The following is a 56910-nucleotide window of genomic DNA, read 5'->3' as shown; positions in this document are numbered from 1 at the left end:
TGGCGAATATGTTTGCTTTGATCCTCGTGGTAGCCACGCTGGTGACGGGCATTTTGTGGTGTCTGGACAAGTTTATCTTTGCACCAAAACGTCGTGAAAAACAGGCGGCAGCGCAGGCAGCCACCGGTGACGCACTGGACAAAAAGACGCTGAAAAAAGTCGGCCCTAAACCAGGCTGGCTGGAAACCGGTGCGTCGGTGTTTCCGGTGCTGGCGATTGTGCTGGTGGTGCGCTCATTTATTTATGAGCCTTTCCAGATCCCATCCGGTTCGATGATGCCAACGCTGTTAATCGGTGACTTTATTCTGGTAGAGAAGTTTGCCTACGGCATTAAAGATCCTATTTATCAGAAAACCTTAATTGAAACCGGGCACCCTAAACGCGGCGATATTGCGGTATTTAAATACCCTGAAGATCCGCGCCTGGATTATATTAAGCGCGTTGTTGGGCTGCCGGGCGACCGGGTAAGCTACGACCCGCAGTCGAAAGAAGTCACCGTGCAGCCTAATTGCAGTTCCGGCCAGGCCTGCGACAACGCGCTGCCAATCACTTATTCCAACGTGGAAGCCAGTGATTTTGTGCAGACGTTTGCCCGCCGCAACGGCAGTGAAGCCACTTCCGGCTTCTTCCAGTTGCCTAAAGATCAGACCCGTGAAGACGGTGTCCGCTTGAGCGAGCGTAAAGAAACGCTGGGTAACGTCACCCATAACATTCTGACAGTGCCTATCGCTCAGGATCAGGTGGGGATGTACTACCAGCAGTCAGGCTTGCCGCTTGCGACATGGATTGTTCCGCCGGGTCACTATTTCATGATGGGTGATAACCGCGACAATAGCGCAGACAGCCGCTATTGGGGCTTTGTGCCAGAGCAAAATCTGGTCGGTAAAGCGACAGCAATTTGGATGAGTTTCGAGAAACAAGAAGGCGAATGGCCAACGGGCGTTCGTTTAAGCCGAATTGGCGGCATTCATTAAACAATTAATCCCACAAACTAACGACATCCCCTGTCGTTGTGTATAGAATATTCCCGCCTTTAAAGATTGGCTCCCGAAAGGGAGCCACGGCACACGAAACAGCGTTGGTTTCCTTTTTTCAGGTCTGTTCCGTGTGCTGAATAGTTGACGCATTCATTAATTTTGGTATCGCATGAATCCCATCGTAATAAATAGGCTGCAGCGTAAGCTGGGCTACACTTTTCAACATCAGGATCTGTTGCAACAGGCATTAACCCATCGGAGTGCCAGCAGCAAACACAACGAGCGTCTTGAGTTTTTGGGTGACTCCATTCTCAGTTATGTCATCGCGAATGCGCTGTATCATCGTTTTCCTCGCGTAGATGAAGGCGACATGAGCCGCATGCGTGCGACGCTGGTGCGCGGCAATACGCTGGCGGAAATCGCCCGCGAGTTCGAACTGGGTGAGTGTCTGCGTCTTGGGCCGGGTGAACTGAAAAGTGGCGGTTTCCGTCGCGAGTCGATTCTTGCTGATACCGTGGAAGCGTTGATCGGTGGCGTCTTCCTCGACAGCGACATTCAGAACGTTGAGCGTTTGATTCTCTCGTGGTATCAGACCCGTCTCGACGAAATCAGTCCAGGCGACAAGCAAAAAGATCCGAAAACGCGTCTGCAGGAGTACCTGCAGGGTCGCCATCTGCCGCTGCCGTCGTATCTGGTGGTGCAGGTGCGTGGTGAAGCGCACGATCAAGAATTTACCATTCACTGTCAGGTGAGTGGCCTGCCTGAGCCTGTCGTAGGGACGGGCTCAAGCCGCCGTAAAGCGGAACAGGCTGCGGCTGAGCAGGCACTGAAAAAGCTGGAGCTGGAATGAGCGAAGAAAAAACGTATTGCGGCTTCGCGGCCATTGTTGGTCGCCCGAACGTCGGCAAATCCACGCTGCTGAATCAGCTGCTTGGGCAAAAAGTTTCCATTACCTCGCGTAAGGCGCAAACCACGCGCCACCGCATCATGGGCATCCATACCGAAGGGCCATATCAGGCGATTTACGTCGATACCCCGGGGCTGCACATGGAAGAAAAACGCGCCATTAACCGCCTGATGAACCGCGCGGCAAGCAGCTCCATCGGTGACGTTGAGCTGGTTATCTTCGTGGTTGAAGGCACCCGCTGGACGCCGGATGATGAAATGGTGCTGAACAAGCTGCGCGACAGCCGTGCGCCGGTCATCCTGGCCGTCAACAAAGTTGACAACGTTCAGGATAAAACCGTTCTGCTGCCTCACCTGCAGTTCCTCGGCAGCCAGATGAACTTCCTCGATATCGTGCCTATCTCAGCAGAAACCGGGATGAACGTTGATACCATCGCGGAAATCGTCCGTAAGCATCTGCCGGAAGCGATCCACCACTTCCCGGAAGAGTATATTACCGACCGTTCCCAGCGCTTTATGGCGTCTGAGATCATTCGCGAAAAGCTAATGCGTTTCCTGGGCGCCGAGCTGCCGTATTCTGTGACCGTAGAAATCGAGCAGTTCGTGACCAACGAACGCGGTGGCTACGACATCAACGGGCTGATCCTCGTTGAGCGCGAAGGGCAGAAGAAGATGGTGATTGGCAACAAAGGGGCCAAAATTAAAACCATCGGTATCGAAGCCCGTAAAGACATGGAAGAGATGTTCGAAGCCAAAGTTCACCTCGAACTTTGGGTGAAGGTGAAATCCGGCTGGGCCGATGACGAGCGTGCGCTGCGCAGTCTCGGTTATACCGACGACCTGAGCTAAAACTTATGGAAGGCTGGCAACGGGCTTTTGTCCTGCATAGTCGCCCCTGGAGCGAAACCAGCCTTTTGCTCGACCTGTTTTCCGAAGAGTCCGGGCGCGTTCGTCTGATTGCCAAAGGCGCGCGCTCTAAACGCTCAAATCTGAAAGGCGCTCTGCAGCCTTTTACCCCTCTGCTGGTTCGCTGGGGCGGCCGTGGCGAAGTCAAAACGCTACGCAGCGCCGAAGCGGTTTCTCTGGCCCTTCCCTTAAGTGGTATCACGCTGTACAGCGGCCTGTACGTCAATGAACTGGTGGCTCGCGTCCTCGAGCAGGAAACCCGCTTCTCCGAACTGTTCTTCGATTATCTCCACTGCATTCAGGCCTTAGCTGGCGCTACGGGCACACCGGAGCCTGCGCTGCGTCGTTTTGAGCTGGCGCTGCTGGGGCACCTTGGCTACGGCGTGGATTTTCTGCACTGCGCCGGCAGCGGGGCAGTCGTCGATGACACCATGACTTACACCTACCGTGAAGAGAAAGGTTTTATTGCCAGCGTGGTGATCGGCCACAGCAGCTTTACCGGCCGCCAGCTCAGAGCGCTAGCCGAACGCGAATTTCCCGATGCCGACACGCTCCGTGCCGCCAAGCGTTTCACGCGTATGGCGCTCAAGCCGTATCTACAAGGGAAGCCCCTCAAAAGTCGCGAACTGTTCCGCCAGTTTGTGCCTAAAAAAACACCACCTGAGCCTTCAGATAGCTCACAGTAATCACAGACCGTAGCCAGGCTTTCCCCGGCAGGTGTACACTGCCCGGCATCTGTCTGCGAACTCTGAGGATTGTCATGGCTGAATTACTGTTAGGCGTCAACATCGATCACATCGCTACCCTGCGTAACGCGCGCGGTACGGCATACCCGGATCCGGTTCAGGCCGCGTTTATCGCGGAGCAGGCGGGTGCCGATGGCATTACCGTTCACCTGCGCGAAGATCGCCGCCACATCACCGACCGTGACGTTCGCGTTCTGCGTGAAACCCTCGATACCCGCATGAACCTGGAAATGGCCGTCACCGAAGAGATGATCGCTATTGCCTGCCAGACGAAACCGCATTTCTGCTGCCTGGTGCCGGAAAAGCGCCAGGAAGTAACCACCGAAGGCGGCCTGGATGTTGCCGGTCAGCTGGATAAAATGCGCGATGCCTGCCAGCGCCTGGCTGACGCAGGTATTCTGGTTTCTCTGTTTATTGATGCCGACCACGCGCAGATTGACGCGGCGGTGGCCGTGGGCGCGCCTTACATTGAAATCCACACTGGCTGCTATGCGGACGCTGAAAACGAAGCGACCCAGGCCAAAGAGCTGGCTCGCATTGCTGAAGCCGCGAGCTATGCCGCCGCTAAAGGGCTGAAGGTGAATGCTGGTCACGGGCTGACGTATCACAATGTTCAGGCCATTGCGCGGATCCCTGAAATGCATGAGCTGAACATCGGTCACGCGATTATCGGGCGAGCGGTAATGAGCGGGCTTAAAGAAGCCGTGGCTGAAATGAAACGCCTGATGCAGGAAGCGCGTCGCTAATGGCCATTCTCGGCCTCGGCACGGACATAGTGGAAATTGCGCGCATTGAGAGCGTCATTTCCCGTTCCGGCGACCGACTGGCAAAGCGCGTACTGAGCCAAAATGAATGGGTCTTGTACCAGGCGCATCAGCAGCCGGTGCGTTTTCTGGCGAAGCGTTTTGCGGTGAAAGAAGCGGCCGCGAAAGCTTTTGGTACCGGAATTCGCAACGGGCTGGCGTTCAACCAGTTTGAAGTGTTTAACGACGCGCTGGGCAAACCTCAACTGCGGTTTTGGGAAGAGGCGGAGCGGCTGGCTGAAAAAATGGGAGTGCGTTCAGTTCACGTTACCCTGGCGGATGAGCGCCATTACGCCTGCGCGACGGTGATCATCGAAAGCTAAAGTTTATCCGCATGGTGGAGCAGCACGAACTTATCCCACAGCTGCTCTTCATTCTCAATGTGCGCCGGGTCGTGAATTATCGTGCTGGGGATCGGGCAAACTTTCTGGCAGGTCGGGGTTTCGTAATGGCCCACGCATTCCGTGCAACGATCGGTATCGATCTGGTAGATAGCATCGCCCATGGAGATGGCCTGATTCGGGCACTCCGGCTCGCACATATCGCAGTTGATGCACTTCTTCGTAATTAATAACGCCATTTCAACCTGTTACCAGCCCCACCGGACTAAAAGATATATTCACATTTCGCGCTCAAAACATTGCAAAAGCCTGTATGTTTAACCAGTATTAAGTTTGATTAAATATAATGGATAAAGCAGGGACGTTTCGATGGCGCGCACTTTACCACAAAAGCAGATCATCCCCAATGATACTGCGCCTTTAAGTTTTGTGCTTTGTGTACTTTCAGTACGTGTTATCATTGAACTATTGGTCATGAAAAACACGACGGGGTCGTACTTATGGTACAGAGAGAACAACTGCGCGAAGCTTTTTCCCGCAGGCTGGCGCAGGCCTGCAGCGAAGCAAACCTCGATGAGTTCGGGCGCGGTATGGCGATAGCGCGCGCGCTGGGCGTTTCCTCCAAGGCCGTCAGTAAGTGGCTTAACGCCGAAGCCATCCCCCGGCAGGATAAAATGTACGAGCTGGCAACGTTTCTTCGGGCTGACGCGCTCTGGCTTCAGCACGGCAGTGAAACGGGCTATCAAAGCGAAGGGCGCGAGAATGCGGCCAGCCATGAAGAGGCGGCTATTTATCCTTTCCAGCCGCGCGAAGAGCAGGGCTTTCGCATCGACGTGCTGGACATTGAGGCCAGCGCGGGGCCGGGGCGACTGGTCTCCAGCGAAGTCACCGAAACTATCAACCACATCGTTTACGACAGCCAGGAAGCGCTGGAGCTGTTCGGCCACCGGCCGGCTTCAACGATAAAAGTCATCACTGTCACCGGTGACAGCATGTCCGGCACCATTGAACTGGGTGACTATATCTTTGTGGATATTGGCAAAGACTACTTCGATGGCGATGGCATCTACGTGTTCCTCTATAAGGGACAATTGCTGGTGAAGCGCCTGCAGATGACCCATGACTGCCTGCTGGTGCGATCGGACAACCCCAAATATGCTGACTGGCGCATTAGCGAAGAGAACGAACAGCACCTCAAAATTATTGGCCGAGTGATGTACAGCCATTCAATTCGCCGCCACGCCTGAGATAGCTCATCCTCAAGCTCCAGCCTCAGTCACTTACCCAAGTATGCTCCTGAGGCTGGATCCCTTGCCGCCTTACCGCAACTCGAATGCTAACCCATCTAAAAATAATCTTATAAATCAATAATTAATCATCAATACGATCTTTTTTTAAATAATTCGTACTTTTGGTTCTTGACGTAATTGTACTATTGGTTCAATATCAATTCATCGGCAGGACGCACCGACTCACAAGGCAAGTGAACGCTCCTTAACATCAGGCCCTGAAAAAGGGCACATACACCAAAGCAAGAAGCTTTGGGATATCAGAGAGATATCACCAAAGTTGATTGACAGGAGGTTGTATGGACGCACAGGCACGTCGCCGCCAGCGCCGCGAAGCTAAACAGGCCGTCTGGAAAGCTGCCAACCCGCTGTTAGTCGGGGTAAGAGCGAAACCTGAGGCACGGCTTATTCTCTCGCTGGTTCGTAAACCCAGGTCTCGCCCCGACAAGGCCCTGGAGGTGATTAACATTTATGGTCTGCAAATCATTCAGCAGGCAGAGCATTATCAACGACTGCGCCAGAAGTTAGACGCCAGGAAAAAAAGCGTTTATCAGGCCACGCCTCGCAGCGAATCCGGCTTACCGGCAGCGACCGGGAAGCAAACCCGACGCGGAAAACCTGTTCCGCTGATTTAACGCCATACCGCTTCTTTATCCCAACGGCAGTTCGACCCCTCAACCGAAGGTTCTTCCATGAACGACCAACCCGCAAATCTGGTCACGCAGTCTTTTGCGTGGCTGGCGGCGCTTGCCGCCGGTCTGGGTATCACGACACAGGATATGGTCTACATGATATTCGGACTGCTTAGCGTACTGATTTCACTGGCTTCGTGGCTGGGCGGCAGGCTGGATGCCCATCGACAGCATCTCGAAGATCAAAAGCGCACCCGCATCCTCCAGACGCTGGTGGATGACTTGCAAACCTTAAACCGAGCCGAGCAGATTGAGATTATCAGGGCAGTCAGCGAGGTACTGAAAAAGGCAGGTAACTAGTGGCTCTTTCTCCCGGACTCAGAAAAACATTACTCGGATTGTCAGGGGCGGGTGCGCTGACGATTGCAGGCACGCTCCTGCCCGAGCTGGAAGGCGTGAGCTACACGCCATATTACGACGTCGCCGGGGTGCTGACCGTCTGTTACGGCCATACCGGTAAAGACATTATTCCCGACAAAACATACACCCTGTCTGAGTGCAGGCGCTGGCTTGACCAGGATCTCGGCCCAGCGGCTCAGGCGGTCTCAAGGGCCGTCACCGTCCCGGTTAGTGAGTACCAACGAGCAGCTTTGATTAGCTTTACCTACAACGTTGGTACAGCCGCTTTTCTGCGCTCTTCCGTGCTCAGGATGTTAAACGCTGGCGAGTACAAACAGGCCTGCGCTGGGCTGAAAAAATGGATCTGGGCGGGTGGGAAGCAGTGGCAGGGGCTTATCAATCGTCGCGAGGTGGAGTACCAGCTTTGTACCTGGCCGGAGCCGGAAGAATGAAGCCGCTGACCTCACTTGTGCTGGCGGCCTTTACGCTGCTCATTGCCAGCAGCTGGTGGTTTCACCAACGCTATGCCGTGCAAAAACAAAGGGCAGAGTTAGCCCTGGAGCAGCTGGCTCAGCAAAAAAATGAGCTGCAAAACCTTGTCCGGCGCCAGCAGGCAATAGCTGACCTGGATATCCACTATAGCGAGGAGTTAACCCATGCCCGGCTCACCATTGAAAACCTGCAGCGTGATGTGGCTGCTGGTACTCAGCGGCTGCGCGTCAGCGCCACCTGCAAAGCAGTGCCTGGCACCGCCGCCGCCGCCAGGCTGGATGATGCAGCCGCCCCCGGACTTACTGACGCCGCTCAACGGGATTATTTCCGTCTCCGGGAGCGAATAGAAACGAGCAACAAGCAGCTGGCGGGGCTGCAGGAGTACATCCGCAATCAGTGCCTGAACTAAGCCTCGAATTTTCGAGGCTTTTTTATTCCTACGTCAAAGAGGTCATTCCTATGTCTACATCCCTGAAGTACCCGATTGTTCTGGTCCACGGTCTGTTCGGTTTCGACAAAATTGGCGGGATCTACCCCTATTTCTACGGCATCAAAGAGGCGCTGGAGAAAGCCGGGGCGAAGGTCTACATCGCCACGATTTCCGCACTGAACAGCAATGAAATGCGCGGCGAGCAGCTGCTGGAATTTATCCGTAAAGTCCTGGCCGAAACGGGTGCGGCAAAAGTTAACCTGATTGGCCACAGTCAGGGGCCTTTGGCCTGTCGTTACGCTGCGGCTACCCACCCTGAACTTATTGCCTCGGTAACCTCCGTGAACGGCGTTAACCATGGCTCCGAAGTGGCAGACCTTGTTCGTCTGGCGCTGAAGCCTGGCCGCCTGCCAGAGTCTATCGCCAATGCTGCTCTGTCGGCTTTCGGCCAGCTGCTTTCCGCTCTGGCGGGGGCACCTCGTCTGCCTCAATCCGGCGTGGATGCTCTGGATGCATTGACCAGCGAAGGCGTTGCCGCCTTTAACAAGAAGTATCCGCAGGGACTGCCTGCGCAGTGGGGCGGCCAGGGCAAAGAGCTGGATAACGGCGTCTACTACTACTCCTGGAGCGGGATTATCGACTACAACCCGCTGAATCAGGGCGCGAACAACCTGGATCCGCTGCATGTCGCCATGCTGGCGTTTTCCATCCTGTTCACCAACGAACGTTTCCAGAACGATGGCCTGGTTGGCCGTTACAGCAGCCATCTGGGCAAGGTGATTGGCTCCGACTATTCGATGGATCACGTCGATGCCATCAACCAGCTTGCCGGCGTGGTGGCCAGCAACAGCGACCCGGTCAAGCTGTACGTCGACCACGTGGCTCGTCTGCAGGCCAAAGGGCTGTAAGCCTTATCTGAACCGCCTTTGGGCGGTTTTTCTTTGGAGAAATCAATGAATGACACCACGCGTCCGGGCTTTCTGACGCCGATGGGGGCATCGCCACACTACGACGATGCACTTGATGTCGATCTTACCGGCTGGATTGTCGGCGTATCAGGCCTGCCGCCGGAAATGGTGATGGCGAAGTGGAGCGATCCACCACCTGCCACGCCTGAGGCCGGCATTACCTGGTGTGACTTTTTTACCAACGTGAAGCAGGCGGAAGCGTCTTTCTTCCACTCGCAGGACAGCGATCAAAGCGTACTTCAGAGCACCGAGTCCGTGGACGTGACCTGTGGCTTTTATGGCCCCGGCGCTCAGGCCGTTGCCGCGCTTTTTCGTGATGGCCTGAACGTGCCGCAAAACAACGCCGAGCTTAACCGACTGGGCCTGACGTTTTTGCAGTGCGGCGACATTACGCCGGACCCTGAATTTATCAATAACCAGTGGCTACGCCGCTACACCCTCACCGTGGCGCTAAAGCGCAGTATTGCCCGGCGCTACGGTATTCGTTCCATCCTTTCATCCGCAGTAAAAATCATTGGAGAGTAAGCTATGTCACAGGGTTTACCTGTATCTAACATTGTCAGCGTGACAGTGAATATGGCGCCGCGTGCGGCGCAGTCCCGTAACTATGGTGCGCTGCTGGTCGTAGGCGCGAGCAACGTTATTGACGCCAAAGAGCGTATGCGAGCTTATTCCAGCCTGAGCGGCGTAGCCGCCGATTTTGGTCTGGAAGCGCCGGAATACAAAGCCGCCAGCCTCTACTACCAGCAGTCCCCGCAGCCTGCCGACCTGTATATCGGGCGCTGGGTTAAAGAAGGCGGCGAGGGCAAAGCCGGAGAAACCATCGCCGAATGCGTCTCCGCGCTGAGTGCGCACTCGACCGACTGGTATGGTCTGGTGATTGCCGACGATACCCTTACCGATGAAGGCGTGCTGGCCGTGGCGGCGGTTATTGAAGGCGACGGCGTTTCCCGTATCTTTGGTCATACTTCCGCCAGCGCTAAAGTGTTGGATGCTAACGACAGCACCGATGTCTTCAGCAAGCTGAAAGCGGCTAAGTTCGCCCGCACTTTTGGTCAGTACTCCAGCGCCACGCCGTTTGCGGCAGCCTCCCTGTTTGGCCGCGCGTTTACCGTAAACTTCAACGGCAATAACACCACCATTACCCTGAAATTCAAGCAGGAACCGGGGATTACCGCAGAAACGCTGACCCAAACGCAAATCAATGCTCTTTCCGCGAAAAATGCCAACGTCTTTGTGAATTACAACAACGATACCGCCATTATTCAGGAAGGCGTAATGAGCAACGGCAGCTTCATCGATGAGCGCCACGGCCTGGACTGGCTGCAAAACTATGTGCAGACCAACCTCTATAACCTGCTTTACACCAGCACCACAAAAATCCCGCAAACCGATGCCGGTGTTACCCGTCTGCTGAGCAACGTTGAGCACTCCATGGCGCAGGCGGTCACCAATGGTCTGGTCGCACCGGGTGTCTGGAATGGCGCCGATATTGGCCAACTGGCCTCCGGCGACACGCTGACCAAAGGCTACTACGTTTACGCCCCAGCTGTAGCGACTCAGGCGCAGTCAGACCGCGAGGCGCGTAAGGCGCCAGTGATTCAGGTGGCCTGCAAACTGGCGGGTGCCGTGCACTTCGCTGACGTCGAAATCAATGTTGTTCGTTAAGGAGATTTAAATGGGTACTTATTCTTTTATGGATGTGACGGCTTCTCTTGTGGGGCCAACCGGCGTGATTGATTTGGGCGCGGGCAGTGCGAACGGTGATGCCGGGATCAAAGTGGAAATGGCTGGCACAAAAAACACGATGACCGTCGGCATAGACGGTGAGGTGATGCATAACCTCTCTCCGGCTAAAAACGGTTCGATCACCGTGACGCTGATGAAAACTTCCCCGGTGAATAAAAAGCTGATGCAGGCCTACAACGCCCAAACCCTCTCTTCGGCCCTGTGGGGTAAGAACACGATTGTGGTGCGCAACACTTCCTCCGGCGATTTGGTTTCGGCCAGCAGTGTGGCGTTTTCTCAGCTTCCAGCGAACAGCAATGGCAAAGATGCTGGCACCATGGACTGGAAGTTTGACTGCGGCAAAATCGATCAGCTGCTCGGGGAGTTCTAAGCCATGGAAATTACCCTGAAAGCGGTGAACTACCGCATTGGCAAGCTCGGCGTTTTCGAGCAACTTAGCGTTGCGCGGAAGCTACTGCCGGTTCTGGCTGGCGTTGTGGGTGATTTTCGCAGCTTGCAGGGTAAGGAGGGCGGAAACGCCCTCGAAACCGTGCTGCCAAAAATTGCCCGCACCCTTGCCGACCTCAGCGAGGAAGATTGCAACACCATTCTGTATCCGTGCCTCTCGGTCGTGGCGCGCGAACACATGAAGGGCTGGGTGCCGGTCTTTAGTCAGGGCGCATTGTCCTTTGACGATATCGACCTGATGACGCTGCTGCAGCTGGTGGCCCGGGTGGTGGCCGACTCGCTGGGAAATTTTTTGCAAGAACTCCCCGGGAGCGAAAACCCGGCCCCGCCAGCGGCCTGAGGCTGGAGGCGCTGCCGGGCGGGGAAGATTACATTCTTCGCCCGGCGGAGGTCTTCGGCCTCAGCTGGCTGGATCTGAAAAGCGGCGCGGTGGATCTCAACGACATTGCGCTGATGAATGATTACCTTGAGATGCAGGCCGAGAATAAGGCCTGTATCACACGCTGGAGAGAGGAAAATGAGCGCTAGCACACAGCTTGTTCCTTACGTCCCGATCCCAGATTTTTTTTATCAAGAAGACCTTAGCTCGCGAATCAACGCCGCTTTTGGGGAACTGGATAAAACGCTGAAAAAGGGAAAAGAAGAGGCGGCAAAAGTTGATTTTGAAAAACTGGCTAAAAGTTTCGAAAACTTCAGTAATCAGCTGCTTTCTCCGCTAACTAAAGCGGGATCCTGGTTTGAAAAGCGGCTGTCTGGCATCGAGAAGGATGCACAGGCAGCTCAATCTCTGAACGCCGATTTAGAGGCTTACAAGGCACTGCAATACGGTGCCAGTCAGTCAGGGGCGGACATTGGTGCGCTGCAAAAGTCGATTAAAAGCGTCAGTGAGTATGTGAACGGTGACTCGCTGCACGAGAGCCTGTTGAAAAGTCTCGGCGTAAAAACGCATGATGACGCTGGCTTAAAGCGGGATAACGCAGATATTTTCACGCAGGTTGCCCGTTCTTTGGGCACAGTGAACAGAGACAGCGCCGATTTCTATGCATTGAATCTGGGGATTGATGACGACACGCTGCATGCGATGCAGCGCGGATTAGGCCAGTTTGCCGAAGAGTATCAGGACTTGTCCCTCCGCATAGGCGGAAGCGCAGAGCAAAGCGCCGACCAGTCCGAAAAATTTATGCAGTCCTGGCGTAAAGCGGACTCCGTGTTTGATTTGTTAGTAGCAAAATCAGGCGGCGATCTGGCCGAAAAATTGGCTGAGCCCGTTGAGAGACTGGCCGAAAAAATGCTGGTTAAAGCGCCACAAATTGAACGCGTGTTGGACAAAATTGGCGCCGTCGTTGAACAGTTTGCTGACATTTTCGTTGATGCACTGAGCGGCACCATCGACTGGGTTACCGACGTGATGGCCTGGTGGGATCGCCTTGACGAAGGTTCTCAGGGGCTAATCGGTGGTTTAGCGTGGCTTACCGCGGCCTGGCTGGTTCTGAACAGCGCATTTCTCGCTTCCCCTGTCGGGATTATCCTCTGGCTGGCTGCGGCCATTGGCCTGCTTTATAACGACTACCAGAAATGGAAAGCTGGGCAAGAGAGCTTTATTGACTGGGGAGAGTGGGGACCGGTTATTGAAATGGCTGCGGACACGATCGGTAGCCTCGCGAAAACCATAAAAGATCTTATTGTTGATATTGGCAGCCTACTGGGCATCGATTTTAGCAAGTGGTCTATCAGCACCATCTTTAAGGGGCTTCTGGACAACTTTAATCAGTTAGGCGCCACGCTAAGACTGATTGGGAGTCTGATCAATGCGCTAAAAGAGGGGAACTGGGCAGAAGCAGCCAATATCGGAAAGTCATTGGTAGCAAACGGTCTGTTCCAGACGCCGGCGACCAAAATTGCGGATGGCGCAGCAGGCATTATTAAAGAGAAGCTCTCTAAGGGATGGCACACATTCCAGGGCTGGCTTGCTGGAGATGAAGAAAAAGGCTCTGGCGGTAAGTTATCCAATGCTGTCAATAATCTCAGTCAACCCGATCCTGTCTCAATGTTGCTTCCGGCGTGGGGGGCCAACAATGAACGCCTGGCGACTTCGGGAGATTTTTCCACGGCGAACAACAGCACTACGCATTCACCCACGATTAACAGTAATACCCATATCGTCGTGAATGGCGTCTCTGAACCTCGTCTGGCGGCGACCGAGACATCTCAGCGCTTGTTCAATGTTCATTCTCAGCTGGCGCAGCAGTATGACAGGAGGATGAGCTAATGGATATTTTTGGTGCTTACTTTCAGCCACGCACGAGCTTCTCCGGTTTTCTGGTGCCGGATGTGGTGATCAACGAACTCCACACGGACACGCTAAAAATTGCTTCTCATCCCGTCGAGTTTGGCCCGAATATCAGCGACCATGCCTGGGCAGAGCCCGGTGAGGTAACGATTGATTGCTTCTTTAAAGCCGGTGGTTCGATGGTCGATTTTACCAATACGATCGACATCAGCCCCAGACTCAACGCGGGCGCCAGTCCGGCACAGATTTACCAGCAGTTGCTTGATCTACAGACCAAAGCAGAACCCTTTAGGGTCATCACCCGCCGCCGCTCCTACGACAATATGCTGATCAAAACGTTGACGGTGACGACCGGCGTCAAATCGGAAAACATTCTTGGCTGCAAACTGGTGTTGACCGAAGTATTGATGACGGCCACGGAAGCACGCCCTGCGCCGCCTAAAACGGCGATGGATGAAGGGGTAACGACGGCTTCGGTCGGTGATAAGGGCGAAAAAGTGGTTACCACTCCCATGGGGGCGGGAAAAATTACGCCACTTCAGCCTGATAAAAAATGAGGAGAGACGATGTCAATTGCAGAAATTCCCCTCAGCGCGGATAACCAGGTCTTTACGATCCAACTTGCCGGACAGACCCTGCGCATGCGGCTGCTTTATCGGGATGTTGCCGGCTGGGTCCTGGATATTCTCGATGCTGACAATCAGCCTGTTGTGAACGGGATCCCGCTGGTGGCCGGTGCCGATTTATTGGTGCCATATAGCTGGCTTGGTTTTGGCGGAGGGCTATGGGTTGGCTGTGATAATGAGGCTCAGGATTACCCGAGCAAAACCGATCTCGGGCGCGGTAGCCATCTTTACTTCGTGACGGCAGATTAAGGAGGGGAGATGAATCAAAACTGGTCTCGCCACTTTGAGCTCCAGCTGCTGAAGGAAGACGGCAGCGGCATTGCGCTCTCTGGTTTTAAGGTGACGTTTAAAATCGACTGGCATGCCGGCAGCTCACCCAAAACGGCCGAGGTGAAAATCTACAACCTCTCGCCGGACAATGTGAATCGTATTGCTCAGAAGGAGTACAGCAAAATCCGGCTGATTGCGGGCTACAACGGATTAGAACCGGTGGTAAGCAATAGTGAAGTGGGGAAAATCCGGGTTGTTGAACCTGTCGAGTGGGGGCCGCGCGACGGCATGAACTTTGGGGTGATCTTCAGCGGCGACATTCGCATCTGGATGACGGGGCGAGAGGATACCCCTGATGACTGGATTATAATTCAGGCCATTGATGGCCATGAGGCGCTAATGTCCGCCGTGCTTAGCGCCACGCTTGCTAAAGGCTACACGGTATATGACATGTACCAGTTTGCGGCAGGGGCGCTGAAACCTTTTGGCATTCTGCCCGGTAGGCTGCCGCCTTTTCCCGAAACAAAGTTTCCCAGAGGGTATACCTTCCACGGCAAGGTTAGCAGTTATCTCGATCAAATCGGAAAGCTGTGCAAGGCCACCTGGAAGTTGTCGAATGACAGACTGGACTATTTCAACGCGACTGAAAAAGCACACCCGCCGGTGAGTCTTAACAGCCAGAGTGGCCTGATTGGACGGCCGCAAACATCAACCAATGCTGGCGTAACCCTGAAATGCCTGATTAATCCCACAATCCTGCTCCACGGTCAGGTGCAGTTAGATCAAAACACGCTCTATAAGCCTGAGCTGCTTGCTAAGGATGACTATATTCGCCCCTCGCCGGACGGCGTGTACGACATTTATGGCATTACCTACAACGGGGATACCCGTGGGGATCAATGGTATATGACCATGATGTGCTTCCCGGCAGGCCAGCAAGTTAATGATGTGGAAGAGGCGTGGAAAAAACATTCCGCCTCTAATAAATAAAAGCCAGACCCGCCTTTGCGGGTTTTTTTATCCCTGGAGGAATCATGGCTCTGACGACTTCGGCTCTCAGCGGTGAGCTGGCCGATACGCTTGCGTCCAGCCGGGCCGCATTAAGCAACGATCTTCGGGTCGCGTTACCCGGCATCATTCAGTCTTTTGATCCGCTATCAGTGACCTGTGAAGTGGCACCGGCTATCCGGGGCGCGAAGGCGAGCCGCGATGGCACAATTGCTTCAGTCGCCTATCCGCTGCTGGTGGATGTGCCGGTTGTTTTCCCGCATGGCGGAGGGTGCTCGCTGACGTTTCCGCTTAAAGCGGGAGACGAATGCCTGGTTATTTTCGCCGATCGCGCCATCGACTTTTGGTGGCAAAGCGGAGGCATTCAGGAGCCGGTCGATGCCCGTCAGCACTCGTTGTCGGATGCCTTCGTGCTGCCTGGCCCTCAGTCACAGGCGAAAAAAATCAGCGGCATCAGCACTTCGGCGGTTCAGCTACGCAGCGAAGACGGCAAAGCCTTTGTTGAGCTGGATCCTAGCAGCCACAGCATCATGCTCGCTACGCCGGGAAAACTTACCGCGACGGCGGCCAGCATTGACCTTACCGGTGAGGTCAATATCAAAGGCAACGTGACCGTGAGCGGAGATGTTACTGCCAGCGGGATAAGCCTGACGAAGCACCGCCACGGCGGCGTGCAGTCCGGCGGTGCGAACACGGGAGGTCCGGTATGAAATACCGCAGAGAGAGCAGCGACGGAGATTACACCTTTGGTCAGGGAGAAAACACCTTCCTGGAAAACTCGCCGGAGTGCGTGGCTCAGGCGGTGAGTACCCGGCTCAAGCTATGGCAGGGTGAGTGGTTTCTGGATAACCGGACCGGCACACCTTACCGCCAGTCCGTTCTTGGCAAACAGCAGGATGACACCTGGGTATTAATGCTGATTGACCGCGCCAGCCAGACCATGGGCGTTAAGTCCGTGCTGGATGTCACCGCCGCGCGCACTGAAAAACGCACCGTAACCTTCACCGCCACCATCGACACCGTTTACGGTCCTACCACTTTAAACAGCGAGGCATAAATGGCCCTCAATTCTGAAACGCTGGGGTTATCGGCAACGGTAACGGCCCAGGGGATAACCGCGCCTGATTATCAAAGCCTGTTAGGGACTTTGATGGATGCGTTCAGGCAAATCTACGGCACCGATGCGTACCTGGAGCCGGACAGCAAAGACGGGCAGCTCATCTCGCTGGTGGCGCTGGCCATTCATGACGCTAACAATGCGGCGATTGCTTCTTACAACAGCTTTTCGCCTGTGACGGCAATGGGGCGGGCGTTATCTAGCAACGTTAAGATCAACGGTATTGTCAGGCGAGCAGCGACCTTCTCGACGGTCGATCTACTGCTAACGGGCATCCCCGGTACGACCATAACTCGCGGCTCTGTCAGAGATGACAGCGGCGTGACGTGGTTTTTGCCTGAGGGAGTGTCGATTGGTGTTGATGGATCGGTAATCGCCACCGCAACCTGCGCCAGCAGTGGCGTAATGGCGGCACCTGCGGGGTCCATCACCATCATGGGCACTCCAACGCGTGGCTGGACTGCGGTCACGAACCCTCAGGCCGCTACGTCAGGTGTTGCTGCGGAAACCGATGCCGAATTACGCATCCGGCAGTCGCAGAGCGTTGCCTTGCCTGCGCTCACGCCGTTCGAGGCGGTCGAGGGAGCAATTGCCAATATAGCAGGCGTTACCCGGCATAAGCTCTACGAAAATGATACCGGTGCTATCAACGCCAATGGCCTGCCTCCGCATGCCATCGCTGCGATTGTGGACGGCGGGGATGTGACGGAAATTGCTCAGACGATCAGGGGCAAAAAAGGCCAGGGCGTCGCCACCTTTGGCTCGACGTCCATTGTGGTGCCCGATCTCTACGGCAATCCCCACAGCATTGCTTTCTCTCGGTCCGGCAATGTGCCGATTTACGTCGACATCGTGCTGAAAGTGTTCACCGGCTATACGTCGCAAATCGGCGAGCAGATGAAGCAGGCGATTGCCGACTATATCAACGGGCTGGGGATTGGCGACAGCGTGCTGCTGAGCCGCATTTACTCACCGGCCAACCTGGGCGTAGTCAGCGGCGGGAAAGCGCGTTATTACGACATCTCCGACTTGCTGATCGGTAAATCTACCTCTGCGGTCGCGGCGGCTAACGTCAATATCGGCTACAGCGAAGCTGCCTCCTGCAGCGTGGACAACATCAATATCACGGTGAGCTCATGAGTAAATATACCGGGCGCATCACCAGCTACCACGCCAGTAAACCCCTGTTTTTTGCCCACGTGGATCTGAGTACCCGTCCTTTCACTGAGACCGCAATGACCACCGAAAGCCTGATCGATGCGTTTGATATCGACACTGCGGTTGGGGTTCAGCTTGATGCGCTGGGGCAGTGGATTGGGCGAAGCCGCATCGTTAGCCAGCCGATTTCCGGCGTCTATTTTAGCTGGGACACCGACGGGCTGGGTTACGACCAGGGCGTGTGGCAGGGGCCTTACGATCCCGATGCAGGCTACACCTCACTGAGCGATGAAACCTACCGCATCATCCTCAAGGCAAAAATCGCGATGAACAACTGGGACGGGCAGAACGACACGCTGCCCGCGATTCTGGACGCCGCCACGGCAGGCGCGGGGCTGCGAATGCAAATCGTCGACAACCAGGACATGACCATTTCTATCTGGGTGCTGCCGGAAACGGACATTGCTGACGTGTCCCTCGAGCTTCTCGCAGCCATCAAACAGGGCTACCTGACGGTGAAAGCCGCCGGCGTTTGGGCCGGAGACATTCAGACGCCTTCGGTAGAAGCGCCGTCGCAGGGTGGCAAATTCTTTGGGTTTGATATCAACAATCACTATATCGCCGGTTTTGACGACGGCGCATGGGAGAGGAAACTTTAATGGCTACAAATCAGTTTAAACCTTTTGCAACCAGGCCTGACGCCAACGTCACGCCGCAAAATGAATGGGAAAATTTGCCCGCGCTGTTAAGCGGCTTTGCCGGCGGTAAAGCCAGCAGCGCTCAGGTGAACAAAGCGCTGCGCCAGACGTCATTTATTGCCGCCGCGCTGGCCCAGTTCGTGAGCGATAAAAGCGGGCAGGACGTGCTGGACGACGGTGATATCACCGCCTTCCTGGCGAAGCTTACTTCAGGTTTTGGTAACCAATATCTCAGCCGCCAGAATCCGTTTGCGGATATTAAGGCCGACGGTGCCGCCGCGATTTCTTCGGCTCTCGCAAACCTTGGTTTGGGGGAAGGATCGGCTTTGCCGGTTGGTGTGCCTGTTCCGTGGGCGTTGTCTGTAGCGCCGGCAGGATGGTTGAAATGCAATGGCGCAGCGTTTTCAGCGGCTCAATATCCAAAACTTGCACAGGTATATCCCGCGCTTGTATTGCCTGATTTACGTGGGATTTTTATTAGAGGGTTTGATGATGGGAGAAATATTGATCCAGGGAGAAACCTTTTATCATTCGCATCAGATAAATTTAGGTCACATACACATTCATTGTTATTTGGTAATGGTGATGGGGGAGAGGTTCCTGCTGTGCATGAAGCTTTCCGAAAAAGTTCTGCGTTAAGTTATTATGCAGCCGCGGGGAAAAGCGGGCTTTATATAACTCCTGAAGGTGACAATGAAACAGCGCCGTGCAACATCGTCTTTAACTATATTGTAAGGGCAGCATAATGAATGAGGCTAAATTAAATAATGAACAAATATCTCTGGTTGCAGGTGACATTATTATTTATAGCTATGATGAGAAAACCAGAGAATTAATTTTTTCATCCGTTGAATATATTCCTTTAGGTGTTGGAATACCTGCATACTCATGTGTTGAACAGCCGGGTGAAAGTAAAAAAGGTTTTGCCATTTGCCGAAATGCCAATCTTACGGCTTGGGAATATATCCCCGACAACAGGGGGGAAACGGTTTATAGTACGCTTGATGGTGAAAAAATCACTATTTCAAAGCTGGGGGGTTATCCATCAGACACAACGACAATCGCCCCTGCAACAGCCTATGATAAATGGGATGGCGAAAAATGGGTGACGGACATTGACGCAAAGAAAAAAGACGATATTTCTGATGCAGAACTAAAACGGCAAACCTTGTTAAGTGAAGCAAATAATATCACTGCTGACTGGAGAACAGAACTCACCCTGGGTATTATCAGCGATACTGATAAAGAGAAATTAATCGTCTGGATGGAATATATCAAAGCGGCGAAGGCGATAGATACCTCCACCGCGCCAGATATCAAATGGCCTATCGCTCCGAGTCAGTAGCATCAATTAATATGGGCTCGCCGTTTTCATTAACTGCGAGCATCTTTCCTTGGGGCATAGATGATGACGTAAAGAACCAATTATCATCCGACAGCGAAACCGCACCTGTAATATCATGTATACCAGGTAAAGCTTCAGTCATTGTAGTAGAATTGAAGTAACGCATAGTGATCCCTTCATTAATTGGATGGGCAGTGAACTCGCCAGGAAAAACCATATCCTGATGGGCCGCCACTTATAAATTGACAACGAGCTTTAAATCCGCTAGTTGTTATTGTGTTGTCTACAACCATAGAAACATGCAGTTGCTGAACTGATGACCCGAGGTCGAAACTCAAATGTTCAGCCGTGGATATATTCATAGCCACTTTGGGTAAGGTTATAGGAAAAATAACGGTCGCAAGACCATCGACAATAGTGGAATTATAGCCACTCAGCTCAATAGAACCATCTGACCAGATAGTCCAATCGCCATTAACGTTGCTCCCCCGGCTAGTGACAAACTTCGCATTCCCCAAACCAACCTTTAAGAAAATGCACATCCTGCCGCGCCGTGGCATGCTCTCAGCCTTTTGTGAGGCAAAACGTCATGCTGGTAGGCTATGTCAGGGTGTCAACAAATGACCAAAATACTGCGCTGCAGAAAAATGCGCTGGAGTGTGCAGGATGTGAGCTGATTTTTGAGGATAAAATCAGCGGTAAAACGGCGGACAGGCCAGGGTTAAAAAAAGTGCTCAGAACGCTGAGTGAAGGCGATACGCTTGTTGTCTGGAAGCTGGACCGGCTTGGGCGCAGCATGCGCCACCTTGTTTCGCTGATTGAGGAACTGCGTACGCGCGGGATTAACTTCCGTAGCCTGACGGACAGCATTGATACCTCCACGCCGATGGGGCGATTTTTCTTTCACGTGATGGGCGCTTTGGCCGAGATGGAACGCGAGCTTATCGTCGAAAGAACCCGCGCTGGGCTGGCGGCGGCCAGAGCTGAAGGGCGAATTGGCGGGCGTCGGCCTAAACTGTCGGCAACGCAATGGGCACAGGCCGGGAGGCTAATTGCTGCCGGAGAAACAAGGCAGCAGGTGGCGATTATTTACGATGTCGGCGTCTCTACGCTGTATAAAAAATTTCCGGCAAATGCGAAATCCTAAACCAGCTTCTTCACCAGCGCCTCGCTCTGGCGGATCCGCTCCGGCGCGTTTTCCAGGTCCTGCTGCACCAGCGCCATAAATAGCAGATCGGTCAACATCATCTGGGCGCTGGTAGAGGAAATTGCGGCGCTGCGCGTGGCCTGTTCTTCCGCAATGGTATACAGGCACAGGCTGGCGCGCTGCTGCAGGGCGTTAGGCGTGAAGCCGGTAATCGCGAGGATTTTCGCGCCAGCGTTCAGCGCTTCATCGGCGGCCAGATTGATCTCACGGCGCTCGCCCGAGTAAGAAATAGCGAGGAGCACGTCTTCCGGCGTCATCGCCTGCACGGTTGCCAGCAGGGCATGCATATCCTGCTCGGCGACGGCGTGAATACCAATCTTCATCAACTTCCACGAGAAATTCTTCGCCACCAGGCCAGAGGCGCCTATTCCCACGAGCAGCACGCGCCGCGCATTGCGCAGCAGCGAAACGCTCGCCAGCAATTTATCTTCCGCATTAATATCCAGCGTGGCGTGCATCGCCGCGATATTCTCTTTAATCAATTTTTCCCCAACAAGCCTCAGCGGATCGTCACCTAAAATTTGGTTATGAACCGGGACAGAGTTAGGATTTTGACCGCTCGCCAGCGCTTCGCTGATCGCCAGTTTCATTGCCGGGAAGCCTTTGAACCCCAGTTTCTGCGCGAATTTTACGACGCTGGACTGGCTGACACCGGCTTCTTCCGCCAGCTGCTGTGAACTGAGGTGGCGTGCGCGATCGGGCTCAGCGAGCAAAAAGTCGGCCAGCTTGCGGTCACTCTGGGCCAGCATGGCGTAACGGCTTCGAATGCGCAGTAAACAGTTCATTTCACCTCCGGGGCGGCACTTCTGATAACGACTTGCTCTGGTAAGCATTTGAGCGAATTATAAATTCCATTATAGAGCAATGTTGCCGAATTAAATATTCTGTTGTGTTCAACCTGCCAGCCAGCAAGGCGCGCGGAAAATCGCGGGGCTATCTGTTAGGCTTTAGCTGGCGTTGTTTCGTCAACGCGAGTCTAAAAGGAGCCTGAATTGACACCCCATCACCCGCGCCGCGTCGTCTTTTTTGACCTGGATGGCACCCTGCATCAGCAGGACATGTTCGGCAGCTTCCTGTTTTATCTCCTGCGCCGCCTGCCGCTGAACGTGCCGTTGGTTATTATCTTGTTGCCGCTGATTGGCGGCATGATGCTGATCAAAGGCAGCGCGGCCCGCCAGCCGATGAGCCTGCTGTTATGGGGCATCACGTTTGGGCGCAGCGAGGCCCGGCTTCAGCGGCTACAAAGCGAGTTTGTCGCCTGGTTCCGGCAGAAGGTGAGGGCATTTCCCGTCGTCCAGCAGCGCCTCACGGATTATCTGCACAGCCCGGATGCCGACGTCTGGTTGATTACCGGTTCACCGCAGCCGCTGGTGGAAAAAGTCTATTTTGATACGCCGTGGCTGCCGGAGGTCAAAGTGATTGCCAGCCAGATTGCACGGGCTCACGGCGGCTGGATATTGACCCTGCGCTGTCTGGGCCATGAGAAAGTGGTTCAGCTGGAGCAGCATCTTGGCGCGCCGCTGCGGCTTTACAGCGGCTACAGCGACAGCCATCAGGATAATCCCTTACTCTATTTCTGCGAGCACCGCTGGCGCGTCACGCCTCAGGGGGAACTGCAGCAGCTTAAGTGAGGCGTTTTGAATCCGTTAAGCGGTGTGTATAATGCGCCGCCCACTTTTGCCGCGGAGAGCATTGTGTCAGACACAGAATTTACCCATGAACACTGGATGCGCCACGCCCTGACCCTCGCTCAACGAGCCTGGGATGAAGGCGAAGTGCCCGTCGGTGCGGTGCTGGTACACAATAATCAGGTCATAGGTGAAGGCTGGAATCGCCCTATAGGTCGCCACGATCCTACGGCTCACGCGGAGATCATGGCGCTGCGTCAGGGCGGTCTGGTACTGCAAAATTACCGTCTGCTGGATACCACGCTCTATGTCACGCTCGAACCTTGCGTCATGTGCGCGGGGGCGATGGTGCATAGCCGCATTGGCCATTTAGTGTTTGGGGCGCGTGACGCTAAAACCGGGGCGATAGGCTCGCTGATGGACGTGCTCGGCCACCCCGGCATGAACCATCAGGTGCAGGTCAGTGAAGGGGTGCTCGCGACAGAGTGCTCAGCCATGCTGAGCGATTTTTTTCGTGCTCGTCGCCTGGAGAAAAAGGCCCTAAAGGAAAAGGCCCGTAAGACGGACTAGTCAGCTCCACCGGGGCAACCGCAGGGTAAGCCTCGGCAAATTTATCTGCCTGGATCGCCTTCTTCTGTTTCTCCTGCAAATACCCTTCCAGACTTAGCTGATACTTGCGGATGTTTTCTACATACGCGTAAGCCTCGTGTCCACGAGCATATCCATAGGTTGTTTTGCTGTAATAAGGCTTCAGGCTCAGCAACGGCAGGCGTGTTTTCACATCGGCCCAGCTGTCCGGGTTGCCTTTCTGTTTGGCCGTTAGCTGACGGGCATCCAGCATGTGGGCATAGCCCATGTTATAGGCCGCCAGCGCGAACCAGATACGCTCGTACTCCGGTACCGTGGCCGGGACCTTGCTCATCATATCTTTCAGATACCGGCTGCCGCCGCTGATGCTCTGTTCGGCATCCAGCCTGTCGGTGATGCCGAGACTTTGGGCCGTATTTTTTGTCAACATCATTAACCCGCGCACGCCCGTCGGCGAAGTCGCGTGAGTATCCCAGTGGGATTCCTGATAGGAAATGGCAGCCAGCAGCGGCCAGTCAATGTCGTCGGAGTACTTTTCAAACAGCGGCTGGAGTTCCGGCAAAACGGCATCCACCGCGTTCAGGAAGGTTCGGGTATCGACGTAATCAAAATCGCCAATATGGCCCAGGTATTTCTCCTCAACCCTTGCCAGCGTACCGTCGCTGCTGATCTTATTATAGAAATCGAGCAGCGCGGCGCTCATGCTGTCGTCGCCATCGCGTTTAGAGAACCAGGTGACCGGTTGTTCATCCGTGACGTCCAGGGCAACGGCCAGTTGGGGATGCACGCGCTGGAAAAGACTGATGGCGATGGAGTCTGAGATGGTAAACGCGATATTGCCGTCAATCACCTGCTGCAAGAGCTGGTTGCTGGTTTGTTTGGCGTCAATGCTCCAGCTCAGGTCGGGGTACTGAGCGTCTTTTAGCTTTTGCAGATCGCTCACCACCGCCTGGCCAGAAGAGAGCACCAGCTGCGATGGCTTGACGCCGCCGAGAGATTTGGGGCGCGGGCTACCCACGCGATAGACCATCTGCTGCGAAACGGAATAATAAGTTGGGCCCGCCAGGTAGTCGCTGCTGCGGCGAGAGTTATACACCAGGCCGGCGGCGAGCAGGTCGGCATTGTCGTTGTCCAGGTCATCAAACAGCTCGTTAATGTTTGGCCGCACGACCACTAACAGCTTCACGCCCAGGTAGTCTGCAAACTGTTTAGCGAGTTCGTAATCGAGGCCCGTTGCCTTGCCGTTAATCATCGTCCAGGTCAGCGGCGATGAAATGGTACTGACGCGCAAAACCCCCCGCGCTTTGATCGCGGCGATACGGTTTTCGGCCTGATTGAAACCTGGAATGGAGGGCCATAAAGCCACTGCCAGCAACAAGGTGACGATACCGATAAGCAGATAATTAATCTTTATTCTTTTCAAATAGATAACATTCTGCAGCAGGATGAGCCTTAGCCAACAATAACCATGATTTGTCTGAACCCCGTGAGTGAATGAGGCGCATTTTGCGTAAGAAAACGCCAGTAAGCAACTTTTAAGAATATATCGTTTACTTTTCGTGCAATAAAAACTTCTGCTGTTATTTCTACGCAAACGGTTTCGTCGCGGCGGAGGATTCTCTATAATGACGCCCGTTTTCCCCCCTTCGCCCTGAAGACGAGAGATCTTTAATGATGGAAATTCTGCGTGGTTCGCCTGCTCTTTCGGCATTTCGTATTAACAAACTCCTGGCCCGTTTCAACGATGCTCACCTCCCGGTAAGCGATATTTATGCCGAGTATGTTCATTTTGCCGACCTTGAGGCGCCGCTGAACGCTGACGAGCTTGCCCGCCTGCAGCGGCTGTTGAAATATGGTCCAACCCTCGCAGAGCATGCGCCGGAAGGCACCCTGCTGTTGGTGACTCCGCGCCCTGGCACCATCTCCCCCTGGTCTTCAAAAGCTACCGATATCGCCCACAACTGTGACCTGCCGCAGATTAAACGCCTTGAGCGCGGTGTGGCCTGGTATGTTACCGGCAGCACGCTGACCGCTGAGCAGTTGCAGGACGTTGCCGCTCTGCTGCACGACCGCATGATGGAGAGCGTGTTTACCTCTCTGAACGATGCACAGCAGCTGTTTACCCAGCAGCAGCCGGCCCCGGTGCAGAGCGTTGATCTGCTCGGGAAAGGGCGCGATGCGCTGGTGGAAGCGAACATTCGCCTTGGCCTCGCGCTGGCGGAAGACGAAATCGACTACCTGCAGGATGCGTTCAACAAGCTTGGCCGCAACCCGAACGACATTGAACTGTATATGTTTGCTCAGGCGAACTCCGAGCACTGCCGCCATAAGATCTTTAACGCCGACTGGATTATTGACGGGCAGAAGCAGCCGAAGTCGCTGTTCAAAATGATCAAAAACACCTTCGAGAAAACGCCGGATTACGTGCTGTCTGCCTATAAAGACAACGCGGCGGTGATGGAAGGTTCCGCCGTCGGCCGCTTCTTCGCCGACCGTGAAGCAGGGCGCTATGACTTCCATCAGGAAGACGCGCATATCCTGATGAAGGTTGAAACCCACAACCACCCGACCGCTATCTCTCCGTGGCCGGGCGCGGCAACCGGCTCAGGCGGTGAAATCCGCGACGAAGGCGCGACCGGGCGTGGCGCGAAGCCAAAAGCAGGCCTGGTGGGCTTCTCCGTGTCTAACCTGCGTATTCCGGGCTTTGAACAGCCGTGGGAGCAGGATTTCGGCAAGCCAGACCGCATCGTTACCGCGCTGGATATCATGACCGAAGGCCCTCTGGGCGGGGCGGCGTTTAACAACGAATTTGGCCGCCCGGCGCTGACCGGCTACTTCCGTACCTATGAAGAGCAGGTGAACAGCCACAACGGCGTGGAGCTGCGCGGTTACCACAAACCTATCATGCTTGCGGGCGGGATCGGCAACATCCGCGCCGACCACGTCCAGAAGGGCGAAATCACCCCTGGCGCGAAGCTGATTGTGCTGGGCGGCCCGGCAATGAACATCGGCCTGGGCGGCGGGGCGGCTTCGTCAATGGCTTCCGGCCAGTCCGATGCGGATTTAGATTTTGCTTCCGTGCAGCGCGACAACCCTGAAATGGAGCGCCGCTGCCAGGAAGTGATCGACCGCTGCTGGCAGATGGGCGACGACAATCCAATCCTGTTTATCCACGATGTTGGCGCGGGTGGCCTGTCTAACGCCATGCCTGAGCTGGTCAGCGATGGCGGACGCGGTGGCCGCTTCGAGCTGCGCGATATTCTTAACGACGAACCGGGCATGAGTCCGCTCGAAGTCTGGTGTAACGAATCTCAGGAGCGCTATGTGCTGGCCGTTGCGCCAGAGCAGCTGCCGCTGTTTGATGAACTTTGCCGCCGCGAGCGTGCGCCGTATGCGGTGATTGGTGAAGCCACCACCGAACAGCATCTGACGCTCAACGACAGCCACTTTGATAACCAGCCTATCGACATGCCGCTGGACGTGCTGCTGGGCAAAACGCCGAAGATGGAGCGTAACGTTGAGACGCTGAAAGCCAAAGGCGATGCCTTCAACAGCAGCGAAATTTCTATTGCCGATGCGGTGAAACGCGTTCTGCATTTGCCGACCGTGGCTGAAAAAACCTTCCTCGTGACCATCGGTGACCGCACGGTAACCGGCATGGTGTCCCGCGATCAGATGGTTGGCCCGTGGCAGATCCCAGTCGCCAACTGCGCGGTGACTACCGCCAGCCTGGACAGCTACTACGGCGAAGCGATGTCTATCGGTGAACGTGCGCCGGTGGCCCTGCTGGACTTCGCGGCATCCGGTCGTCTGGCCGTGGGCGAAGCCTTAACGAACATCGCCGCGACCCAAATTGGCTCCCTGAAGCGCATTAAACTCTCCGCAAACTGGATGGCCGCAGCCGGTCACCCTGGCGAAGATGCCGGCCTGTATGAAGCGGTGAAGGCCGTTGGCGAAGAACTTTGCCCGGCTCTCGGGATCACCATCCCGGTGGGTAAAGACTCCATGTCGATGAAAACCCGCTGGCAGGAAGGTAACGAGCAGCGCGAGATGACCTCTCCGTTGTCGCTGGTGATCACCGCGTTTGCCCGCGTGGAAGACGTGCGTGGCACCGTGACGCCGCAGCTGAGCACCGAAGACAACGCCCTGCTGCTGATCGATTTAGGCAAAGGCCATAACGCGCTGGGCGCGACCGCGCTGTCCCAGGTTTACCGCCAACTGGGCGACAAGCCTGCGGACGTTCGCAGCGTTGAGCAACTGAAAGGTTTCTGGGACGCAATGCAGACACTGGTGGCGGATCGCAAACTGCTGGCCTGGCACGACCGTTCCGACGGTGGGCTGTTGGTGACGCTGGCGGAAATGGCCTTTACCGGCCACTGCGGCGTTGAAGTTGATATCGCCGGTCTCGGTAACGATCGCCTGGCCGCATTGTTTAACGAAGAGCTGGGTGGCGTGATCCAGGTTCGCGCTGAGGATCGTGCAGCCGTTGAGGCGCTGCTGGCTAAGCATGGCCTGGCTGACTGCGCGCATTACCTCGGTAAAGCTGTCGAAGGCGATCGCTTCACTATTAGCGCTAACGGGCACGCTGTGTTCAGCGAAAGCCGAACCACGCTGCGTATGTGGTGGGCAGAAACTACCTGGCAGATGCAGCGTCTGCGTGACAACCCAGACTGCGCGGATGAAGAGCACAACGCCAAGGCGAACGATAACGATCCTGGCCTGAACGTGAAGCTGAGCTTCGATATCAAAGAAGATATTGCTGCGCCGTTTATCGCGACGGGCGCTCGTCCTAAAGTGGCCATCCTGCGTGAGCAGGGCGTTAACTCCCACGTTGAGATGGCGGCCGCCTTCCACCGTGCGGGCTTTGACGCCATCGACGTGCATATGAGCGACCTGCTGGCGGGCCGTACCGGGCTGGAAAGCTTCCATACGCTGGTGGCGTGCGGCGGCTTCTCTTATGGTGACGTGCTGGGCGCGGGTGAAGGTTGGGCGAAGTCCATCCTGTTCAACGCTCGCGTGCGCGATGAGTTTGAAACCTTCTTCCATCGCCCGGAAACGTTGGCGCTTGGCGTTTGTAATGGCTGCCAGATGATGTCTAACCTGCGTGAGCTGATCCCAGGCAGTGATTTGTGGCCGCGCTTCGTGCGTAACCAGTCCGATCGCTTTGAAGCGCGCTTCAGCCTGGTTGAGGTGACCTCCAGCCCGTCGCTGCTGCTGCAGGGCATGGCCGGTTCCCATATGCCTATCGCGGTTTCTCACGGCGAAGGTCGTGTGGAAGTGCGTGATGTCGCTCATCTCGCCGCGCTTGAAAGCAAAGGGCTGGTGGCGCTGCGCTTCGTGGATAACTTCGCGAACGTGACCGAGACCTACCCGGCTAACCCGAACGGTTCGCCAAACGGCATCACCGCGGTGAGCAACGAAAGCGGGCGCGTGACCATCATGATGCCGCACCCTGAGCGTGTGTTCCGTACCGTGAGTAATTCCTGGCACCCGGCAGAGTGGGGCGAAGACAGCCCGTGGATGCGTATTTTCCGCAACGCACGTAAGCAACTGGGCTGATTACCCTCACCCCGACCCTCTCCCTAAAGGGAGAGGGGGAAAACAGCAGGCAGGCTCCGATCCAGTCCCCTGGCTTTTAGAGGGTGGGAAAACAGCAGACAGGCTCCGATCCAGTGCCCTCTCCCCTTTGGGGAGAGGGCCAGGGTGAGGGGCTTTTTTTGTCACTAAACCCCGACACCTTCACTTTTAAAGTGTCGTTAAAAAGAGACATTTAACTCATTGATTTTTAATGATGTGATTGAGCGGGTTAAAGAGTGTTGTGAAATGGCGACATAGAGAACAAAAAATACGCACAATATATCCTCCTGCATTCCTTCTTAATTATATTTAAAACAATGAGTTAAATTTAAACTTGTAAAGTTGGCATGATATCTGCTTAATAACGCTCAGTGGCTCATTCAATCTCTTATGTCAGCGTCTTTTCAGACAGACTACATAAACCGCCGAATGACGCACAAAAAGGTGCCTGCCGTCCGATTTTTGATAAATGCCTTTCGGCTTATCATGCTCCGGGCGAAACGTTGAGTAAGGCGCCGCCTAATTCCTAAACAAAGGCAGGGTTTTTGACCCTGCCTTTGTTGTTTCCGGGAATCGCACCTTTCCACCACGCGCAATCGCGGCTAGCATCGTGTCATACAGGTAATGTGAGATGAAGCTATTGAACCAGTGGCATTTTTTCCCTCGATCTTTGCGCCAGCTTGTCATGATGGCCTTTTTATTGGTGCTCGTACCGCTGCTGGTGCTTGCGTGGCAGGCGTGGCAAAGCCTTAACGCCTTGAGCGCTCAGGCCGCGTTGACCAACCGCACCACGTTGACCGATGCCCGCCGCAGTGAAGCGATGACTAATGTCGCATTGGAAATGGAGCGGAGCTACCGTCAATATTGCGTGCTCGATGACTCACGCCTTGCCCAGCTGTATCAGGGGCAGCGTCAGCGCTATGCTCAAATGCTTGAAGCCCACGCCTCCGTATTACCCGATCCGAAACTCTACCAATCACTCAGCCAGTCTTTGAGCGATCTGGCTGAACTCAAATGTAAAAACAGCGGGCCGGAAGCGCCTGCGGCAAACCAACTGGAACAATTCGCCTCAACCAATGCAGAAATGGTGCAGGCCACGCGGGCGGTGGTGTTCTCTCGTGGACAGCAGCTGCAGCAGGAAATTGCTGAGCGAGGCCAGTTCTTCGGCTGGCAGGCCTTGGTGCTGTTTCTGCTCAGCCTGGGGCTGGTCATCATCTTCACCCGCATGATTATCGGCCCGGTTAAAGGCATCGAACGGATGATTAACCGGCTGGGGGAAGGGCGTTTGCTCGGCAACAGCGAGGTCTTTAAAGGGCCGCGTGAGCTGCGTTCCGTTGGGCAGCGCATTGTCTGGTTAAGCGAACGCCTGTCCTGGCTTGAATCTCAGCGCCACGAGTTCCTCCGCCATCTTTCCCATGAATTAAAAACGCCGCTCGCCAGTATGAGAGAGGGGACTGAACTGCTTGCTGACCAGGTTGCCGGGCCGCTCAATGCCGACCAAAAAGAGGTCGTCGCTATTCTGGACAACAGCAGCCGCCACCTGCAAAAGCTGATTGAACAACTGCTGGACTATAACCGCAAGCTGGCGGACGGAACGGTAACGCTGGAAAGGGTCGAACTGGCCCCGATTGTGGAGATGGTTATCTCTGCCCACAGTCTGCCGGCGAGGGCTAAAATGATGCATACCGACATTCAATTGAGCCCAAAAGCCTGCCTCGCAGAGGCGACGCTGCTGATGAGCGTACTGGATAATCTCTACTCCAATGCGGTGCACTATGGCAGTGAATCCGGTACCATTTATCTCCGGAGTTTGCAGGTGGGCGCGATACTGTACATTGAGGTCGCGAATACCGGCGAGCCGATTCCGGCCACGGAACAAGAGATGATTTTTGAGCCTTTCTTCCAGGGTAGCCACCAGCGGAAGGGCTCCGTAAAGGGAAGTGGGCTGGGGTTAAGTATCGCCAGGGATTGCATTCGACGTATGCACGGAAAACTTAGCCTGATCAACGCTAACAGCGCGGAAGTGTGCTTCCGTATCGAATTACCGGTTTTCCCTGAGAATGATTAAAACGATGAAAGTACTTTTATTGCGTGAACCGCGCCGCGGGTCTTTGACTCGCCTGATTTGCTGGGTATCTGGGGCGCTGGTTGGCGCGACGCTGTTGACAGGCTGCGCCCCCGCAAGGGTGTCCAGCAGCCTGGATGAGGCCCACAAACCGCATATTCCAGAACAACAAATCCCTGATTACCTGTCCACGGACTGCACCGAAATATGGGATCTCACGGGGCATGACGTCAGCAGTAACCCGCTTTACTGGCTTCGCGGTATGGATTGCGCCCAGCGCCTGTCACCGGCAGAAGCCCGCGCGGAAGCCCGCCAGTGGCCAGCAGAAACCTGGCAGGACACGTTTAAGCGCGGCATTTTGCTGTCTACGGCTAAAATTACCCCGACCGAGCGCCGCCGCTACATGACCCAGCTCGAGACCATGACCAGTGAAGTGCCTGTGCAGGTACGTTCTCTGTTTGAGATTTGGCGCGACGGGCAACAGTCTCAGCTTAAACTCTCGGATGAGCGCACGCGCTACAGCAAGCTGCAGCAGTCAACCGACGGCGAGCTGGATACGCTGCGGGAGCAGCAGCAGCGCCTTCGCAGCCAGCTCGATCTCACTACGCGCAAGCTGGAAAATCTGACCGACATTGAGCGTCAGCTTTCCAGCCGCAAGCCGGGAAGCAATCTGGTGCCCGGCACGCACAGCACGGATGACAATGACGACGACGATAGCGGCGCTTCAAACAAATCGCAGCCGGAGGCAAAACCATGACGCAAAGGAAACCCGCGCGCTTACTATTAGTGGATGATGATCCCGGCCTGTTAAAGCTGCTGGGAATGCGCCTGTCGAGCGAGGGCTATACGGTCACCACGGCTGAAAGCGGGGCTGAGGGGCTGAAAGTCCTGGCACGGGAAAAAATCGACCTGGTGATAAGCGATCTCAGGATGGACGAAATGGACGGCATGGCGCTGTTCGCGGAGATCCAAAAAGGCCAGCCGGGGATGCCGGTGATCATCCTGACTGCGCACGGTTCAATTCCTGACGCGGTGGCGGCGACCCAGCAGGGTGTATTCAGTTTCCTCACCAAACCGGTGGACAGAGACGCACTTTATCAGGCCATCGACAACGCGCTTGAGCATACCGTCATCGCTGGCGATGACATGTGGCGCGACACCATTGTGACCCGCAGCCCGATTATGCAGCGTTTACTCGAGCAGGCACGCATGGTGGCGCAGTCGGACGTCAGCGTGTTGATTAACGGCCAAAGCGGCACCGGGAAAGAGATTCTGGCCCAGGCGATACACAACGCCAGCCCGCGCAGCAAAAAAGCGTTTATCGCTATCAACTGTGGCGCGCTGCCTGAACAGTTGCTTGAGTCAGAGCTGTTCGGCCACGCTCGCGGAGCCTTTACCGGGGCGGTGAGCAGCCGCGAAGGCCTGTTCCAGGCGGCAGAAGGTGGAACGCTATTTCTGGATGAGATCGGCGATATGCCTATCCCGCTGCAGGTTAAGCTGCTGCGCGTTTTGCAGGAGCGAAAAGTTCGCCCGCTGGGCAGCAACCGCGATCTGGACATCGACGTGCGGATTATCTCCGCCACGCACCGGGACTTGCCGAAAGCGATGGAGCGCGGGGAGTTTCGTGAAGACCTCTTCTACCGCCTCAACGTTGTGAACCTGAAAATTCCTGCGTTGCATGAACGTGCCGAAGATATTCCGCTGCTGGCGAATCATTTGTTACGCCAGTCCGCCGACAGGCACAAACCTTTCGTTCGGAGTTTCTCCACCGACGCCATGAAGCGGTTGATGACCGCAAGCTGGCCTGGCAACGTACGTCAGCTAGTGAACGTGATTGAGCAGTGCGTGGCGCTGACCTCAGCCCCGGTGATTGGCGAAGCGCTGGTGGAGCAGGCGCTGGAAGGCGAAAACACCGCCTTGCCGACATTTGTCGAAGCCCGTAACCAGTTCGAACTAAACTATCTGCGTAAGCTGCTGCAAATTACCAAAGGAAATGTCACCCATGCCGCACGCATGGCGGGGCGTAACCGAACCGAATTCTATAAATTACTGGCCAGGCATGAACTCGAGGCCAATGACTTTAAAGAGTAGGCTGTGGTAGTGTGAGCAACCGATTACTAACAGTACAAAACGCCGCGCGGGGACACCGGTAATACCATGAAAAAAATTGATGCGATTATTAAACCTTTCAAACTGGATGATGTGCGCGAAGCGCTGGCTGAAGTGGGCATTACCGGCATGACGGTGACGGAAGTCAAAGGTTTTGGCCGTCAGAAAGGGCATACCGAGCTGTACCGCGGTGCCGAGTACATGGTGGACTTTCTGCCAAAAGTAAAAATTGAAATTGTGGTGACCGACGATATCGTTGATACCTGCGTGGACACCATTATCCGCACGGCCCAGACCGGCAAGATCGGTGACGGTAAGATTTTCGTGTTTGATGTGGCGCGCGTGGTGCGTATTCGTACCGGCGAAGAAGACGACGCGGCGATTTGATTTAGATTTTTCCCCTCACCCAGGCGAACATTGCCTTTTACGCCCTCGCCCCTTTGGGGAGAGGCCGGGGTGAGGGGCATCCGTACTAAACTACATCACCTTGTGCGGGCCAAAGCACTCATAGTGAATGCTGTCTTTATTCACGCCAATCTTCACCAGCTGTTCCGCCGCAAAACGCATAAAGTTGATCGGGCCGCAGAGATAGAACTGCATCGCCGGATCGCTTAACTTCCCTTCGATTTCCAGCAGATTCATCAGTCCTTCACGGTCAAAGCGCGCCTGAGCACGATCCTCTGCGGAGGGTCCACGGTACCAGACGTGGCTTTCAAATTTCGGCAACTGAGCGCCAAGCCCTGCCACTTCTTCGCTAAACGCATGCACATCCCCGTGCTCGGCGGCGTGCAGCCAGTTGACCTGTGCCTGATGACCGCCGTTCGCCAGCGTGTCCAGCATCGAGAGCATCGGCGTCTGGCCGACGCCTGCGGAAATCAGCGTCACCGGCGTGTCGGATTTTACGTCCATAAAGAAGTCGCCTGCCGGTGAAGCCAGATGCACCCGATCCCCCGCCTGAGCATGATTGTGCAGCCAGTTTGAGACCATACCTTTCTCTTCACGCTTCACGGCAATGCGGTAACTTTTCCCGTTCGGCTGGCGGGTCAAAGAGTACTGACGAATTTCCTGATGCGGGAAACCAACAGGTTTCAGCCAGACGCCGAGGTATTGCCCCGGCTGATAATCTGCCACCGGGCCGCCGTCTAACGGGGCAAGTTCGAAGCTGGAGATCAGTGAGCTTTGCTCTTTTTTCTCTACGATAGTGAAGGGACGCGTGCCTTCCCAGCCACCCTGCTTAGCGGCGTTATCCTGGTAAATTTCTGATTCACGGTTAATAAAGACCTGCGCCAGAACGCCGTAGGCTTTTCCCCATGCGTCCAGCACTTCCTGCCCCGGGCTGAACAGCTCGTCTAACGTGGCCAGCAGATGGCCGCCCACAATGTTGTACTGCTCCGGTTTAATCTGGAAGGTAGTGTGTTTCTGGGCGATTTTCTCTACCGCGGGCAGCAGGGCGGCCAGATTTTCGATGTTGGAAGCATAGGCGCAAATGGCGTTGAACAGCGCTTCACGCTGGTCACCGTTGCGCTGGTTGCTCATGTTAAAGATCTCTTTCAGCTCAGGGTTGTGGCTGAACATGCGCTCATAAAAGTGGGCGGTAAGTTTAGGCCCTGTCGCGGCCAGCAGAGGGATGGTCGACTTAACAACGGCGATGGTTTGTGCGTCTAGCATGGCGGTCTCCATAAACAGCGTAGTGTATAAATTGCATTTTAAATGCATCTTATAGAAATGGCCTTATGTTGTAAATGGGTTATCGTTGTTAACGACTGAGCTCACAGAACGTGAAAAATACGCATAGTATTGATGAAGAAATATCCGGCAAAGAGATGCAGGGTTTATTGCGTTGAAGCCTTATTTCATGCCTGGGTAATCGTTTGCGTAAAAACCTCTGTCAAGCCCTATCACCCGAAAGGGTTTCGGTTTACACTGTTGCCCGTCGCCCAAATGGGCCCCCTCATTGCAGTAAAATTTTTACCGTTAGCTGAGTCAGGAGATGCGAATGTTAAAGCGTGAAATGAACATTGCCGATTATGATGCCGAACTGTGGCAGGCCATGGAGCAAGAGAAAGTACGTCAGGAAGAGCACATTGAACTGATCGCCTCCGAAAACTACACCAGCCCGCGCGTGATGCAGGCTCAGGGTTCTCAGCTGACAAACAAATATGCTGAAGGTTACCCAGGCAAGCGCTACTACGGCGGTTGCGAGTACGTGGACATCGTCGAGCAGCTGGCTATCGACCGTGCAAAAGAGCTGTTTGGCGCAGACTATGCGAACGTGCAGCCACACTCCGGTTCCCAGGCTAACTTTGCGGTATACACCGCGCTGCTGCAGCCGGGCGATACCGTGCTGGGCATGAACCTGGCGCAGGGCGGCCACCTGACTCACGGCTCCCCGGTTAACTTCTCCGGTAAGCTGTACAACATCATTCCTTACGGTATTGATGAGTCAGGTAAAATTGACTACGAAGACATGGCGAAGCAGGCTAAAGAGCACAAGCCGAAGATGATCATCGGCGGCTTCTCTGCCTACTCCGGCGTGGTTGACTGGGCTAAGATGCGCGAAATCGCAGACAGCATCGGCGCTTACCTGTTCGTTGACATGGCGCACGTTGCGGGCCTGATTGCCGCAGACGTTTACCCGAACCCGGTGCCACACGCACACGTTGTCACCACCACCACCCACAAAACCCTGGCGGGTCCACGCGGTGGCCTGATCCTGGCGAAGGGCGGCGACGAAGATCTCTACAAGAAACTGAACTCTGCCGTATTCCCAAGCGCGCAGGGCGGCCCGCTGATGCACGTTATCGCGGCCAAGGCTGTGGCGCTGAAAGAAGCGATGGAGCCTGAGTTCAAGGTTTACCAGCAGCAGGTTGCGAAAAATGCCAAAGCGATGGTGGAAGTGTTCCTGAACCGTGGCTACAAAGTGGTTTCCGGCGGGACTGAAAACCACCTGTTCCTGCTGGATCTGGTTAATAAAAACCTGACCGGTAAAGAAGCTGACGCTGCCCTGGGCCGCGCCAACATCACCGTGAACAAAAACAGCGTACCAAACGATCCGAAGAGCCCGTTCGTGACCTCCGGTATCCGTATCGGTTCTCCGGCTGTTACTCGCCGCGGCTTTAAAGAAGCGGAAGTGAAAGAGCTGGCTGGCTGGATGTGTGACGTTCTGGACAACATCAATGATGAAGCGGTTATTGAGCGCGTCAAAGGTAAAGTGCTGGATATCTGTGCTCGCTTCCCGGTTTACGCATAATCGTTAAGCTGAAAAGTTGAAAGGCTCCCAATCGGGAGCCTTTTTTATTGCTTCTGGCTTAGCGTCAGCCCGACATCCCCGCCGGGATGAACGGCGAGCAGCGTCTCCTTCGAATACCCGCTCTCGCTCATCAGGCAGGCGCAGGCGGCATCAAAAATCGCCAGCGCCAGAATTATCGACGTGGTCGCCAGCATATTCAGCGGATCCATTTCCTGCTTCACGCCGGTAGAAATCACCAGCCTTGCTGCCTGGGCGATGGCCGAATCCGGGTTCTCGGTGACGCTAATGAGCGGGACGTTTCTGGCCGCCAGGCCCGGCAGCAGCCGCGTCAGCTCATCGGAATTCCCGCCCCGGGAAAGCATGATCATCAGATCGTCCGCACGGAGAAAACCCAGATCGCCATGTGCCGCGTCCGTCGCGCTGAGATAAATGGCCGGGTGTTCGACGCAGGCCAGCATATGGGCAATTTTCCTCGCGGCGATGCCCGAAGTACCGACGCCGGTGACCACAATCTTGCCTTTACAGTTTCTCAGTTCGGCCAGCAAGGCGAGCCACTGCGGCTCGCTTAAATGCTGTTCCAGCGCGGCAAGCTCGCGGCTGCAGGTTGCCCAAGCGCTGACGGCCTGCTGCCATGAATGACTCATGCTTCCTCCTGCATCAGCTGGCGGTATTTCATGTGGTCGAGATACATCTCATGGAACACTTTGTATTTGCGGTCGTAGTACTGCTTGATGCGGTTGGTCTGCGGCGTGACCGTTTTGCCAATGCGGCTCATGACCGACATCGCTTCCGGGAAGGAATCAAACACGCCCGCCGCCACCGTGCCCATCATCGCGCTGCCCAGCAGCATCGCCTCGCTCTCTTCCGGCAACAACATCGCGCAGCCGGTGGCGTTGGCGTGCTCCTGAACGAAGATAGGGTTTTTAGTGCCGCCACCGCTCGCCATGATGGTGTCGATGGTGTAGCCGCTGTGGTTCATGGTTTCGATAATATGGCGGGTACCGAGTGCGATAGCCTGAATCGTCGCCAGGTACTGCAGCGCCATATCTTCCGGCGTGCGGGAAAGCTTCAGCCCGCTGATAACGCCGGTTAGCGTCGGGTTGGCGCGCGGCGAACGGTTGCCGTGGAAGTAGGGCAGGATGTGCATATCCTTCGTTAAGAAGGCGATGTTTTCCGGCTCCCCGGCCATTTTACGCAGCAGAGCGTTCAGCAGTTCGTAAATGGTTTGCCCCTGAGTCTTCGCCTGGGCAAGCAGCGTCTCATAGCACGGATGAGACTGAATAATATGGTCGATAAGCGCTCCGGTGGCCGACTGGCCGCCTTCGTTGAGCCAGTAGCCCGGCAGCACGGCGGAGTAGTAAGGCCCCCAAACGCCATTAATAAAACGAGCTTCTTTTGAAATGGCCATATGCCCGGTAGAGGTGCCGCCGATGAGCGCCACGCGGCGGTCGAAGTCTGCCACTTCGCCCGAAACGCCGCAGGCGCCGAGCGTACCGAGCGTGCCGGCATGGGCGTCAATAATCGAGACGCTGACGGCGGTGCCGGCAATCAGCCCCATCTCGCTTGCGGCGCGCTGCGTCAGGCCGTGGCCCAGTGGCTCCCCCATGGTTTTTACATAGCGGCCAATTTTTTCCGCATCGTGCTCCAGAAGATCTTCCAGCCCAATCTGGCGGAAGTAGCTGCTGTCCCATTTGTCTTCGTGGCCCATGTAGGTCCATTTGCAGACGGTGGAGCAGAGCGAGCGGGTATCATCCCCGGTGGCGCGCCAGGTCAGGAAGTCCGGGAGGTCAAAATAGTAACCGGCATTAGACCAGGTATTCGGCATGTGCTGTTTAAGCCAGAGCAATTTTGGCGTTTGCATTTCCGGGGAAATAATCCCGCCCACGTAGTCCAGCACGCGGTGGTGCAGGGCATTAATTCTGTCGGCCTGGGTAATGGCGCGGTGATCCATCCACACAATGATGTTCTGTTCGCTGCGCCCTGAAGGGCTGATGGTCAGCGGCTTACCTTCTTTATCCAGTACCACCAGGGAACAGGTGGCGTCGAATCCCAGCCCTTTTACCTGAATCGGATTAATGTCGGCCTGGTTAACCGCATCCCGCACCGCGTTGCAAACCGCCTGCCAGATATTGTCCGAGGATTGCTCAACGAAGTCCGCCTGTGGGCGGTAAATCTCAATCGCCCGGCTTGCCTCGCCTACCATTCTGCCATTCAGGTCAAAGACGCCCGCGCGGGCGCTTCCCGTCCCTACATCCACCCCAATGAAGTAACTCGCCATAATGATTCTCCTGAACTCAGGCTTTACGATTCTGTAATGCGATAAAGAGGATCAGCACCGCGCCCCAGAGCGCCATGGTCAAATAGCTGCTGATCCCCAGCAAATTAAAGCCGCTTTCCAGCATTTGCAGCACAATGAGCGCCAGCACCAGGCCGATAATGCGGCCAAAGCCGCCATCCGGGTTTATGCCGCCCAGCACAGAAGCAAGGATGGTGACCAGCAGATAAGACTCACCGTACCCGGCTTTGGCGGAGTTGAACTTGGCCATCATCAGAATGGCGGCCACCCAGCCGAGCAGCGCGGAAATCACGTACACCGATATCTGCACCCGCACGGTGTTAACGCCGCTGTAGCGCGTGGCCTGTTCGTTGGAGCCGACCAGATAAAGGCTGCGCCCCAGCGTGGTGTGCTCCAGCAATACCCAGAGTAGGACGGCAACCAGCAGGAACAGCAGCAGCGCGACCGGAATGCCGAGCAGCGTGGCGTTGCCCAGGTACTGAATTGCCGCCGGGAAGCCGGAAATCACCGTACCGTTAGACAGCAAAATATTGAGGCCGGAAATCAGCGTCATAGTGCCGAGCGTAGCCAGAATAGGCGAAACGCCGACCCAGGCGACCAGCGCGCCGTTTAGCGTGCCGATAGCCACCGCCACGGCAATACCCGCCAGCAGCGCCAGCGCAAAGAACAGCGGGTTATCCGGGTGGCTGACGATAATGGCCGCCATCACCAGCGAACAGGCGTTCGCCCCGGCAATAATCGACAGGTTGATCCCGCCGGTCAGCATTGTCATTCCCATACCCAGCGCCAGCATGCCAAGAATAGGCAACTGAGAGCCGATGGACTGGAAGTTGGCGAGGCTAAAGAAGCGCCCGCCCAGCAGCAGCGAAAACGCCACGGCAACCACCACAATAATCACGCACTGCAGCCGGATGATGGCGTCACCGGGTAAAAATCTGGCGAAGGTTTTCATCTCAAAGCTCCCTTGCGAGTTTGCGTTTTTCATTCCAGGCCGTGGCGCTGATGCTGACCAGGATAATCACGCCGCTGAACACGGCGTGCCAGTAAGAGGACACGCTCAGCAGCGTCAGACCGTTTTGTAAGAATGCCAGCAGGATAACCCCGAGCAGGGTGCCGGTGAGCGTCCCGCGCCCGCCGCTCATGCTTGTCCCGCCGAGCACGACCGCCGCCAGGACCGTTAGCTCAAAGCCCAGCAGCGAGTTTGGGGCAACGGACTGGGTGATCTGCGCCTGAACGACGGCGGCAATACCGGCCAGAATCCCCATATAGCCGTAGACGTAGAAGTGCAGCTTAAGCAGGTTCATCCCCAGCCGGGACGCCGCCTCGCGGTTGCCGCCCATGGCATAAATCTGGCGGCCAAGGCGCGTGTAGTTCATCAGCACGGCGGTAAAGATAATCACTGCGGCCAGGCACAGCAGCGGCAGGGTTAACCCGTACTGGTAACCGTCTTTGGCGGTGAAAGAGAACCAGTTAATGCCGTTCATAAACCAGTCCGGGAAGCCGTACAGCCAGGTGCCTTTGGTGAGGTAAACCAGCAGGCCGTAGTAAACGTTGAGGGTGGCAATGGTGATGATGATCGCCGGGACCCGCAGCCAGTAAACCAGGAAGCCGTTGATAAGCCCGAGCAGCAGCCCCACGGCAATGGAAATCACCAGCGCCAGCGTAAAATTACCGCCGTGGGCAATGACCCAGCTTGCCATCACGTACTGGGCAATAGCGGTCATCGCCGGGAACGAAATATCAATCCCTCCGGAAATTAGCACCACAAACAGCCCGCAGGCCAGAATACCGAGAATGGCGTAGCTGGTGGCGACATCCGTCAGGTTACCGAGGGACAAAAACTCATCGGTGCTGATACTCAGGCCAACGGCCAGAGCCACCACCAGAAGACCCAGCCAGAACTCATGTTGCCCGGCCAGGCGGGAAAAACGAGGGTTATTCATTGACCACCTCAGCAATGTCCTGCTCGCTACTGCGATGAGGATTAAACTCTGCGACCAGCTCGCCCCGGCGCATCACCAGCACGCGGTGGCTGTTGTAATACGCCTCAGGGATTTCATCGCAAATCATCAGTACCGCCAGCCCCTGTTCCGCCAGGGAACGGGCGATTTGGTAAATACCTTCTTTATTGGCGATATCCACGCCCACCGTGGGCGAGTCGAGAATCAATATTTGTGGGTTAGTCGCTACCCATTTGGCGATAGCAATCCTTTGGGCGTTGCCGCCAGAAAGGGTTTTTACCGGCAGCCCGGCATCGGAGACTTTGATGTTTAGCTCACGAATAAGATCGGCCACCAGATGACGGGCTTTTTCATGATCGAGCAGGCCGCTGCGGGTATGAAGCCTGTCGAAGACCGTGACAATCGTGTTGTCGTAGATCGACTGCTCCATGATCAGGCCTTGAGTCAGGCGATCTTCTGACACGTAGCCGATGCCGTGTTTGATCGCATCGTGGTTATTGCGAAACGTTACCGGCACGCCGTCGATCAGCATTTCACCGCTTTGCGGCCGCGTCATGCCGAACAGGCTCATGCACAGTTCGGTGCGGCCCGACCCGAGCAGGCCGACGATGGAAACAATCTCGCCGCTGCGCAGCGACAGATTGATGTTGTGGTATTTGCCCTTGCGGCTGAGGCCGCGCAGCTCCAGCATCGGCTGTTTTTCTACCGGAGGTTTTTCCGGCAGCGGGCTGTAGTGGAAGCGTTGCCCGGTCATCAGGAACGCAAGCTCGTTGCTGTCCAGCTCGCTGGCCTGCCAGGTGCCGACCAGCTTCCCGTCGCGCATCACGCTAATGCGGTCGGCGACTTCCATCACTTCGTCCAGACGGTGGCTGACAAACACCACGCAAATCCCGTCCGCTTTGAGTTCATTCACCACCCGCAGCAGGCCGTTAACCTCCTGGCGGGTAAGCGACGCAGTGGGTTCGTCCATAATAACCAGCCGGGCGTCAGCGGCAATGGCGCGGCAAATCGCCACCAGTTGGCGATCGGCTATCGAGAGTTTTTCGACTTTTTTGTCCGGGTCGAGCGTGACGCCAATGCGCTGCATGGCCGCCAGCGCCTGGGCTTTCATCACGCTGCGGTTAACCCACAGGCTGCCGCCGGGCTGATAGCGGTGCACGGCGATATTCTCGGCCACGCTGAAATTGGGGAACAGCGACAGATCCTGGTAGATCACCTGGATGCCGTAATGCGCGGAAAGCGTGGGCGTCAGGCTGTGAAACAGTTTGCCGTCGAGGGCAATCTGCGCCCCTTTTTCCGGATGATAGACGCCGGAAATCACTTTGATGATCGTGCTTTTACCGCAGCCGTTTTGCCCGGCCAGGCAATGAACTTCGCCTTTTCTGAGCGTCAGATTGACGTTATCCAGCGCCCGCACGCCCGGGAATTGCTTGCTGATATTCTCAAGAGTGATAAATGCGGATGTGTCGGTCATGGGTAATGCCCCTGCCGGCGCCCGACGTGGGCGCCACAAAATAATCTTGTTGGAGAATGCCGGTCGGCTGACCGGCATTCCGGTTTCCCTGGTGTTGGCGGAGTGCCTTAGAAACCGAGTGACTGAGCGTTATCTTTGGTGACTTCGAGGATCTTGTTAAAACGGATCACTTTCTTATCCATGTCGACATCGGCCTTGCCCAGACCGTCAATGGTCAGGTCTTTGGTCACGGCTTTGCCCTGCAGCAGCTGATCGGCCACGGTAACCAGTGCGTAACCGGCATCTTTAGGATCCCACAGCAGCGCTTTTTTAATGTCGCCGCGCATCAGGTAAGGTGCCGCCTGGCCCGGCATGGCAATGCCGACAACCGCCAGTTTGTCCTTCGCACGTTTCTTCTGTACCGCCTGGCCCGCGCCGATTGGGCCGAGGGAGCCAAAGCCAATCACGCCCTTCATCTGTGGATACGTTTTCATCAGATCAAGTGTGGTGGAATAGGATTTGTCGATGCTCTCCGCCACCGGCAGGCGCGAAGTCACTTCGAACATATCCGGGTATTTTTCTTTCTGATATTTAATGGCGGAATCCGCCCAGGCGTTGTGCAGCGGCACGGTCAGCGACCCGACGTAAATCGCATAGCCGCCTTTGCCACCCATATCTTTCGCCAGCTCGTCCATGTTGGCCTGAGCATATTTTTCGCTGTCGATGGTTTCGATATCCCACTGGCCGATCTGCTGGTCAGGGGATTCATGCGTCAGCACCACGATGCCCTGATCGCGCGCTTTTTTCAGTACTGGCTCCAGTACTTTGGCATCGTTAGGCACCACAATAATGGCGTTCACTTTCTTGGCGATCAGATCCTCAATCACCTTCACCTGCTGAGCCGGATCGGGCGTTGAGGCCCCGGTCTGGTAAGCGTTAACGTTGAGTTTTTTTGCCGCTTCGTTGACGCCGGTTTCCATCCGGTTAAACCATGGGATCCCGGTGACTTTCGCCACCACTGCGATTTCATACTTATCCGCCGCAACGGCCGTACCGGACAACATGCATGCAGAAATCAGGGTTGCACTGAGTAATGCGAGTTTGAATTTCATAGGTGTACCTTTTTTATTAGGGACTGAGGCATGTCACGGAGAGGAGACTAGCAACGAAGGGAAGAGGGAATGAATCGCAGTTTTTCTAAATGTGATGTACGCCCATTATTGTTTGTTTTTAGATCTAATTTAGTTAAAAAATGGTTAAATATATGATGTTTTTTTAAACTGGACGGACATGGTGGTGTTAATTAATAGTCAATAATGAAACATATAATCAACAATTAATAAACAATTTGCCGTTAAGGGGACGTTTTTGGCAGCAAAGAGGGCGCAAGCCAGCAAAAAAATGTTACGAAATTGTGAGCTGAAGCGTATCAAGCAAAATGAGCGGGAAACAAATGAAAAAGGCCGCATTAGCGGCCTTTAAGTGAGGCAGAAATTTAGCGCTTATCGACGGAAATCGCGCCAGGGCCGGTGACCGCCAGCAGCAGGAAACCACCAGCTATGCTGATGTTTTTATAGAAGTTAATCATATTAGGCATCACTGCATCCCCGGTCATATTCCAGTAATGGTGACCGATAAGCGCCGTGCCGAGGGTATAAAACACAAACAAAATGGCCAGCGGGCGGGTAAAGAACCCGATGATCACCAGGATAGCGGCAACAACTTCCATAAACACCGCAATCGCGGCGGCTAGCGTCGGGAGTGGGGTGCCAAGATGCTCCATATACGCCACGGTGCCGCTGAATCCGCTGAGCTTCGGCAAGCCGAAAATAATGAACAGCAGAATCAACGCAATACGGGCAATAAGCAGGATCAGGGCACGAGATTGACCAAAATCGAAATAGCGGAGTGTGTTCATAGCGGGCTCGCCTGTAGTGGACTCAATTTAAAGTTAATACACAACTTCCGAGCCTGCCATTGCCGCTGCGCCTCTACCGCGTTGTTTGTGTTAATGAATGTTTTTATTAATGACGCCCGACGCCATCTCGTTATTCCATCAGCGCAGTCTCGGCATATAAATAACCAATCCCCATCACCTGCTGAGCGCGGGTGAGCTGCCCGAAGTTTATTTGCGTGGCGTGACTCTTCAGGCCATCACCGTGGTCGAACGGATTAAAACCAATGCGCTGTTTAATGGCGCTCAGCCAGTTTTCGCCAAACTCGCAGCTGCGGCCATAGAACCAGATCTGGTTAATGTTGAGAGTATTAAGGAAGTTATACAGGCTAAGCCCAATCGCATTGGCCGAATCTTCTACCCAGCGGGCGACCCTTTCATCCCCGGCATGCAGCGCCTGAACCAGCTGCCGGGAAGTTAGCTTTTCCGGATCGTGCTGCTGCGCCTCAGGGTGCGTTTTGAGCCAGATGCGGGCCTGTTTTTTCAGCGCGCTGAGCGAAGCCACGGTTTCCAGGCAGCCATAGCGCCCGCAGTCGCAGGCCATGCCGTCCGGGTTAACTATGGTGTGGCCAATTTGCCCGCTGCCGTAGAGATTGCCGCGATAGATTTGCCCGTTGATCACAAACGAAGAGCCGATGCCGTAATCCACGTTAAGCACGCAGAAATCTTCCCGGTTGCCGTTGTTTTGCCACTTTTCTACCAGGGCCAGCATCACGCAGTCGTTATCCAGCCTGATTTCGACGTTCAGCTTCTCTTCCAGCAGGTATTTAATTTCCACTGCCTCCCGCCAGGGAGCCTGCGGCATGGTTTGCGACACGCCGGTCACCGGATCTACCTGTCCGTGTATGCCCAGCGCGAGATTGATCGTTTTTTTCGGCCAGCTTTTTCGCTGTTGCTGCCAGATTGCTTCGATGGCCGACAGCAGCATCTGGGGAGAAGGGGCCACAGTAGCGCGACGCTCAAAGTCGGCTATAGGCGACAGCTGGGCGTTGCACAGCTGGCTCTCGATGCTGGTGGGGGTGACGCTCATGCAGAGGATGTAATTCCCCTCCGGCGGGATCTGGTAGCTGCCGCTGTTCAGCCCCCGGCTGCTGAGGTTTTCGCTGGAGTGGCTAAGTTTGCCCTCATCGACCAGTTCCTCAAGGATGTTGCTGACGGCCGGAATGGACAGCCCGGTGTAGCGGGCAAACTGCGATTTACTCAGCTGCTTGTGTCGCCATACCAGCGTCATCAGCGTTTGTCGGTTGAGCTGACGTACCCGCTGATTATTGAAACCTGACTGCTGCATGTTTACTAAACCTCATTAACTGTATTGCGTGAGCATTGAGCGATTAAATCATAATCAGCTGCTCCAGACTGTTGGCAATCCCCCATTCACTGTTATTTGTTTACTGGAGAGTTGCTATGTACGGAGCCGTTAAAGTTTGGCAGGAAACGATCTCACTCCCTACCTGGACCACCGGAGCAGAGGATCCCAACCCGATGTTCCTGGAAAATCGTGTCTATCAGGGATCTTCCGGTGCGGTTTACCCCTATGGCGTCATAGACACCCTGACCGGTAAACGTGAAATGCGTGAGTATCAGGCGGTTTGGCTGGAGAACGATTTCATTCGCGTCATGCTGCTGCCGGAGCTGGGCGGGCGTATTCACCGAGCCTGGGACAAAGTGATGGGGCGCGATTTCGTGTACTACAACGAAGTGGTCAAACCCGCGCTGGTGGGCCTGATTGGGCCGTGGATCTCCGGTGGGATCGAATTCAACTGGCCTCAGCACCACCGCCCGACCACTTTTCTGCCGGTAGACGTTACCTTCCAGCAGCACGAAAGTGGGGCGCAAACCGTCTGGCTGGGGGAAGTGGAGCCGATGCGCGGCCTGCAGGTGATGACCGGGTTTACGCTTTACCCGGAAAAAGCGCTGATTGAAATTACCGGCAAAGTCTTTAACGGCAACGCCACGCCGCGCCACTTCCTGTGGTGGGCTAATCCGGCGGTGAAGGGCGGTGACGACCATCAGAGCGTATTCCCGCCAGACGTGACCGCGGTGTTTGACCACGGCAAACGCGACGTTTCCGCCTTCCCGATTGCCCACGGCACCTACTACAAAGTGGATTACTCCGCGGGCGTGGATATCTCGCGCTACAAAAACATCCCGGTGCCAACCTCTTACATGGCCGATAAGTCGAATTACGATTTTGTTGGGGCCTACCACCACGGCGAACAGGGCGGTCTGCTGCACATTGCCGATCACCATGTATCGCCGGGCAAAAAGCAGTGGACCTGGGGCAACTGCGACTTTGGCCTGGCCTGGGATCGCAATCTGACCGACACCAACGGCCCGTACATCGAGCTGATGACCGGCGTGTTCACCGACAACCAGCCGGACTTTACCTGGCTGGCACCGTTTGAAGAAAAAGTGTTTGTGCAAAACTTCCTGCCTTACAGCAAGCTGGGGACGCTGCAAAATGCCAGCACCGACGCGGCCATCAAGCTTGAGCGCGAGCAGGGCAGGTTGGAACTCGGCGTCTACGCCATTTCCCCGCTGGAAGCGGTGACGCTGCGTCTTGAAAGCGACGGCGTAGTCCTGTGGCAAACGCCGCTCAGCCTGAAACCGGCGGAAGCCTGGCTGCATCAACTGACGGATGACTGGCCGCAGCGGCTGACGCTGAGCTTACTCAACGCGCAAGGCGAAGTGGTGCTCAGCTACCTGGAACACATCGCGGAAGAGCTGCCTCTGCCGCAGGCGGCGCAGGCCCCGGCTAAGCCTGAACAGATCGCTAACTGCGACGAGCTTTATTTCATTGGCCAGCATCTGGAGCAGTATCTGCACGCCAGCCGGTCAGCCTTCGACTACTACCGGCGAGCGCTGGACATTGATCCGCTCGATTCCCGCTGTAACGTCGCCCTGGGCACGCTCGAATTCAACCGGGGCAACTGGCGAAAAGCCAAAGAGCACGCCGACGCGGCGCTGCAGCGCGCCCACCGCCTGAACAAAAACCCGCAAAATGGCGATGCCAGCCAGCTTCTCGGCTCGGCGAAAGAGCGCCTGGGCGACTACGACGGCGCCTTCGATGCTTACTACAAGGCCAGCTGGAGCGGCAACTGCCGGGATGCGGCATTTTATGCCCTGGCCCGTCTGGCAATGCGCAAAGGGGAGACGGCTCGCGCATTAGCGCTGGTGTCCCAAAGCCTGCAGTTCAACGCCTCGAATAACCTCGCAATGGGGCTGAAAGCGCTGGCGCTGTCTCAGCAAGGAGAAAAAGCGACGGCGCTGGCGTGGATTGAGCAGCAGCTTGCCGTCTGGCCGCTGAGTTATGCCCTGCATTATGCCCGCTGGGCGATAACCCAGAGTGAAGGTGACAAGCAAAAGCTGCGGCAGGTGACCGGCCAGCGCGGCACTAACGCCAGCGTTTTGGCCGGCTGGCTGATGAGCTTTGGGGCAGAACATGCCGCACGTGAACTGCTCACCGTGCTGAATGCCCAGGAAACGATGCCGCTGCTGTGGCAGGCCTCGCTGGAATCCGATCCACAGCGCCAGCAAAACTATCTCGTGCAGGCTCGGGAGCAGTTTACCGCCCGGGTTCGCTTCCCTAACACGCTGGATGAAGTGCAAATGCTGATGCGCCTCCCGCAGGATGGTTTTGCGCAGTATCTGCTGGGCTGCTTCTGGTACAGCAAACGTCGCTATGCAGAGGCGCTAACCTGCTGGGCATTCTGCGCTGAACAGATGCCTGAGTTTGCCTCCGTGCAGCGCGTGCTGGCGATTCATGCCTGGAACAAAGAGCAGGACGTTCAGCGAGCTGAAACGCTGCTGCAGCGTGCCGTTGATCTCGAACCTGATAATGCGCGCTTCCTGTTTGAACTCGACTTCCTGCTGAAGCTGAATGGCCGCGCACCAGAGGAGCGTCTTACCCGTCTGGAGGTGAAGCGTGACGTTGCGCTAAAACGTGACGATCTCACTGCCGAGCTGCTGAGCCTGTGGAACCAGCATGGCAAGCAGGAAGCTGCCGCGAAGGTACTGGCTGAACGCAAGTTCCACCCGTGGGAAGGCGGCGAAGGCAAAGTGACGGGGCAGTACATTATCAGCCAACAGCGGCTCGCCCTGGCCAGTATGTCTGCCGGCCATTACGGCCAGGCGGAGGAGCTGCTGCAACAGGCGCTGAGCTACCCGGAAAACCTCGGCGAAGGCCGTCTGGTCGGACAAACCGACAACGATATCTGGTATCTGCTTGGGTGCTGTGCGCAGCTCCTGCAGCGTCACGAACGGGCGAAATCCTACTTCCAGCAGGCGTTGAAGGGCGGGAGTTCCCTGGCGGCCGGGCGCTACTACAACGACCAGCCCGTGGACTACCTCTTCTATCAGGCTATGGCCCTCAAACAGCTGGGTGAGCTTGAGGCGGCCCATCAGCAATTCAAAGCCTTTGTTGACTGGGCGCAGGCGCACCGTGCCGACGGGGTTGAGGCCGATTTCTTCGCCGTTTCCCTGCCGGACCTGATTGCGCTCAACGGCGACCCGCGGAAACAACATCAGCAGCATTGCCTGTTTGTGGAGGCGCTTGGGTGGCTCGGCCTGGGGGATATCGCCGCCTTCAACCAGCGGGTGGAAGCCCTGCTGACCCTTAACCCGGCCCATGACAAGGCGCATCTGCTGTGTCAGGCCCTTAGCACCGGCGTACTTTAACAATAACTGGCGGGCGACGATGAGCGCCCGCTCCCTTACCCTACAAATACAAGATGAGGATCGACCATGGAAAGTATGCAATCGCAACTACGCATGGGTTACGTCTGGACCATCTGTCTGGTGGCCGCCTGTGGCGGGCTGTTGTTTGGTTATGACTGGGTGGTTATCGGCGGGGCAAAACCGTTCTACGAAGCCTATTTTTCTATTACCGACCCGGCCGTTTCCGGGTGGGCAATGAGCTCTGCCCTGGTGGGATGTATTCTTGGGGCGATACTCTCCGGCTGGTGTGCCGACAAGTTTGGCCGCAAAATCCCCCTTATTCTTGCCGCAATTATGTTTACCGCGTCTGCCTGGGGCACCGCAGTGGCAAGTCACTTCGATATGTTTGTTCTCTGGCGCATTGTCGGCGGGGTGGGGATTGGCCTCGCTTCGGCGCTTAGTCCGATGTATATCGCAGAAATCAGCCCGGCGGCACAGCGCGGGCGCTTTGTGGCGGTCAACCAGCTCACCATTGTGGTTGGGGTGCTGGTGGCGCAGCTGATTAACCTGATGATTGCCGAGCCGGTTGCCAGCCAGGCAACGATGCAGGAAATCAGCGCCAGCTGGAACGGGCAGGTGGGCTGGCGCTGGATGTTTGGCTTTGAAGCCTTCCCGGCGGTGGTCTTTTTGATCCTGATGTTTTTTGTGCCTGAGTCACCTCGCTGGCTGGTGCGCGCCGGGAAAAACGAACGCGCTCACCAAATGCTGAGCCGCATCGGCAGTAAAGCCTATGCCGATGCAACGCTGAAAGATATTCAGGAAACGTTAAGCAAGGACACACAAAAAGTGTCCTGGTCCGCGCTTTGGGCACCGAAGGTTCGCCCGATCATCGTGATTGGTATGGTGCTGGCGGTGTTCCAGCAGTGGTGCGGGATTAACGTTATCTTCAACTATGCGCAGGAGATTTTTGCCTCCGCCGGGTTCGACATTAACAGCACGTTGAAATCGATTGTTGCGACCGGCCTGATTAACCTGGTGTTCACCCTTGCCGCGCTGCCGTTGGTGGACAAAATTGGCCGCCGCAAATTGATGCTGTTTGGTGCCGCTGGGCTGACAATTATCTATGCGCTGATTGGTGCCGCCTACGGCCTGGGTATTCTGGGGCTGCCGGTCCTGATTCTGGTGCTGGCCGCCATCGCCACCTATGCGCTGACGCTGGCCCCGGTAACCTGGGTGCTGTTGGCGGAAATCTTCCCGAACCGCGTTCGCGGCCTCGCGATGTCGCTGGGGACATTAGCGCTGTGGGTCGCCTGCTTCCTGCTGACTTACACTTTCCCTCTGCTGAATGCAGGCCTGGGCGCATCCGGCAGCTTCCTGCTGTACGGCGTTATCTGTGCCGCTGGCTTTATCTACGTGCGCCGCTTCGTGCCGGAAACCAAAGGCGTGAGCCTCGAAGCGCTGGAGCAGCAGCTGGCTGAAGGCCGCGTGAATGCTTCTCCCGCGCGGGCCGCAAAGGCGCTACGCTAATGGACACTCTGCACCTGCAAAATGATTTTCTTAGTTTGACTGTTGCCCCGCAGGGGGCCTCAGTTCTCAGCTTTGAATCTCTCAGGCACGGGAAACCGATTTTTCATCCGGCGAACCCGGCGCTGTTTCCAATGCTGCCGCTGGCTAATCGGGTGGCCGGGAACGCTTTCCATCTGCACGGCGAGCGAATCCAGCTGCCAGACAGCCTCGTCGATGAGCACTTTTTCCTGCACGGGGATGGTTGGCAAAAGCTTTGGCACGTTGAGCAGTACGAAGCTGAGTCTGTCACCTTGAGCCTGTGCAGCCAGTATCCCTGCGGTTTTCACTATCTGGCAAATCTGACTTACCGCCTGGCAGGCAACAGGCTGTTCACCCGGCTTGAGCTGAAGCACACTGGCGAGAAGCCGATGATATACGGGCTGGGTTTGCATCCTTATTTTGCGCTGGAGCCAGCCAGCCAGGTGCAGTTTTCCGCCAGCGGCTACTGGCCCGAAGGCGAGCAGCACCTGCCTTTGGCCTGGGAAGGGACGTTCACCCCGCAGGCAGATTTTTCCCGTGCAAAAACGCCGGAGAACAAGTGGCTTAACGTGGGGTATTCCGGCTGGAGTGGCAGGGCGGTTATTACCCACTCGGAGATGAGCATTTGTCTGCGTAGCCCGGCGGCCTGTTTGATGGTATTCAGTATGGGGAACCAGCCGTTTATCTGTCTTGAACCGCAAACGCATCCGGTCAACGCGCACAACCAGGCGGGGATGCCGGGTTTAGTCATGCTGGAGACGGGCCAGACCACGCATCTGGAGATGGAGATTGAGGTGAGCTAACGCGCAATAGCCATTGTTTTGATGAGTGTTATTGCGCTGTTAATGTTTGCTTGCATGCCAGCCAGCTATCCCCGACACTATCGCCTCCAAAACGGGAGGGATCATGGTTTTGCATTCCACGCGCTGGCTGGCGCTCAGTTACTTTACCTACTTCTTTAGCTATGGCGTGTTTTTACCGTTCTGGAGCGTCTGGCTCAAAGGCGTCGGGCTTCCCCCGGAAACTATCGGATTGCTGTTAGGCTCAGGGCTGATTGCCCGTTTCCTCGGCAGTTTATTATTAGCCCCCCGCGTGACCGATCCTTCCCGCCTTGTTTTCGCCCTTCGTCTGTTAGCCCTTGCCACACTAGTTTTTGCCGCCGGTTTCTGGTTGGGCCATGCCGCGCTCTGGCTGCTGCTGACGATGGTGGGCTTTAACCTGTTCTTCTCGCCGCTGGTGCCGCTGACCGATGCGCTGGCGGGGACCTGGCAGCGGCAAATGCCGCTGGATTATGGCCGGGTGCGGCTCTGGGGATCGCTGGCGTTTGTCATCGGCTCGGCCATTACCGGCAAGCTGGTGAGCGAGTTCAGCTCTCAGGCTATTCTGGTCCTGCTGACCCTTGGCGCGGCGTCGATGCTGATTGGCATGATGCTGCGGCCTTCCATTATGCCTCAGGGCGAAACCCGGCATCAGGCTTCAGCTGGCTGGCCCGCGTGGAAAGGGCTGATTATCAGCGCCTGGCGTTTTCTGGCCTGTGTTTCTCTGCTGCAGGGCGCGCATGCGGCCTACTACGGTTTTAGCGCGATTTACTGGCAGGGGGCAGGCTATTCCGCTTCCGTTGTGGGCTATTTATGGTCGCTGGGCGTGGTGGCGGAAATCGTTATCTTTGCCCTCAGCAACAAACTGTTCCGCCGCTGGAGCGCCAGAGATTTGCTGCTGTTGTCCACCGTGACCGGCATTATTCGCTGGAGCCTGATGGCAAGCACCACCGAACTGCCGTGGCTGATTGTGGCGCAAATCCTGCACTGCGGCAGCTTCACGATTTGCCACCTGGCGGCGATGCGCTATATCTCTGCCCGCAAAGGCGGGGAGGTGATCCGCCTGCAGGCCGTTTACTCCGCCGTGGCGATGGGCGGCGGTATCGCCGTGATGACGATTTTCTCGGGCTTCCTCTATCAGCATTTGCAGGGCGGGATGTTCTGGATCATGGCGCTGGTGGCGGCCCCGGCGCTGTTCCTGCGGCCCAAAGTCGCCGCAGTCAGCCCGGTTGCGGAAAGCTAAGCCTCTAACAGTGCTTTGATGCGCTGCTGCTGGTGTTCACCCAGCGGCAGCGTGGCGTGAATGAGCGGGGGAGAAAACAGCGGCAGCGAGGTCGCGTAGGGCGTAATAACCAGCACCACTTCACGCGGGGCGCCCTGGCTTTGAAATTGCTGCACCGCCAGATATTTAATGTTGAGCGGCAGCAGGGTCAGCTCGCGCAGCTGCTGCTCAATTTTCTGTTCCAGCTCGCGATCGTCGGCCGTCAGCAGTAACACCTGTTTTTCCTGAATGTCACTTTCCTGCATCAGCCAGGCACCAAAGATCACCGCGACCAGGCCCCTTTCCGCATCGGAAAACTGAATCCCATAATGCTGTTCAAAATCCGCAAGCACTTCTCGCGAGGTTCGCATTAGCCTCGGATAAAGACGCGTGATCTCTTCGGGCAGGCTGTGGTCGATGCCGATATTAAAGTGGCAGCGGTTCAGCGCCTGGGCGAGGTGAATATAAAGCTGATCGCTCAGCCCTTGTTCATCGCTAAAAGAAAGCCCGGCCTGACGGCGGAAACGTTCGATCATCCGTGCGATTTCATTGTGTAACCGGGCATCCTGTTCATGTTCGTCATTAATCGGATCGGGAATTCTGAGCAGTTGAAACAGCAGGGCCAGGAAATGCTGTTCATCAACGTCTGCGGGCTGCATGACGCGGCGCTTCCAGTGGCGGGCTATTTCCTGGGCGACAACAAATTCAGGCCGCATCTGGCTCCACTCGCGCTGCTGCTGCGTCAGGACTGGCGCATTGCCGGAGTGATGCTGATGCAGACAATACTGCAAAAACAGCGTCAGGAACTGGCTGTCCCGGCTGTCGTACTGCCTTTTTAAACGGCGACCACACAGATTCACCAGCGCACGTAAATTAGTTTCGTCATACAGCGCCTTGATAAGCCCCAGATGCTTTAGCTGGGACTTTAGTGCCGGACTAAAGTGGTTTTGCACAAACTGCGGGCAAAGGCGCAGCGAACGTCGCAGCCAGTGCAGCAGACAGAGGCGGCGGTCAAGGACTGTGCCTTCAATCCGGTAGCTGCCGTCCTGCTGCTGCGTCAGGGAGAGACGGTGATAACTCTGGATCTCATGGCCCGTGTCGGCTATATCTTGCAGGGTTTGCCTCTGATCCACGCCGTTAAGGCTGGCAATGACCTCCGGCGTGACGATCTGCTCCGGGAGATAGAGCATCAGAAGCAGGTGGCAGCGGCGCTGCGAACTGGATAGCACAGAGGGCGGCGGCGTCAGTAAAGTCATCATCTGGCTGTCCCAATGTGGTGTCAGAAGTTAAGAATAGCTAAAGGTTTCGGCCAATATATTGCCCTTTTTAGTTTTTCATCACGGAATTACGGCTGGCTCACAGAATTTAAATCTTGAGGGAAGCATGAGCGACAAAAGAATCAGCCTGAAAGGAGTAGCCTTGCTGCTGGCAGGGTTTTCGGCGACAAGCGTGCAGGCGCATCCCCACAGTTTTATCTCTATCGTCACTACGCCTGTGGTTGATCAGGGGCAGCTGACGGGGCTAAAAATGCAGTGGACGATGGACGACATTACTTCAGCAGATCTGTTGTATGACGCCGGCGACGCCAAGCCGGGGTCGCCGGTGTGGAAGAAGCTGGCGGCGGAAGTGATGGCTAATGTGCTGGGCCAGCACTACTTTACCGAGTTCTGGCATAACAAAGAGAAGGTGAAGTTTGGCAATTTGCCGCCGGAATATGGCCTGAGCCGTAGCAATCATCAGGCGGTGCTGACGTTTGTTCTGCCGCTGGCGCATCCGCAGCCGCTCAAAGGACAGACATACCGTTTCTCAACCTTCGACCCGACTTATTTTGTCGACATGAGTTATGACCACGATGGGGACGTGCATCTGCCGCAGGAGCTGGCCTCAAGCTGTAAAGTTGCCGTGCACACGCCAAAGCCCAGCGAAGAAACTCTGCTGTTCGCGCAGTCGCTGGATAAAGCTGACGCCCCGCCGGAGGACATGGACTTAGGGAAACAGTTTGCTCAGGAGGTGACGCTGGCATGTCAATAATCACCGCTTCTTCTCCCGTCCGCCGCTGGGGCCATCTGTGGCCGCTGGCGCTGTTTATGCTGCTTGCCGCCGCCGGGCTTTATGCCTTGTGGTTTTACTGGCCGCAAATCTTGCTTAGTTCGGCCGTCTGGCAGCGTTCAATCAATCAGGAATTAAGCGGGCTGCTGCGTCAGGTGGCGGACAACCCCGCTCGCGCAGGCTTATCGCTGCTCTCTTTCAGTTTTGTCTACGGCGTGCTCCATGCGCTGGGGCCGGGGCACGGCAAAATCGTCATCAGCACCTGGCTTGCTACCCATCCCTCAAAAATTAAAAGCAGCCTCGGTTTGACCTTTGCCGCGTCTTTATTGCAGGGGCTGGTGGCTATTGCGCTGGTGGTCGTGGTGCTGGGCGTTCTCGCTTTGCCTTCCCGGCAGCTTCATCTCAGCAGCTTCTGGCTGGAGAAGGGCAGCTATCTGCTTGTCGGGTTCCTGGGCCTTTTGCTGAGCTGGCGGGCGCTGCGGCGTTTACAGGTTCAGTTACGCCGCAAACCCAAATTTACCTCGTTTACGCCGCATCATGTGCATGACGCCAACTGCGGCTGCGGGCATCAGCACGTCCCGGACGAAAAACAGCTGACGGCGGGAAGCGACTGGCGGGCCAGGCTGATGATTGTCCTGTCGATGGGCATGCGCCCCTGTTCTGGCGCGATTATGGTGCTGCTGTTCAGCAAGGTGATCGGGGTCTTTAGCTGGGGCGTGCTGTCTGCGCTGGCGATGGCGGCAGGTACTTCGATCACCATTTCCGGCCTGGCGCTGCTGGTGCACAGCTTCCGTGCGCTGGCGGTTCGCTTAAGCGGGAACCGGGCCCCGGTGCTGTGGCGGCAGGTAGGCTGGTCAACGCTTGCACTGGCGGGAGGAATTGCCCTGGTCGTGGCCGCGCTGATTATGTGGCTGAGCGCCCAGCCGATGGCGCGAGGTATTCGGCCTTTCTGAACGGGTAGCTAAATGCGGGCATAAAAAAATCCCCTCGCCGTAAAGCTGAGGGGATTTTTGTTTTTGCCTCTTCTTTATTGAAGATCAGGCAAAAAAGCTTAGCGCTTCAGCGCTTCGCTCAGTTCTTCACGCATGGTAGCCAGCATGGCTTTCACAACGCGCGGGTTACCGGCGACGATGTTCCCGGTCGTCAGGTAGTTATGGCCGCCGGTGAAATCACACACGATGCTGCCGGATTCACGAGCCAGCAGTTCACCTGCGGCGAAATCCCATGGCTTCAGGCCAATCTCGAAGAAACCGTCCACGCGGCCAGCGGCAACGTAGGCCAGGTCCAGCGCAGCGGAACCGGTGCGGCGGAAGTCTGCACATTGGGTGAACAGTTTGCCAACGATGTTGATGTAAGGAGTCGCGTGCTGCTTCACTTTGAACGGGAAGCCGGTCGCCAGAACGGTGCCGTCCAGGTCGCGTGCATTGCTGCCGCGCAGGCGGTAGCCGTTAAGCTGGGCGCCCTGGCCACGGGTCGCGGTGAACAGTTCGTTACGCATTGGATCGTAAACAACGGCAACTTCAGTGCGGCCTTTGATACGAACAGCGATAGAAACGGAGAAATGTGGCAGACGTTTGATGAAGTTGGTGGTGCCATCCAGCGGATCGATAACCCATTGCACGTCCTGATCTTCGCCTGCATGTTCACCGCTTTCTTCGGTGATGATGGTGTGCTGCGGGTAAGATTTGCGGATTGTGTCGATAATAATCGCTTCTGCAGCTTTATCGACGTTAGTCACAAAGTCATTGCTGCCTTTCTGACTGCTTTCTACGGAGTCTGGTGTTTCGTAGTGTTTGGCAATTACATTACCCGCCTTGCGCGCAGCACGCACGGCGATGGTCAACATTGGATGTTGCATCGGTCTCTCTCGCTGGATGTTAAAGAACGGAAATCGCGGCGGAGTATAGCAGAGCGTTCGGAATATGTCCCAGGGTTATGATAAGATATTGCGATATTCTTCCCAGGCTATGAATGACAATGCTGCAAAACGTACGAATCGTGCTGGTCGAAACCTCGCATACCGGCAACATGGGCTCCGTGGCTCGTGCTATGAAAACCATGGGCTTAACTAACCTGTGGCTGGTCAATCCGCTGGTCAAACCGGACTCCCAGGCCATCGCCCTGGCCGCTGGCGCCAGTGATGTTATTGGCGATGCTCAGATCGTCGATACGCTTGATGAAGCGCTGGCAGGATGCAGCCTGGTGGTCGGCACCAGCGCGCGCTCCCGCACTCTGCCGTGGCCGATGCTGGACCCGCGCGAATGCGGTTTAAAAAGCATCAGCGAAGCGCAGCATGCGCCGGTGGCAATCGTCTTTGGCCGCGAACGTGTGGGCCTGACCAACGAAGAGCTGCAAAAATGCCATTATCACGTTGCCATTCAGGCGAACCCGGAATACAGCTCCCTTAACCTCGCGATGGCGGTTCAGATCCTCGCCTATGAAGTGCGCATTGCCTGGCTCGCCACGCAAGAGCAGCCGGAAGCGGCTAAAGAAGAGGAAGACGCCCCTTATCCGCTGGTGGATGACTTAGAGCGTTTCTACGTGCATCTCGAAAAAGCGCTGCAGGAAAGCGGTTTCATTCGCCCAACCCATCCGGGCCAGGTGATGAGCCGACTGCGCCGTCTGTTTACCCGTGCACGCCCGGAAAGTCAGGAATTAAACATCCTGCGCGGCATGCTGGCGTCGCTGGAAAACCCAAAAAAATCGGGCCAATAATACTTGAGTAAAATGGTAGGTTAAATAGTTGACCATTTTACTCAGGAATGTCAGACTTGCGTCCTGCTATGTGACAATCACACTTTTAAAAACCCCCGGCTCGAGGGGCTATTTGAGGTTAAGTAAGACATGAGACTGACATCAAAAGGGCGCTACGCCGTAACCGCGATGCTTGACGTTG

The 56910-nt window shown here is 55.8% G+C and carries 58 protein-coding genes (2 of these 58 running past the window's edge); 44 read left to right on the top strand and 14 right to left on the bottom strand.

The window, feature by feature from the left end:
* The 6 genes from lepB to acpS form a co-directional block, all read left to right on the top strand.
* Positions 1 to 974 carry the 3' portion of a signal peptidase I gene (lepB, locus tag A936_RS15680; RefSeq protein WP_008459507.1) on the top strand. Its footprint begins 1 nt before the window's first position, so the window shows 974 of its 975 coding nt (coding positions 2–975); the start codon is cut by the window's left edge — 2 of its three bases fall inside, at positions 1 to 2; the stop codon is at positions 972 to 974.
* 172 nt (positions 975 to 1146) lie between these two features.
* Complete coding sequence (rnc, locus tag A936_RS15675; protein WP_008459505.1) at positions 1147 to 1827, top strand: ribonuclease III; 681 nt, start codon at positions 1147 to 1149, stop codon at positions 1825 to 1827.
* Positions 1824 to 2732 (top strand): GTPase Era, encoded by a 909-nt coding sequence (era, locus tag A936_RS15670; RefSeq protein WP_008459503.1) that lies wholly within the window; start codon positions 1824 to 1826, stop codon positions 2730 to 2732. The genes rnc and era overlap by 4 nt, the downstream gene beginning before the upstream one ends.
* 5 nt (positions 2733 to 2737) lie before the next feature.
* Complete coding sequence (recO, locus tag A936_RS15665; protein WP_008459502.1) at positions 2738 to 3475, top strand: DNA repair protein RecO; 738 nt, start codon at positions 2738 to 2740, stop codon at positions 3473 to 3475.
* Positions 3476 to 3549: 74 nt separating this feature from the next.
* Positions 3550 to 4281 (top strand): pyridoxine 5'-phosphate synthase, encoded by a 732-nt coding sequence (pdxJ, locus tag A936_RS15660; RefSeq protein ID WP_008459500.1) that lies wholly within the window; start codon positions 3550 to 3552, stop codon positions 4279 to 4281.
* The gene (acpS, locus tag A936_RS15655; protein WP_008459499.1) at positions 4281 to 4661 is read left to right on the top strand and encodes a holo-ACP synthase; all 381 of its coding nucleotides are present in this window, start codon (positions 4281 to 4283) and stop codon (positions 4659 to 4661) included. The genes pdxJ and acpS overlap by 1 nt, the downstream gene beginning before the upstream one ends.
* On the opposite strand, the gene A936_RS15650 is transcribed toward acpS, so the two are convergent.
* Positions 4658 to 4918, bottom strand: coding sequence for a YfhL family 4Fe-4S dicluster ferredoxin (locus A936_RS15650; RefSeq protein WP_008459497.1), 261 nt, complete (start codon positions 4916 to 4918; stop codon positions 4658 to 4660). The two genes, acpS and A936_RS15650, sit on opposite strands and share 4 nt — an antisense overlap.
* 261 nt (positions 4919 to 5179) lie before the next feature.
* Between A936_RS15650 and A936_RS15645 the strand changes: the two genes are divergently transcribed.
* The 22 genes from A936_RS15645 (at position 5180) to A936_RS15545 (ending at position 20744) form a co-directional block, all read left to right on the top strand.
* Positions 5180 to 5926, top strand: a complete 747-nt coding sequence (locus A936_RS15645; protein WP_008459494.1) for a LexA family transcriptional regulator — start codon at positions 5180 to 5182, stop codon at positions 5924 to 5926.
* 341 nt (positions 5927 to 6267) lie between these two features.
* A complete protein-coding gene (locus tag A936_RS15640) occupies positions 6268 to 6603 on the top strand; it encodes an antitermination protein N (RefSeq protein ID WP_008459492.1) in 336 nt (111 codons plus the stop codon).
* Positions 6604 to 6660: 57 nt separating this feature from the next.
* Positions 6661 to 6960: a hypothetical protein gene (locus A936_RS15635; protein WP_008459490.1), complete on the top strand. Its 300-nt coding sequence runs from the start codon at positions 6661 to 6663 to the stop codon at positions 6958 to 6960.
* Positions 6960 to 7451, top strand: coding sequence for a lysozyme (locus tag A936_RS15630; RefSeq protein ID WP_034809540.1), 492 nt, complete (start codon positions 6960 to 6962; stop codon positions 7449 to 7451). Before A936_RS15635 ends, A936_RS15630 begins: the two co-directional genes overlap by 1 nt.
* Positions 7448 to 7900, top strand: coding sequence for a lysis protein (locus A936_RS23235; RefSeq protein WP_008459486.1), 453 nt, complete (start codon positions 7448 to 7450; stop codon positions 7898 to 7900). The genes A936_RS15630 and A936_RS23235 overlap by 4 nt, the downstream gene beginning before the upstream one ends.
* Before the next feature lie 50 nt (positions 7901 to 7950).
* Positions 7951 to 8829, top strand: a complete 879-nt coding sequence (locus tag A936_RS15620) for an esterase/lipase family protein (RefSeq protein WP_008459483.1) — start codon at positions 7951 to 7953, stop codon at positions 8827 to 8829.
* A 45-nt stretch (positions 8830 to 8874) separates the two neighbouring features.
* Positions 8875 to 9414, top strand: a complete 540-nt coding sequence (locus A936_RS15615) for a phage neck terminator protein (RefSeq protein WP_008459482.1) — start codon at positions 8875 to 8877, stop codon at positions 9412 to 9414.
* A 3-nt stretch (positions 9415 to 9417) separates the two neighbouring features.
* Entirely contained in the window at positions 9418 to 10557 is a 1140-nt protein-coding gene (locus A936_RS15610) for a DUF3383 domain-containing protein (protein ID WP_008459481.1), read from the top strand.
* Positions 10558 to 10567: 10 nt separating this feature from the next.
* A complete protein-coding gene (locus A936_RS15605) occupies positions 10568 to 11008 on the top strand; it encodes a phage structural protein (protein ID WP_008459480.1) in 441 nt (146 codons plus the stop codon).
* 3 nt (positions 11009 to 11011) lie between these two features.
* Entirely contained in the window at positions 11012 to 11425 is a 414-nt protein-coding gene (locus A936_RS15600; RefSeq protein WP_008459479.1) for a phage tail assembly chaperone, read from the top strand.
* A 113-nt stretch (positions 11426 to 11538) separates the two neighbouring features.
* A complete protein-coding gene (locus tag A936_RS24100) occupies positions 11539 to 11613 on the top strand; it encodes a DUF6889 family protein (RefSeq protein WP_442892476.1) in 75 nt (24 codons plus the stop codon).
* Positions 11603 to 13354, top strand: coding sequence for a phage tail tape measure protein (locus tag A936_RS15595; protein ID WP_008459478.1), 1752 nt, complete (start codon positions 11603 to 11605; stop codon positions 13352 to 13354). Before A936_RS24100 ends, A936_RS15595 begins: the two co-directional genes overlap by 11 nt.
* Positions 13354 to 13932 carry a phage baseplate protein gene (locus A936_RS15590; RefSeq protein WP_008459477.1) on the top strand — a complete coding sequence of 193 codons (579 nt, stop codon included), beginning with the start codon at positions 13354 to 13356 and terminating at the stop codon, positions 13930 to 13932. Before A936_RS15595 ends, A936_RS15590 begins: the two co-directional genes overlap by 1 nt.
* Positions 13933 to 13941: 9 nt before the next feature.
* Positions 13942 to 14250, top strand: coding sequence for a phage baseplate plug family protein (locus A936_RS15585; protein ID WP_008459476.1), 309 nt, complete (start codon positions 13942 to 13944; stop codon positions 14248 to 14250).
* Positions 14251 to 14259: 9 nt separating this feature from the next.
* On the top strand, positions 14260 to 15261 hold the full coding sequence (locus A936_RS15580) for a hypothetical protein (RefSeq protein ID WP_008459475.1): 1002 nt from the start codon (positions 14260 to 14262) through the stop codon (positions 15259 to 15261).
* Between the two features lie 44 nt (positions 15262 to 15305).
* Positions 15306 to 15989: a Gp138 family membrane-puncturing spike protein gene (locus A936_RS15575; protein ID WP_008459474.1), complete on the top strand. Its 684-nt coding sequence runs from the start codon at positions 15306 to 15308 to the stop codon at positions 15987 to 15989.
* Entirely contained in the window at positions 15986 to 16336 is a 351-nt protein-coding gene (locus A936_RS15570; protein ID WP_008459473.1) for a contractile injection system sheath initiator, read from the top strand. Before A936_RS15575 ends, A936_RS15570 begins: the two co-directional genes overlap by 4 nt.
* Positions 16337 to 17536: a baseplate J/gp47 family protein gene (locus A936_RS15565; RefSeq protein WP_008459472.1), complete on the top strand. Its 1200-nt coding sequence runs from the start codon at positions 16337 to 16339 to the stop codon at positions 17534 to 17536.
* Complete coding sequence (locus A936_RS15560) at positions 17533 to 18213, top strand: DUF2612 domain-containing protein (protein WP_008459471.1); 681 nt, start codon at positions 17533 to 17535, stop codon at positions 18211 to 18213. Before A936_RS15565 ends, A936_RS15560 begins: the two co-directional genes overlap by 4 nt.
* A complete protein-coding gene (locus A936_RS15555) occupies positions 18213 to 18998 on the top strand; it encodes a tail fiber protein (protein ID WP_008459470.1) in 786 nt (261 codons plus the stop codon). Before A936_RS15560 ends, A936_RS15555 begins: the two co-directional genes overlap by 1 nt.
* Positions 18998 to 19597: a tail fiber assembly protein gene (locus A936_RS15550; protein ID WP_008459469.1), complete on the top strand. Its 600-nt coding sequence runs from the start codon at positions 18998 to 19000 to the stop codon at positions 19595 to 19597. Before A936_RS15555 ends, A936_RS15550 begins: the two co-directional genes overlap by 1 nt.
* A 589-nt stretch (positions 19598 to 20186) precedes the next feature.
* Positions 20187 to 20744 carry a recombinase family protein gene (locus A936_RS15545; protein ID WP_008459468.1) on the top strand — a complete coding sequence of 186 codons (558 nt, stop codon included), beginning with the start codon at positions 20187 to 20189 and terminating at the stop codon, positions 20742 to 20744.
* Here the strand turns inward: A936_RS15545 and A936_RS15540 are convergent.
* A complete protein-coding gene (locus A936_RS15540) occupies positions 20741 to 21589 on the bottom strand; it encodes a MurR/RpiR family transcriptional regulator (RefSeq protein WP_008459467.1) in 849 nt (282 codons plus the stop codon). The two genes, A936_RS15545 and A936_RS15540, sit on opposite strands and share 4 nt — an antisense overlap.
* Before the next feature lie 207 nt (positions 21590 to 21796).
* Between A936_RS15540 and yfhb the strand changes: the two genes are divergently transcribed.
* Together yfhb and tadA are read left to right on the top strand one after the other, a co-directional pair.
* The gene (yfhb, locus tag A936_RS15535) at positions 21797 to 22435 is read left to right on the top strand and encodes a phosphatidylglycerophosphatase C (protein ID WP_008459466.1); all 639 of its coding nucleotides are present in this window, start codon (positions 21797 to 21799) and stop codon (positions 22433 to 22435) included.
* Positions 22436 to 22531: 96 nt separating this feature from the next.
* Positions 22532 to 23002: a tRNA adenosine(34) deaminase TadA gene (gene tadA / locus A936_RS22905; RefSeq protein ID WP_286175196.1), complete on the top strand. Its 471-nt coding sequence runs from the start codon at positions 22532 to 22534 to the stop codon at positions 23000 to 23002.
* On the opposite strand, the gene mltF is transcribed toward tadA, so the two are convergent.
* A complete protein-coding gene (gene mltF, locus A936_RS15525; protein ID WP_008459464.1) occupies positions 22893 to 24443 on the bottom strand; it encodes a membrane-bound lytic murein transglycosylase MltF in 1551 nt (516 codons plus the stop codon). The two genes, tadA and mltF, sit on opposite strands and share 110 nt — an antisense overlap.
* 248 nt (positions 24444 to 24691) lie before the next feature.
* Between mltF and purL the strand changes: the two genes are divergently transcribed.
* From purL to glnB, 5 genes are all read left to right on the top strand, one after another.
* On the top strand, positions 24692 to 28579 hold the full coding sequence (gene purL / locus A936_RS15520) for a phosphoribosylformylglycinamidine synthase (protein ID WP_034809533.1): 3888 nt from the start codon (positions 24692 to 24694) through the stop codon (positions 28577 to 28579).
* Between the two features lie 649 nt (positions 28580 to 29228).
* Entirely contained in the window at positions 29229 to 30665 is a 1437-nt protein-coding gene (locus A936_RS15515) for a sensor histidine kinase (RefSeq protein WP_008459462.1), read from the top strand.
* Between the two features lie 4 nt (positions 30666 to 30669).
* Positions 30670 to 31419: a two-component system QseEF-associated lipoprotein QseG gene (gene qseG, locus A936_RS15510; protein WP_237717588.1), complete on the top strand. Its 750-nt coding sequence runs from the start codon at positions 30670 to 30672 to the stop codon at positions 31417 to 31419.
* A complete protein-coding gene (glrR, locus tag A936_RS15505; protein ID WP_008459460.1) occupies positions 31416 to 32753 on the top strand; it encodes a two-component system response regulator GlrR in 1338 nt (445 codons plus the stop codon). Before qseG ends, glrR begins: the two co-directional genes overlap by 4 nt.
* Positions 32754 to 32819: 66 nt before the next feature.
* On the top strand, positions 32820 to 33158 hold the full coding sequence (gene glnB, locus A936_RS15500) for a nitrogen regulatory protein P-II (protein WP_002438074.1): 339 nt from the start codon (positions 32820 to 32822) through the stop codon (positions 33156 to 33158).
* Positions 33159 to 33248: 90 nt separating this feature from the next.
* Here glnB and hmpA read toward each other — a convergent pair whose 3' ends face one another.
* Entirely contained in the window at positions 33249 to 34439 is a 1191-nt protein-coding gene (hmpA, locus tag A936_RS15495; RefSeq protein ID WP_008459453.1) for an NO-inducible flavohemoprotein, read from the bottom strand.
* Between the two features lie 328 nt (positions 34440 to 34767).
* Between hmpA and glyA the strand changes: the two genes are divergently transcribed.
* On the top strand, positions 34768 to 36021 hold the full coding sequence (gene glyA, locus A936_RS15490) for a serine hydroxymethyltransferase (RefSeq protein ID WP_008459452.1): 1254 nt from the start codon (positions 34768 to 34770) through the stop codon (positions 36019 to 36021).
* Between the two features lie 44 nt (positions 36022 to 36065).
* On the opposite strand, the gene A936_RS15485 is transcribed toward glyA, so the two are convergent.
* The 8 genes from A936_RS15485 to A936_RS15450 form a co-directional block, all read right to left on the bottom strand.
* On the bottom strand, positions 36066 to 36665 hold the full coding sequence (locus A936_RS15485) for a KpsF/GutQ family sugar-phosphate isomerase (RefSeq protein WP_008459451.1): 600 nt from the start codon (positions 36663 to 36665) through the stop codon (positions 36066 to 36068).
* Positions 36662 to 38299 (bottom strand): FGGY-family carbohydrate kinase, encoded by a 1638-nt coding sequence (locus tag A936_RS15480; protein ID WP_008459450.1) that lies wholly within the window; start codon positions 38297 to 38299, stop codon positions 36662 to 36664. The genes A936_RS15485 and A936_RS15480 overlap by 4 nt, the downstream gene beginning before the upstream one ends.
* 16 nt (positions 38300 to 38315) lie before the next feature.
* Positions 38316 to 39269, bottom strand: a complete 954-nt coding sequence (locus A936_RS15475) for an ABC transporter permease (protein WP_008459449.1) — start codon at positions 39267 to 39269, stop codon at positions 38316 to 38318.
* Between the two features lies 1 nt (position 39270).
* Positions 39271 to 40260: an ABC transporter permease gene (locus tag A936_RS15470; protein WP_008459448.1), complete on the bottom strand. Its 990-nt coding sequence runs from the start codon at positions 40258 to 40260 to the stop codon at positions 39271 to 39273.
* On the bottom strand, positions 40253 to 41752 hold the full coding sequence (locus A936_RS15465) for a sugar ABC transporter ATP-binding protein (protein WP_008459447.1): 1500 nt from the start codon (positions 41750 to 41752) through the stop codon (positions 40253 to 40255). The genes A936_RS15470 and A936_RS15465 overlap by 8 nt, the downstream gene beginning before the upstream one ends.
* A gap of 107 nt (positions 41753 to 41859) precedes the next feature.
* Positions 41860 to 42843 carry an autoinducer 2 ABC transporter substrate-binding protein gene (locus A936_RS15460; protein ID WP_008459446.1) on the bottom strand — a complete coding sequence of 328 codons (984 nt, stop codon included), beginning with the start codon at positions 42841 to 42843 and terminating at the stop codon, positions 41860 to 41862.
* A 383-nt stretch (positions 42844 to 43226) separates the two neighbouring features.
* Complete coding sequence (locus A936_RS15455) at positions 43227 to 43649, bottom strand: DoxX family protein (protein ID WP_008459445.1); 423 nt, start codon at positions 43647 to 43649, stop codon at positions 43227 to 43229.
* 130 nt (positions 43650 to 43779) lie between these two features.
* Positions 43780 to 44973 (bottom strand): ROK family transcriptional regulator, encoded by a 1194-nt coding sequence (locus A936_RS15450; protein ID WP_008459444.1) that lies wholly within the window; start codon positions 44971 to 44973, stop codon positions 43780 to 43782.
* Between the two features lie 116 nt (positions 44974 to 45089).
* Between A936_RS15450 and A936_RS15445 the strand changes: the two genes are divergently transcribed.
* The 4 genes from A936_RS15445 (at position 45090) to A936_RS15430 (ending at position 51947) form a co-directional block, all read left to right on the top strand.
* Positions 45090 to 48362, top strand: a complete 3273-nt coding sequence (locus tag A936_RS15445) for a DUF5107 domain-containing protein (protein WP_008459443.1) — start codon at positions 45090 to 45092, stop codon at positions 48360 to 48362.
* A 66-nt stretch (positions 48363 to 48428) separates the two neighbouring features.
* Positions 48429 to 49868, top strand: coding sequence for a sugar porter family MFS transporter (locus A936_RS15440; protein WP_008459441.1), 1440 nt, complete (start codon positions 48429 to 48431; stop codon positions 49866 to 49868).
* The gene (locus A936_RS15435) at positions 49868 to 50689 is read left to right on the top strand and encodes an aldose 1-epimerase (protein ID WP_008459439.1); all 822 of its coding nucleotides are present in this window, start codon (positions 49868 to 49870) and stop codon (positions 50687 to 50689) included. The genes A936_RS15440 and A936_RS15435 overlap by 1 nt, the downstream gene beginning before the upstream one ends.
* Before the next feature lie 103 nt (positions 50690 to 50792).
* Positions 50793 to 51947 (top strand): 3-phenylpropionate MFS transporter, encoded by a 1155-nt coding sequence (locus A936_RS15430; RefSeq protein ID WP_008459438.1) that lies wholly within the window; start codon positions 50793 to 50795, stop codon positions 51945 to 51947.
* On the opposite strand, the gene csiE is transcribed toward A936_RS15430, so the two are convergent.
* On the bottom strand, positions 51944 to 53224 hold the full coding sequence (gene csiE / locus A936_RS15425) for a stationary phase inducible protein CsiE (protein WP_008459437.1): 1281 nt from the start codon (positions 53222 to 53224) through the stop codon (positions 51944 to 51946). The genes A936_RS15430 and csiE overlap by 4 nt on opposite strands.
* Before the next feature lie 124 nt (positions 53225 to 53348).
* Here csiE and A936_RS15420 point away from each other — a divergent pair, with 124 nt between their 5' ends.
* Positions 53349 to 53996, top strand: a complete 648-nt coding sequence (locus A936_RS15420) for a DUF1007 family protein (RefSeq protein WP_008459436.1) — start codon at positions 53349 to 53351, stop codon at positions 53994 to 53996.
* Complete coding sequence (locus A936_RS15415) at positions 53987 to 54967, top strand: nickel/cobalt transporter (protein WP_008459433.1); 981 nt, start codon at positions 53987 to 53989, stop codon at positions 54965 to 54967. The genes A936_RS15420 and A936_RS15415 overlap by 10 nt, the downstream gene beginning before the upstream one ends.
* 98 nt (positions 54968 to 55065) lie before the next feature.
* Here A936_RS15415 and suhB read toward each other — a convergent pair whose 3' ends face one another.
* Positions 55066 to 55872 carry an inositol-1-monophosphatase gene (gene suhB, locus A936_RS15410; RefSeq protein WP_085938908.1) on the bottom strand — a complete coding sequence of 269 codons (807 nt, stop codon included), beginning with the start codon at positions 55870 to 55872 and terminating at the stop codon, positions 55066 to 55068.
* 119 nt (positions 55873 to 55991) lie between these two features.
* Between suhB and trmJ the strand changes: the two genes are divergently transcribed.
* Together trmJ and iscR are read left to right on the top strand one after the other, a co-directional pair.
* A complete protein-coding gene (trmJ, locus tag A936_RS15405; RefSeq protein ID WP_008459431.1) occupies positions 55992 to 56729 on the top strand; it encodes a tRNA (cytosine(32)/uridine(32)-2'-O)-methyltransferase TrmJ in 738 nt (245 codons plus the stop codon).
* Between the two features lie 129 nt (positions 56730 to 56858).
* Positions 56859 to 56910, top strand: partial view of a Fe-S cluster assembly transcriptional regulator IscR gene (gene iscR / locus A936_RS15400; protein WP_008459430.1) — the beginning only. Its footprint extends 437 nt past the window's final position; only the first 52 of its 489 coding nucleotides appear in the window; its start codon is at positions 56859 to 56861; its stop codon lies beyond the right edge, outside the window.

It is taken from the genome of Enterobacter sp. Ag1 (assembly GCA_000277545.1).
In the GTDB taxonomy this organism is placed as follows: domain Bacteria; phylum Pseudomonadota; class Gammaproteobacteria; order Enterobacterales; family Enterobacteriaceae; genus Cedecea.
The sequence above is the reverse complement of the archived record's forward strand: the minus strand, read 5'-3'. Positions and strand labels throughout refer to the sequence as shown.

Coding starts and splice junctions, on each gene's coding strand:
- csiE (WP_008459437.1), bottom strand. CDS start 53,224: ATGATGACTTTACTGACGCCGCCGCCCTCTGTGCTATCCAGTTCGCAG.
- A936_RS15565 (WP_008459472.1), top strand. CDS start 16,337: ATGGCCCTCAATTCTGAAACGCTGGGGTTATCGGCAACGGTAACGGCC.
- A936_RS15605 (WP_008459480.1), top strand. CDS start 10,568: ATGGGTACTTATTCTTTTATGGATGTGACGGCTTCTCTTGTGGGGCCA.
- A936_RS15470 (WP_008459448.1), bottom strand. CDS start 40,260: ATGAATAACCCTCGTTTTTCCCGCCTGGCCGGGCAACATGAGTTCTGG.
- A936_RS15645 (WP_008459494.1), top strand. CDS start 5,180: ATGGTACAGAGAGAACAACTGCGCGAAGCTTTTTCCCGCAGGCTGGCG.
- A936_RS15640 (WP_008459492.1), top strand. CDS start 6,268: ATGGACGCACAGGCACGTCGCCGCCAGCGCCGCGAAGCTAAACAGGCC.
- A936_RS15585 (WP_008459476.1), top strand. CDS start 13,942: ATGTCAATTGCAGAAATTCCCCTCAGCGCGGATAACCAGGTCTTTACG.
- era (WP_008459503.1), top strand. CDS start 1,824: ATGAGCGAAGAAAAAACGTATTGCGGCTTCGCGGCCATTGTTGGTCGC.
- glnB (WP_002438074.1), top strand. CDS start 32,820: ATGAAAAAAATTGATGCGATTATTAAACCTTTCAAACTGGATGATGTG.
- A936_RS15635 (WP_008459490.1), top strand. CDS start 6,661: ATGAACGACCAACCCGCAAATCTGGTCACGCAGTCTTTTGCGTGGCTG.
- recO (WP_008459502.1), top strand. CDS start 2,738: ATGGAAGGCTGGCAACGGGCTTTTGTCCTGCATAGTCGCCCCTGGAGC.
- A936_RS15485 (WP_008459451.1), bottom strand. CDS start 36,665: ATGAGTCATTCATGGCAGCAGGCCGTCAGCGCTTGGGCAACCTGCAGC.
- A936_RS15590 (WP_008459477.1), top strand. CDS start 13,354: ATGGATATTTTTGGTGCTTACTTTCAGCCACGCACGAGCTTCTCCGGT.
- glrR (WP_008459460.1), top strand. CDS start 31,416: ATGACGCAAAGGAAACCCGCGCGCTTACTATTAGTGGATGATGATCCC.
- suhB (WP_085938908.1), bottom strand. CDS start 55,872: ATGCAACATCCAATGTTGACCATCGCCGTGCGTGCTGCGCGCAAGGCG.
- A936_RS15580 (WP_008459475.1), top strand. CDS start 14,260: ATGAATCAAAACTGGTCTCGCCACTTTGAGCTCCAGCTGCTGAAGGAA.
- tadA (WP_286175196.1), top strand. CDS start 22,532: ATGCGCCACGCCCTGACCCTCGCTCAACGAGCCTGGGATGAAGGCGAA.
- hmpA (WP_008459453.1), bottom strand. CDS start 34,439: ATGCTAGACGCACAAACCATCGCCGTTGTTAAGTCGACCATCCCTCTG.
- qseG (WP_237717588.1), top strand. CDS start 30,670: ATGAAAGTACTTTTATTGCGTGAACCGCGCCGCGGGTCTTTGACTCGC.
- trmJ (WP_008459431.1), top strand. CDS start 55,992: ATGCTGCAAAACGTACGAATCGTGCTGGTCGAAACCTCGCATACCGGC.
- A936_RS15545 (WP_008459468.1), top strand. CDS start 20,187: ATGCTGGTAGGCTATGTCAGGGTGTCAACAAATGACCAAAATACTGCG.
- A936_RS15560 (WP_008459471.1), top strand. CDS start 17,533: ATGAGTAAATATACCGGGCGCATCACCAGCTACCACGCCAGTAAACCC.
- A936_RS15615 (WP_008459482.1), top strand. CDS start 8,875: ATGAATGACACCACGCGTCCGGGCTTTCTGACGCCGATGGGGGCATCG.
- A936_RS15480 (WP_008459450.1), bottom strand. CDS start 38,299: ATGGCGAGTTACTTCATTGGGGTGGATGTAGGGACGGGAAGCGCCCGC.
- A936_RS15455 (WP_008459445.1), bottom strand. CDS start 43,649: ATGAACACACTCCGCTATTTCGATTTTGGTCAATCTCGTGCCCTGATC.
- A936_RS15435 (WP_008459439.1), top strand. CDS start 49,868: ATGGACACTCTGCACCTGCAAAATGATTTTCTTAGTTTGACTGTTGCC.
- A936_RS15460 (WP_008459446.1), bottom strand. CDS start 42,843: ATGAAATTCAAACTCGCATTACTCAGTGCAACCCTGATTTCTGCATGC.
- A936_RS15620 (WP_008459483.1), top strand. CDS start 7,951: ATGTCTACATCCCTGAAGTACCCGATTGTTCTGGTCCACGGTCTGTTC.
- A936_RS15440 (WP_008459441.1), top strand. CDS start 48,429: ATGGAAAGTATGCAATCGCAACTACGCATGGGTTACGTCTGGACCATC.
- A936_RS15570 (WP_008459473.1), top strand. CDS start 15,986: ATGAAATACCGCAGAGAGAGCAGCGACGGAGATTACACCTTTGGTCAG.
- A936_RS15600 (WP_008459479.1), top strand. CDS start 11,012: ATGGAAATTACCCTGAAAGCGGTGAACTACCGCATTGGCAAGCTCGGC.
- acpS (WP_008459499.1), top strand. CDS start 4,281: ATGGCCATTCTCGGCCTCGGCACGGACATAGTGGAAATTGCGCGCATT.
- glyA (WP_008459452.1), top strand. CDS start 34,768: ATGTTAAAGCGTGAAATGAACATTGCCGATTATGATGCCGAACTGTGG.
- A936_RS15475 (WP_008459449.1), bottom strand. CDS start 39,269: ATGAAAACCTTCGCCAGATTTTTACCCGGTGACGCCATCATCCGGCTG.
- A936_RS15610 (WP_008459481.1), top strand. CDS start 9,418: ATGTCACAGGGTTTACCTGTATCTAACATTGTCAGCGTGACAGTGAAT.
- pdxJ (WP_008459500.1), top strand. CDS start 3,550: ATGGCTGAATTACTGTTAGGCGTCAACATCGATCACATCGCTACCCTG.
- A936_RS15420 (WP_008459436.1), top strand. CDS start 53,349: ATGAGCGACAAAAGAATCAGCCTGAAAGGAGTAGCCTTGCTGCTGGCA.
- A936_RS15575 (WP_008459474.1), top strand. CDS start 15,306: ATGGCTCTGACGACTTCGGCTCTCAGCGGTGAGCTGGCCGATACGCTT.
- A936_RS15595 (WP_008459478.1), top strand. CDS start 11,603: ATGAGCGCTAGCACACAGCTTGTTCCTTACGTCCCGATCCCAGATTTT.
- A936_RS15515 (WP_008459462.1), top strand. CDS start 29,229: ATGAAGCTATTGAACCAGTGGCATTTTTTCCCTCGATCTTTGCGCCAG.
- A936_RS15550 (WP_008459469.1), top strand. CDS start 18,998: ATGAATGAGGCTAAATTAAATAATGAACAAATATCTCTGGTTGCAGGT.
- A936_RS23235 (WP_008459486.1), top strand. CDS start 7,448: ATGAAGCCGCTGACCTCACTTGTGCTGGCGGCCTTTACGCTGCTCATT.
- rnc (WP_008459505.1), top strand. CDS start 1,147: ATGAATCCCATCGTAATAAATAGGCTGCAGCGTAAGCTGGGCTACACT.
- A936_RS15650 (WP_008459497.1), bottom strand. CDS start 4,918: ATGGCGTTATTAATTACGAAGAAGTGCATCAACTGCGATATGTGCGAG.
- A936_RS15465 (WP_008459447.1), bottom strand. CDS start 41,752: ATGACCGACACATCCGCATTTATCACTCTTGAGAATATCAGCAAGCAA.
- A936_RS15445 (WP_008459443.1), top strand. CDS start 45,090: ATGTACGGAGCCGTTAAAGTTTGGCAGGAAACGATCTCACTCCCTACC.
- purL (WP_034809533.1), top strand. CDS start 24,692: ATGATGGAAATTCTGCGTGGTTCGCCTGCTCTTTCGGCATTTCGTATT.
- A936_RS15450 (WP_008459444.1), bottom strand. CDS start 44,973: ATGCAGCAGTCAGGTTTCAATAATCAGCGGGTACGTCAGCTCAACCGA.
- A936_RS15430 (WP_008459438.1), top strand. CDS start 50,793: ATGGTTTTGCATTCCACGCGCTGGCTGGCGCTCAGTTACTTTACCTAC.
- A936_RS15415 (WP_008459433.1), top strand. CDS start 53,987: ATGTCAATAATCACCGCTTCTTCTCCCGTCCGCCGCTGGGGCCATCTG.
- A936_RS15540 (WP_008459467.1), bottom strand. CDS start 21,589: ATGAACTGTTTACTGCGCATTCGAAGCCGTTACGCCATGCTGGCCCAG.
- A936_RS15555 (WP_008459470.1), top strand. CDS start 18,213: ATGGCTACAAATCAGTTTAAACCTTTTGCAACCAGGCCTGACGCCAAC.